We start from the raw sequence: 54,561 nt of genomic DNA, 5'->3' as shown, positions 1-54,561 counted from the left end.
GGTACTGCCCGGCGGGCCGCCGGCCGCCCGGCGGCGCCGTTACCGCGTCCGGGGAACGCGTCCGCCGCTGCTAGGTTAAACGTAAGCGGCATGCGAAGGCCGCGCCTTACCTTTGAAAGGACCTTCGATGCGCTTGATCGGCACTTCGGACATCAAGATCTTCCCGCTCGCTCTGGGCGGCAACACCTTCGGCTGGACCTCGGACGAGTCCGGTTCACAGCAGGTGCTGGATGCCTTCACCGAGGCCGGCGGCAACTTCATTGACACCGCGGACAGCTACTCCGCGTGGGTTCCGGGTAACCGCGGGGGCGAATCCGAGGAGATCATCGGCCGCTGGATGGCCGAACGGAAAAACCGCGAATCGGTTGTCATCGCTACGAAGGTGGGCGGTCATCCGGAACTCCAGGGACTGTCGGCGGTGAACGTGGCTGCTGCCGCCGAGGCTTCACTGCAGCGGCTGGGCACCGAATACATCGACCTGTACTACGCCCATTACGACGACGAGGGCACCCCGTTGATTGAGGCGGCCGCCGCGTTCGACGCCCTGGTGAGGGAGGGCAAGGTCCGCCAGATCGGCTTGTCCAACCTGTCTCCCGAGCGGATCGCCGAGTGGATGGACATCGCCCTGCAGAACGGTTTTGCGCTGCCGGTCGCGCTGCAGCCGCACTACAACCTGGTGGCCCGCAAAGACTACGAACAGGGCTATGCTCCGTTGGCCCGCGAACACAACCTCTCGGTGTTCCCGTACTACTCGCTGGCCGCCGGTTTCCTGTCCGGCAAGTACCACTCGACGGATGACGCCGACAGCAGCCCGCGCGGCGGCATGCTCCGTGATTACCTCACGATGGAGGGCTTCGCGGTCGTCGACGCGTTGGAGACCGTCGCCCAGTCGCGCGGCATCTCCCTCACGACAACCGCGCTCGCCTGGCTGCTGACCAAGCCCGGCATTACCGCTCCGCTGGCCAGCGCCCGGACGCCCGAACAGCTGCCGGAGCTGATGGCCGCCGCGGACGTGGAGCTGACCGCCGACGAAGTTGCCGCCCTGGACCGGGCGTCGAGGCCCTTCGCCTGACCGGCCCTTAACGACGACGGCGATGCCGGGTGGGCATCGCCGTTGTCGGTGGCGGAAGCTCCGCCGTCGTCAAGGGTGGGTTAGAGCCAGCCGGCCGGATCCACCAGTTGACCGTCCTTGACAACCTCGAAGTGCAGGTGGCAGCCGGTGGAGTTGCCGGTGGTGCCCAGCTGGCCGATGGCCTGGCCCTTGGCCACCTTCTGGCCCAGCGAAACGCCGATCGACTGCAGGTGGTTGTAGGTGGTCTTCAGGCCGCTGCCGTGCTGAACCACGATGCGGTTGCCGCCGCCGCCAACCTGCCAGCCGGCCTCGACGACCTTGCCGCCGTCGGCCGCGTGGACAGGGGTGCCGCAGGCCATGGCGTAGTCAATGCCGGTGTGCAGCTCGCCGGCAGCACCGGTGATCGGGTTCTGGCGGTAGCCGAAGCCGGAGGTCTGGTTCATGTTCGGGATCGGAGCGGCCAGCTTGCCGGTGGCAAAGCCGACGGTCTTCGCCTTGGCTGCGGCGGCCTTCTTGGCTGCGGCCGCGGCCTTTGCCTTCTTCTCCGCTGCAGCCTTCTTGGCCGCAGCTTCGGCCTTCGCCTTCTTCTCGGCTGCAGCCTTCTTGGCGGCCGCCGCCTTTTCGTCGGCCTTCTTCTTTTCGGCGGCCTCGGCGGCAACCTGGGCTTCCTCCGACGTAGCCTTGCTGGCTACCTTGGCCCGGTCAAAGCGGATTTCGGCCTCCTGGGCCGCCTGAATCTGCACGGGGCTTTGCTCGGAGGCGCGGTCAGAACCTACGTCGGTAGTGCCGCCGGCTTGGGCCACCGGGACCACTGCCGCGGCCAGGATGCCGGCGGCAACGGCAGCCAAGCCGGTCTTGCGGGCGAGGGAGTAGGCCGCCGGGGATGCTTCCCCTTCGCGGCGGGCAGGGGAGCCTTCGCTGGAACGGGAGATCTTAGCCAGGGCGGAACGCGAAATCTTGGACAGGGCATTCGTGGGGGTGTCGGAACGGCGACGACCGCGCACAGGGTTGTTCACAGGGTTTCCTCTCTTGCGCCTGCGAAGTTAGCTGTCGGATTCGAGCGAGAGTTCACTCGGTCCTGCCGGCAGTCGGATTTCAGAGTGCGACTGTGCCGGTGAGGACTTCACCCCGAGGTGCCCCCAAGCACCGTAAGTGGTTCCTCCGCCCCTGCCTTCGATGAAAAGCTCGATTCTTGCGGTCCGCTGGCAGGGTTAGACGGGCGGACCGGATGCCTACCTAGATAGATAGGAACAAATTCAAAATTACCGGAGCGACACGCGGCGTTACAAATTCGTTATCCGTGTTCCTTGTCACCAGAAGTTCCTCGGTCTGAGGTGATTCCTTTAATTGGGCGGAGTGTGCATCCGCCTGGGATTCGCGGCGCTGCTTGGCCGTTAGCGGAGCCCCGCGCCGGGGAGTAATCGGAGGTTGCACGCCGTTCCCGGGCCGTTAGTGGAGCCCCCGCGCCGGGGAGTGAGCGGAAGTTACAACGCCGGGGAGTGTTCGGAGGTTACACGCCGTTCCCGGGCCGTTATCCGGGCCCCGCGCCGGGAGTGTTCGGAGGTTACACGCCGTTCCCCGGCCGTTATCGGACCCCCGCCCGGGAGTAACGCCTCCGCCGGGCAGCCTCCAGTTAGCATTGGCGGCCCGGCGCGCACCAAGCCTTCGCAGTGCTGCTCTCGGGGAAGTGCGCAGTGAATCGTGGCGGCGCAGACTGCGGACGCGGTGAAGGCCTGCCGTGATGAACGCAACAAGCAGGGGCAGGCATCCGGATGTAGCCGCGTACCGGTCAGTTCGGCTGGCGCAGCAGGCCAAACCCGGCGAGCAGACGCCGAATCCCGGCCGGCGGCCCGGTCCCGACGATCAGGCGCTGACCCGGACTCGGGTCCGCGGCCCGGTGCCGATAATCAGGTGTTGACCGGCTCCGGAGCCAAAACTAGAGTGCCGCCGCTCCAGCCTCCGCCACCGACTGGTCCTGCTCTCCGGAGCCGCCGCTGACGCCGATCGAACCGACCACCTGGCCGTCGCGGGAGAGCGGGATCCCGCCGGCGAAAATCATGATGCGGCCGTGGTTGCTGGCATGGATGCCGTAGAACTGATTGCCCGGCTGCGAGTTGTCGCCCAGGTCCTTGGTCTGGATGTCGAACGCCCGCGAGGTGAAGGCCTTGTTGATCGAGATGTCGATGCTGCCCAGCCACGCCCCGTCCATCCGCACGTGCGAGACCAGGTTCCCGCCCGCATCGGCGACGGCGATGTTCATCGGCTGGCCGATGTCGGCGGCTTTGGCCTCGGCGGCAGCAATAACCCGGCGGGCGTCTTCCAAGGTGACGGTGTCCATGTTTGCTCCTAGGTTCAAGGCCCCGTCGCGGGGCCTAGCTGATGTAACCGTTGGGGTTGAGCACGTACTTTGTGGCGGCACCGGCGTCGAACTCCGCATAGCCCTTCGGCGCGTCCTCCAAGGGGATGGCCGTGGCGTTCACGGCCTTCGCTATCTGCACCCTGTCGTGCAGGATGGCCATCATCAGGCCGCGGTGGTACTTCATCACCGGGCACTGCCCCGTGGTGAAGGAGAGCGACTTGGCCCAGCCCGTGCCCAGCGAGAGCGAGAGCGAGCCTTTCTGCGCGGCCTCGTCGATTCCGCCCGGGTCGCCGGTGACGTACAGCCCCGGGATGCCCAGCGCCCCGCCGGCCGCAGTAACCTCCATCAGCGAGTTCAGCACGGTGGCCGGCGCCTCTTGGGCGTCCTTGCCGTGCCCGCGGGCCTCGAAACCCACCGCGTCCACGCCGCAATCCACCTCGGGGACGCCCAAAAGCTGTTCGATCTGGTCCCTGGGATGGCCCTGGGAGACGTCCACGGTCTCGCAGCCGAAGCTGCGCGCCTGGGCGAGGCGGCCCTCGTTCATGTCCCCGACAATCACGACGGCGGCGCCGAGCAACTGGGCACTGGCCGCAGCGGCCAGCCCCACGGGGCCGGCGCCGGCAATGTACACGGTGGATCCAACCCCCACGCCGGCGGTGACGGCGCCGTGGAAGCCGGTGGGGAAGATATCGGAGAGCATGGTCAGGTCCATGATCTTCTCGAGCGCCTGGTCCTTGTCCGGGAACTTCAGCAGGTTCCAGTCGGCGTAGGGGACCAGCACGTACTCGGCCTGGCCGCCCACCCAGCCTCCCATGTCCACGTAGCCGTAGGCGCTGCCCGGGCGCTCGGGATTCACGTTCAGGCAGATGCCGGTCTTCCGCTCCTTGCAGTTCCGGCAGCGTCCGCACGCGATGTTGAAGGGGACGGACACGATGTCGCCGACCTTGATGAACTCCACGTCGGAGCCGACGTCGACGACCTCGCCGGTGATTTCATGGCCCAGGACCAGGTTCTTCGGGGCAGTAGTACGGCCCCGGACCATGTGCTGGTCGGAGCCGCAGATGTTGGTGGCAACGGTGCGCAGGATGACTCCGTGCGATACCTGCCGGCCCACGTTGTCTGGGTGGACCCCCGGACCATCCTTGAGCGTGAAACTTGGATAGTCGATGTCGATCACTTCGACCTTGCCGGGTTCCTTGTAAGCCACTGCTCGATTGCTGCTCATGGGGATTCCTCTGATCCGAAAGTCATGGATGGTGGGTGCCACGGTAGCCCTCTTGGATGGGGGCTGGCTAGGGTTGAGGCAGCCCGCCCCTGCAGTCCAACACCTCTTGTGGCCCGTTGAAGGCGGCTCGTGTGCTTCTTGCGGGCCGACGCCCGCCGCCGAATCGTGGCGCCCCGCCCTCCGCCGTCGGCTCGCCCCGGAATAATCTTCACGATGCCTTGGTTGACCCATCTAGATGCGATTGCATGAACAAACCAGGAGGGTCTCAGTGTCAGAGCGCAAGATCGTTGTTATTTCCGCCGGACTCGGCGTTCCGTCCTCGAGCCGGATGCTGGCTGACCAATTGGCTGCCTCTGCCGTGGACCAGTTCCGCCTGAAGGGCGTCGAGGCCGAGGTCCGACTGGTGGAGCTGCGTGACTACGCCGTCGATATCGCCAACAACATGGTGACCGGCTACGCCGCGCCGAAGCTGGACGAAGTGCTCAAGGCAACCGTGGCAGCCGATGCGCTGATCGTGGTGACCCCGGTCTTTAGCGCCTCCTACAGCGGGCTGTTCAAGTCCTTCTTCGATGTGGTCGAGCCGCGCGCGCTCGCCGGCAAACCGGTGCTGATGGGCGCCACCGGTGGCAGCGCCCGCCACTCGCTGGCCCTGGACTACGCCGTCCGTCCGCTGTTCAGCTACCTCCGTGCCCGCACGGTACAAACCACGGTCTTTGCCGCACCGGAGGACTGGGGTGCCGGTGAGGCGGGAACCGGCGGACTGTCCGAGCGCTCGGACCGGGCGGCCGCCGAACTGGTCGACCTGGTGGAGGGCGCTCCGGTGACCGAGCGCGGCCGTGGCGGCGTCGAATCCAAAAGCTTCGAGGAGATCCTCGCCAGCGTCGGCCACTGAATGAGCGTCTACCGCTGAGCAAGACGAAGGCCCGGTCGGGCGTGGTCCAGCGATGCGCACCCGCGCAGCGTCACCACCCCGACCGGGCCTTTGCCGCGGCTAAAAACGTTCCGGTTGGTCATCGCTGCTGGCCGTCGGCCTCGAACAAGTCCTGGTCGTTGACCGTCGATTCGGTCGGCTTGGTGCCCGGCGCCGTGCGCAGGACGAGCCTGCTGTCGGGGCGGCCAAAGGAAGTCATCGACACACATCTTTAACGACGAGGCACCGCCGTTGGGCCGGTTGTCCGGCCCAGCGGCGGTGCCTGGGTCATCTCCGTGCCCGAGCACGGTTGGCCAGTGTTACTTGGCCGGGGTGATCAGCGCGGAAGCGCCAGTGCGGGCGGAGTCGAAGCGGGCTGCGACGTCGGCCCAGTTGACGATATTCCAGAACGCCTTGACGTAGTCGGCCTTGACGTTGACGTAGTCGAGGTAGAAGGCGTGCTCCCACATGTCCAGCATCAGCAGCGGAATGGTGCCTACCGGGATGTTGCCCTGCTGGTCGTAGAGCTGCTCGATGACCAGGTTGCCGCCCAGGGGTTCGTAGGCCAGCACGGCCCAGCCCGAGCCCTGCAGGCTCAGCGCTGCGGCGCCGAAGTGGCCGCGGAACGCGTCGAAGGAACCGAAGTACTCATCGATGGCGGAGGCCAGTTCGCCGGTGGGCTTGTCGCCGCCTTCCGGGGAGAGGTTCTTCCAGAAGATCGAGTGGTTGGTGTGGCCGCCGAGGTGGAAGGCCAGGTCCTTGGACAGCTTCGGCACGTTGCCGAATTCGCCCTTTGAGCGGGCGTCGGCCAGCTGCTCCAGCGCGGTGTTCGCGCCGGCCACGTAGGTGGCGTGGTGCTTGGAGTGGTGCAGCTCCATGATCCTCGCCGAGATGTGCGGCTCCAGGGCCGCGTAATCGTAGTCGAGCTGGGGCAGTTCGTACTTGCTCATGTTCTTCCTCTCGTCGGAATTACTGTGCGGAAACTACTCAGTGCACACTTCCAGCCGGCACAACGGGTGGTTGGCCCGCCAAGCTGCCAATCCTCATTCAAACATGACCGAGGCTGGCACCGTAGCGAATTTCGCCACTGACGTAGCCCCGCATCCGCAGCCTGTCGGGCGGTTTGACCCCCGAAGACGACATTCCACCTCCAGAGAGCGGGCGCGGTGAGGTCAGTTCGTGCAGTCGCAGAGCCCCGCGAACGCCCCCAGCTCCTCCAGTCCGGCGGGCCGTGCCGGCAGGTAGTCCGTGAGGGCGCCGGAACGCACGATAACCGCCCGCCACTGCCCGCGCGAGACAGCCACGTTGTTCCGGTTCCGGTTAAGCACGAATTCCATTCCGCGCGGCGCCTCGGACGCGGCGGACACCGCGGTGGAAACGATCACAACCGGCGCTTCCTGGCCCTGGAACTTGTCCACCGTGCCCACCCGGACCTCCGCCAGCCCGGCGCCGTCCAGCACGGAACGGATCAGTTGGACCTGCGCGTTGTAGGGTGCCACCACGAGGATGTCCGTTCCGGCCAGGGGGCGCGGCCGGGCCGTGCCGTCCGCGCGCCAGGGCAGGCCCAGATGCCGGCGGACCTGGGCCAGTACCTCGGTGGCCTCTTCGGGCGACGACGTCGCGTCGTGGTGGTTCACGTACACGCATTCCACCCCGGGCGGCGCTCCTTCCAGCCGCCGCAGCCCGGCGGCCGGCGCCGACTTGAGCCGCCCCTCGTAGGCCAGGACGGAGACGGCCCGGCACAGGTCCGGGTGCATGCGCCAGCTCAGGGCGAGGAAATAGCCCAGCTCCGGCGGCAGCGTGGCATGGCCGTCAGAGAGCCACCCGAGTGCCGACTCGTCGACCGGTTCCGGATGCGTTCCCTGGGTCACCTGCGGCAGCTGCTGCGGATCACCCAGCAGCAGCAGGCGCCTGGCGGCCCGGGAGACGGCCAGCGTGTTGGCCAGCGAGAACTGGCCGGCTTCGTCGATGACCAGCAGATCCAGCGACTTCGGCGGGACAGCAGACCCCGTCATGGTCCACGCCGTGCCGCCAATCAACGAGCCCCCGGGGGAGGCGAGCAACCGGGCCACATCGTCCATACTCCGGTTGGGCCACGGCAGGTCGTGGTCGCCGTTGGGTTTTTTGGCAACGACTTCCGGCGGCACGCCGGCCTTCTCGATGGCGGCGCGCAACATGTTGTCGACCACGGCATGCGACTGGCCGACGACACCCACCTTCCAGCCCCGGGCCACCAACCGGGCGACGGCGTGCGAACCGACGTAGGTCTTGCCGGTGCCTGGCGGTCCCTGGACCGCCAGGTAGGAATCGTCCAGGTCGGCGACGGCGGCGGTGATGGCGTCCACGTAGCCGTCCGGGTGGTCCTGGACCTCGGGCAGCCGCGCCAGCGTTGCCAGCCGCGGCGGGCAACGACGCAGCAGGTCCAGCGCCGGTTCGGCCGGGAAGCGGGGCAGTGTGCCGGCAACCGCAGCGGCGAGGTCTGCGAGGGCCTGCCGGATGGAGGTGGTGGGCAGCGGCTGGTCGGGCGTGAGCGCCACCGGCGGCTCGCTGTACTCGTCGGCGCCGCGGGGCAGTCGCTCCTTCACCAGGAGCGTGTCCTTCTCGCCGTCCGCACCCAGTTCCAGCACTTCCGCGCCGAAACAAAACGCGCGGTGATTGACGCCGTCGTTCTGGTCGCAGAGGAACTCCGGGAAGGGCTGGTCGTAGAGCCGGCAGAGCAGGCTGCCTTCCTTGATGGTGGATCCGGGCGCCAGCCTGCCTGTGAGCCGCAGCACGCGGACCGGGTTACTGCGCGACGTCGGCTTCTCCCATCCGGAAACCACGCGCGCGGAATCCACGGTGAAGACGTCGCGGGTATCCGCCCAGTCCTCCAGCGGGGCGTCGAGCCGGTCGAAATGCGCCCACCAGTATTGCTTCGCTTCCCGCCGGTGGTAGCCGACCGAGGCCGCGACCATGGCGACGGCTTGTTCATCGGCGGACAGCGTCTCGCTTCGGCGGGCGGCCCTGTCGGCGGCAGCCGCGACGTAGTCGTGAAGCCGCCGCTCCTCCGGCGGCAGCGGCTCGTCGTTGGCGGCCAACGTCCCACTCGCGGCAGAGGCAGCTGCCGCCGCGGGGGTGGCCGTGCGCCCCGGCACGACTCCGCGCTCGGCCGCCAACCGCAGGAGCCAATTGCGCAGTTCCAGCGTGGAGAGGCAGTCGTACTCGTTGTAGTCGGCAATGCTTTTCAGGACCGTGTCTGCCTCGGCATCGTTGCCGGCGTCCCTGGCCGCACAGTAGCGGGCGTATGCGACCACGGAGGCTCCGGCGTCCTTGACGTCGCCGGACCGCAGGTTGTCTCCCATGTACAAGGGCTCGAGCTTCTTGATGCTGTAGGAGTTTTCCGAGATCCGCAGGCTGTGCCGGACCGTGTCGTAGAGGTCCACCAGGATGCCCTCGCGCAGCAAACCGTCCACGGTTTCCTCACCCACCAGATGCTGCAGCGACAGCCGGCGTAATGCGGCCTTCTCGTAGTTGGCGTAGTGGTAAATGTGCATTCCCGGATACCGGCGCCGCCGATCGGCGACATATTCCAGGAAGTCCGCCAGCGCCTGCCGTTCGCCGGCGCGGCTGTGCGCCCAGAAGGGCTTAAACGGCGGGGCCGTGCCGGCAGCCGGCGGATTTTCCACCACGCCGAAAAGGTACTCCAGCCCCCACTCGCCGTCCTCGTCCTGCCACAGCGGGTCGCCCTCGAAGTCGAAGTAGATGTCGCCGGGGTTGGGCGCAGGCAGGCGGGACAGTGTGTGCTGCTCCAGCACGCGGTACGAAACCTCGTGTTCCGTGCCGTCCTTGCGGTAGGTCACCCGGCCGTCCGGCGTGGCGGAGCCGGTCTGCATTCGTGCCTGGTCGCGGAGCCGGGCCAGCGCGCCGTCTGTCGGTTCACCGGGTGGAAGTTCCAGGGCGGCCAATTGGTCGATGGTGAAGATCCCGGCCGCTCGCAGCTTGCGCCGGCGCAGCGTGCTCATGTTCGCGACCAGCAGCAGGTCCCGGTGCAGCTCAACCTGTTCGGAGCAGTAGTTGCAGCGTCCGCAGGCGGTGACCCTTTCGTTCCCCCAACGAACCGGGTCCGGCTGTTCGCGGTGTGCGGTAACGAGGTTGAGGAACCTGGTGCGGCGTTCGCGAAAAACCGGCAGCAGGTCGGTGAGGCTGTGGTTGCTGTGCCGCCGGTCGCCCAGCACCAGCGTCACGGTGGGAGCCGCGGCGATGCCGGCTTGTAGGAGCTGGTCCCCGTACGCGGCCAGCTGCAGCAGCGCGGTGACCTTGGCGTGTCGGGCCAGCTTGGTGTCATAGACCGCGTAGGCGGCAGCTCCGCCGTCGTTGTGGGTTTTGACCAGGAAATCGGACCGTCCGTGGAACCGGCCGTCGAAGAAGGACGCCTGGAACACCACGTCTGCGCCGGAGCGCAGCGCGGCGATCGACTCGTCGTGCTTGGCCTGCAAATCCTGCCGCGTGTAGCTGCGGGTCTCGGCAATCTCCACCACGCCGGCGCCAAAGGTGTCGCGGAAGTGCTGCAAGACCCGGTGCTCGTGCAGATCGCCCAACTCCGCCGTTCGCTCGAGCATCTCGTCGCGGCCGAAATCCGCCACAGCGGAGCGCCCCAGCTTCTCGTCCAGCTTGCGCAGCAGCTGGTACTCGCACTGGGCGGCGACGACGAGGTCGCTGGCTGTGTAGACCAGGTCGCGGTCAGCCCCGTCGACTTCGGAGTCGAGCAGAAACACGGTGCCTCCTTCAATCAGGTGCGCAGGTGCCAACCCGGCCGGCGGCGGGTCCCCCCAACGATATCCCGCCGCCAGCCGGTGCCTGCCGGCAGTTACAGGTCTACCGTCCGGCACCGACATTTTCGCGAATGGGGCATGGGCGCCCGGCCCCGGGATTCCTGTTACGCGATGTGACCGCGGTCTCCGGCGGTCTGGCGGCCGCTCTGGCTATACTGCCAACAGCTTCAAGAACTGTGGCCGCCAAGCTCCGACTTGGCCACATACCAACCCCACGCTCGTTGGGTGGTTCGGATGACGAAGCGGCCCGCATCAGCCTCGGCTACCGATGCGGGCAAGAGCACGCGAAAGGACGCGGCGCCCGGCGCCGGCTGCCATGGACATCCCTCACTCCCCGCAACTGCAGGTCTTGAGCCTGGCCGACTATGAACAGGTTTCCGCAGCGCGCGAGGCCTTCGTAGACTTCCTGCTGGATGCCGCCCGGCAGCCCCGCGGGCAGCAGCGCGACATCGCCGCGGCGCAATGACCACGCGGACCGTGCCGACAGCGGAGGCCCACGCAGCCGCGCAGACCGGACCCGGACCGAAGGCCCACGCCACCGCGCAGGCGCCGGCCGCGCCCACACCTCAGACTCCCGCAGCCGCGCAGGCGTCGGCCGCAGCTTCCAACCCGCGGCGGGCCCGCGGGCTGCTGCTGGACACCGACGTCGTGGTCGAGCTCAGGCGCGAAAGCCCGGACCCCGCCGTCGTCGACTTCCTGCGGGGGCGCCGCCGCTCCCGGGTCTACATCTCCGCCTTAACCCTGGGTGAGTTGCGCGCGCTGAGCACCCAGGACTCCGCGCTGACCGGGCAGGCCGACGCGTGGCTGGTCGAGCTGACCGCGCGGTTCTCGGCCTTTATCCTGCCGGTTGACCAGCAGGTGGCCGAGGCCTGGGCGCCGCTGGCCATTCAGGACGTGCCGGCCGTCGAGTCGCTGATCGCCGCGACCGCCTCCAGGCACTGCCTGACCGTGGTGTCCGGCAACGCCGAGGCCTATCGGCGGCTTGCGGTCGAAGCCTGCGACCCCTGGGCGCCGGCCCAGCGCTAGGCCTGCAGCGGCCATGGGCGGGAGCACCACACCTCGAGCACCCTGCGGCCCGCACCCCCAGCACGGCACCCCGAGCAAACCGCGCCGAGCGCCGCACCCCAAGCACACCGCGGCCCGCACCCCCAGCGCCGCACCCAGAGGACCGACCTCGTCCGACGCCCCCCGACCCCCGTGATCAACCGCAGCGAGTATGCCAACGACCACAATCGCACGCCACTTTCCCGCCGAAGAGTGCCTGTGTTGCGCCGAACGGTTCCGCGAGTGGCCCCCTCGGCTATTTACCGACCGGGCGTTCAGAACGCGTGAGAAACTAGACGGGGTCCGGTGACGGGCGGCACTCTTGCCCCCTCTTTCTGCGGACAAGCTCCATCACGGTAAGGAATACATGGCTCATGGCCACTGAGAACAATGCCCCGGGCACGCTCGATGCCGCTGCACGGGTGGATAACGACGGCGGCGCTCCCGCCAAGTGGAAGATCGTCGGTCCCGGTCTCGTTGTCGCCGCCACAGGCGTCGGCGCCGCGGACATGGTGGCCACGCTGGTGGCGGGCTCCCGGTACGGCTACGGGCTGTTCTGGGCGGTGATCGTCGGCGTCATCCTGAAGATCATCCTGGTTGAAGGTGCCGGACGCTTTACCCTTGCAACGGGCAAGACGATCTTCGAGGGCTGGCGCTCGCTGGGCCGCTGGACCACCTGGTACTTCGGTCCGTACATCATGATCTGGGGCTTCGTCTACGGTGCCACGGCAATGTCATCGGCAGCGCTGCCGCTGGCCGCGATGTTCCCGGTGCTGCCGCTGTGGGCCTGGGCGATCCTGATGGGCCTGGCCGGATTTGTCATGGTCTGGTTCGGCAAGTACGCCACCTTCGAGAAGATCACCGCCTTCTTCGTCGGGCTGATGTTCGTCACCGTCGTCGGGCTGGCCATCATCGCCGTGCCCAACATCCCGGAGATGATCGGCGGCCTGGTGCCCATGATCCCGCAGGAAGAGGGCGCGGTGTTCTACACCCTGGCGCTCGCGGGCGGCGTGGGCGGCACCATCACGCTGGCGGCCTACGGCTACTGGCTGCGCGAAAAGGGCTGGCACACACCCAAGTGGATGCGCGTCATGCGCATCGACAACTCCGTGGCCTACGTCATGACCGGCATCTTCGTCATCGCCATGTTGATTGTCGGCGCCGAAGTGGTCCGCACCGCGGGTGTTTCACTGAGCGCCGGCGACGAAGGACTGCTGGACCTGTACGAGGTACTCAAGGATGAGTACGGAGACGTGGTCGGCACCGGCTTCCTCGTCGGTTTCTGGGCCGCCTCCTTCTCCTCCATCATCGGCGTCTGGAACGGCGTGTCCCTGATGTTCGCCGACTTCTGGGGCAACATGCGCAAGAAGGAGTCCGGCCACCCGGACACGCGCGTGGGCGGCAAGTACTTCAAGTTCTACGTCCTCTGGCTGACGTTCCCGCCCATGCTGCTGTTCATGCTGGGCAAGCCGATCGCGCTGATCCTGCTGTACGGCGCCCTGGGGTCCTTGTTCATGCCGTTCCTGGCACTGACGCTGCTGGGCCTGCTCAACGGCAAGCGGATCCCGAAGGAATGGGCCAACCGCCTGCACACGAACATCGCGCTGGGCATCTGTGCCCTGCTGTTCGTGGTCCTCGGTGTCTACCAGTTGTGGAACTCCGTCTCGCCGCTCTTCGGCGGCTGATTTCCCGCATGCTCCGCTGCCCCGCACCGTTTCGGTGCGGGGCAGCGCTTGTTTAACAACGACGACGGCGGGCGCCCGGTTTTGAACGCTCGGCGGCGGTGGCGCGGTTTTGAGCGCTCGACGGCGCCGGCGCGTCGACTGCCTGCGCGTCGACTGCCTGCGCGGTCGGGCGCCGCGCGGCGACGGGCCCGCCTACTGCCGGCCGGTCCGGCGTTCGCCGTCGTGGCGTGAATCGTCGTCGCCGATGATCGAAGCCAGGAGTTCGTCCGCCTCGCCCAGCCCGCGTACTGCCTGCACCAGGATCGCCCGGGCCTCAGCTTCGGGTGAGCGATGGTGGGTATCGGCCAGGATCCGGAGTCCTTCCATGGTCCGCGCGTCCAGCCCGGGCACCGTGAGCGATTCCATGACAGTCACCTTCCCGTGGAGCGCATAGTGCCCCAAGTGCCGCCCATATTAGTCCCACCCCAACGAGCTGTCAGTGGGTCTTCAGGTGCCGTCAGCGCAGCGGGTCGAACGGCCGGATCTCGTCGGGCACCCGGCCGGTGACAATCTGTTCGGCCAGCAGCTTGCCGGTCGCCGGGCCCAGCACGATGCCCCACATCCCGTGCCCGCCGGCAACGTACACGCCGGGGGAGCGGGTGGCGCCGATCAGCGGCAGCCCGTCGGGCGTGACCGGGCGCGGGCCGACCCAGAGATCCTCGAGGTTCTCCAGGTCCATGTTGGTGAACAACGGCCGCACGGCGGCCAGGATCGCGTCGATCCGCCCGGTCTGCAGCGGTTCGTCCGGGCCGCGGAACTCCATGGTTCCGGCGATGCGCAGCCGTCCCTCGTAGGGGGTGCAGGCCACGCGGCGCGCCGGGAAGTAGATGGGGAACTCGGCCGGCTGGTCGGTGGCCACGCTGAACGAGTATCCGCGCCCGGCCTGCACCATGGTGCGAACACCCAGCGGCTTGGCGAGATCGGGCAGCCAGGCGCCGGTGGCCAGGACCACGACGTCGGCGTGGAACGGCTCATGCGCGTAGGTCTCCACGGAGATCCCGGTGTGGCCGTGGCGCAGCGAGCGCACTTCGGCGCCGGAAATGATCTTTCCGCCGCGTGCCACCACGGATGCGGCAAGGGCCTCGACGAACGGGCCGGGCTCAAGGAACCGCTGGCCTTCCAGTTCGAACACCGTCGAGACACCGGCGGACAGCTGCGGCACCTTGACCTGGGGGTTGTCCAGGCGGCTCAGCGGGACGGACTGGCCGGCCTTCTCCACGTTGGCCAGCTCGTGGACAAAGTGGCGGCTTTCCTTCTCCGCCTCGAAACCGACGATGAAGGGTCCCTTGCGCGTCCACGATTCGACGCCGTTATCGGTCAGCTCATCGAAGCTCTCCAGCGCCATCTTGTCGATCGGCGTCAGCGCGGCCATGGTCCGGTCCCAGGCCTTCTGCGTGCCGTGCAGCGCGAAGCGGGCCAGGAACTTCCACAGCTGCGGGTCCAGGCGGGCGGGAATGTGCAGCGGCGCCGTCGGGTCAACCAGCGCCTTGGGCCCGTAGGTCCAGACGGTCCGATCCGACAACGGCATGGCCATGCCGGGCGTGAGCCAGCCGGCATTGCCCCACGAGGCGCCGGCGGCGACGCCTGATCGGTCCAGAACGGTGACTTCCACGCCGCGTTCCTGCAGATGCCAGGCGGTGGCCAAGCCAACCATGCCTGCACCCACGACGACGGCGGTGCTCGGGGCGTGTGCGCGAGAGTACATCGTGTGCTCCTCGGGTCGACTCTTCTCTCGGACCCATCCTGAAGAATGTTTACCCGTTTCTCAAGCCGTTAGGAGAAGATTCTGTAAGAGTGAGGCACGCAGGCAGTAAGTTCAGAAAGTGGTGGTGATCACATGGTCGAATCGAATGATCTTCGACGCCCGTTCGGGGCTCCCGCGGGGTCGGGGCTGGACCGCATCGACCGGTTGATCGTCGAGATGCTCCAAGCCGACGCTCGAACCCCCAACAACGCGATCGCGGCGGCGGCCGGCATCGCCCCCTCGACGTGCTTGAGCCGGATCCGCTCCCTGCGCGAACGCGGCGTGATCCGCGGTTTCCATGCCGACGTGGACCCTGCGGCCGTGGGGCGCGGCCTGCAGGCGCTGATCTCCATCCGCTTGCAGGCGCACGCGCGGTCGAACCTGACCCAGTTCAAGGACTTCCTGTCAGGCCTGCCCGCGGTGGAGGGGATTTTCTTTGTGACCGGCGACCGCGACTTCCTGATCCATGTCGCCGTGGCGGACTCCAACGCGCTGCGCGACCTGGTCGCGAACAACCTCAGCGTCCGCCCCGAGGTTGCCGGCACGAATACCACGGTCATCTTCGAACACGTCCGCCCGCCCGGCAGTTCGCTCGCTCCCTGATGGGGAGAGGGTGTCCTCGTGGGGGTCGGTCTCGCCATGTTGGCGAGGGGGAGGGCTGCCTGGAGGCGTGTCTCGCTCCCTATTTGGGGAGCCGGCTTCTATGGGCACGCCCGTACCCTGGCAGCGGAACCCCGGAAGAGCCCGCCTCCCCGCCGCGCCGGCCCGGATTCAGGGCGATCCCAGTCGCCCCACCCATGCCCTGGAGCGGGCCAGCCTTATCCTTTGTTGACATGTCATTCTTCGGCCGGATAGGATAGTTGAAAGCTCAAGCAATCTATCGAAGGCTGCAATGTCCTGGTTTAAGAATCTTTTCAGCAAGTCCAGCGCCCGCCGGTCTGCCGCCAACCCTGCGGCCTCCGCTGCGGAACCCCGCACGGATGCACCCGTCGCCCAGCCGGCCGAGGCCGCTCGCAGCGAAGCCGCCGCCGGCCTCCCCAAGATCGCCATCATCACCGGCAGCACGCGCCCCGGCCGGGTCAATGACTCCGTCGCCAACTGGGTCGCCGCCGAACTGGCCGCTCGGACGGACGCCACCTTTGTGGTCGTCGACATCGCCGACTTCAATCTGCCGCTGCTGGACGAGGCCTACCCGGCCGCGTACCAGAACTACCAGGCCGACCACACCAAGGCCTGGTCGGCCAAGATCAGCGAGTTTGACGGCTACATTTTCGTGGCCAACGAATACAACCACACGGTCTCGTCCGCGCTGGCCAACGCGTTGTCCTACCTGAACGTTGAGTTCAACAACAAGGCTGCCGGCATCGTTTCCTACGGCTCGATGGGAGGCGTCCGCGCCGCCGAACACCTGCGCAATATGCTGGCCGAGCTGCAGGTAGCTGTGGTCCGCAACCAGGTGATGTTCTCGCTGTTCACCGACTTCGAAAACTTCTCCGAGTTCAAGCCGACCGAGCAGAATGCCGGAACGCTGGCCCCGATGACCGACCAGCTTGTGCTGTGGGCACAAGGCTTCGCCACCATCCGCACTCCGCAGAACGCCGCCGCTTAAGACCCCAAGCCCGGCACGCCCGCCGCCTCCGTTCGGCGGGCTGTCCTGCCGCCGGTCTTCGGGCCGGCCAGCACCGCCCCCGCCGTTTCCCCATCCGGCGGGGGCGGTGCTGTTCTCTGCGGCCGCGGCACCGTTCCGTCGGCTGACCCGCCGAAGCAAATCGGTGCGGCACCGCTAAGTCGGCTGACCCGCCGAAGCAAATCGGTGCGGCACCGCTAAGTCGGCTGAACCCGCCGCAGCAAATGGAGCGGCACCGCTAAGTCGGCTGAACCCACCGAAGCAGTAGGTGGACTACCCGCGCTCGGCCGCAAGGATGGTGGCCATGGAGATGATGAAACCGGGCGTGCAGGCCGCAGCCAGCACCACCAAAGCGATGCGTCCGCCCAGCAGGACCCTCCGCTGCAGCAGTCCTTCCCGCCGTCCCGGGCCAGCAGGCCGCCCGGCGCGCCAGTCTGCGAAGAGCTTCACTCTGAGGGCCGCAAGTGCCCAGCCCACCACGACGGCGGCGACAATCCAGGCCGCGACCACCACGCTGGCGCCGCCCAGCGGGACCAGTAGGAGCAGCAGCGGAAGGTACCATTGCAGGTCCTTGGCCGTCCGCAGCAGCGGGAGGCGACGGGACAGCCAAGCCGTGGCCACCGCGACGAGCATGCCGTGGGCAATGGCCAGCGCGGAGAAGGCCGCGATCGAGAGCCAGCCAGGGCCCACCACCTCAAAGTCCCGGCTGTCCGGCTGCAACGGCCCAAGCACGGTAGCGAGTACTAATAACAGCAACAGCCCGAAGGCCGCTCCGCCGGCCCGGCCGGCCGGCAGCCACCACCGCACCAAGCCGTAGAGGAGTGCCGTCCCGCAGCCGATGGCCACGCCGAAAAGGACGAAGCTCCCGGTCCCTTCCAGGCTGATCTCTCCGATGGTCTGGTTGTTATCGGTCAGCCTTCCGTCGTCCTCCGGCGACGTCACCGCCAACAGGCGCATGATCAACCGGCCGCCGGCGCCCGCCATGCACAGCCCGGCCACCCCGCCGGCGACCAGCAGCACTGTCGCCCACCACAGCACCCTGCGCGCAACGTGCGCCAGGAGTGCACCGCCGCCGCTCGGCAGGGCGCGGCCGCGGCGCAGAAGCGCTCCGTCGTCGTTCCCGGGGGTGCCGCCGTCGAGTACGAGCGCACGGTCGCGGTCTCCGGGGGTGCCGCCGTCGAGTACGAGCGCACGGTCGCGGTCTCCGGGGGTGCCGCCGTCGAGTACGAGTGCACCGTCGTCGTTCCCGGGGGTGCCGCCGTCCGTTACGAGCGCACCGTCGTCGTCCACGACTGTGCCGTAGTGCACGAGGGCTCCATCGTTCCCGTGACCGCTGCCGTCGAGGAGGAGCGCACCGTCGTCGTTCCCGTGGGTGCCGCTGTCGAACACGAGCGTGCCGTCGTCCCGACGCAGGTCCTCGTCACGGCCCGGCGGAGGCTGGAACCGCTCCCCGCCCCGAAAGGCCACCGCGGCCAGCCCGGCGGCCACCAGCACGCCGCACAGGATCATGAGTGTCACGGAGCCAGTATCCGACGGCCCCGGAAGCCAGCGAACCCCAGTCATGTCGACTGGGGTCCGCAGCGAACCGTCCGCCGAAACCGGCGGGACGGCTTCGGTCAGCGTGCCTCGCGCGCCTCGTCCCGGTGGCGCACCATGTAGGCGATGGCCAGGGCCAGCATCACGGCGCCCAGGACGAAGTTGAGCCAGGTGGTGGCTGCATTGGTGGACAGGAAGTTGGCCGCTGATTCGCCGGGGCCGACGATCAGGCCGTACAGCCACATCGCCAGGTACAGGATGCCGGCTCCCATGAGGAAGTCCCGGGCACCGCTGGTGGTGCGGCTCATGATGTAGCCCACCACGCCTACCACCAGGTAGACGATGTTGAGCAGCATGGACACTTGGAACGCGTTGATCAGCATGGCGCCGGAGCCGCTGGCGAAAGCCATTTCTCCGTACTCCATGGTGATGCCGGGGATGAAGCCCAGCACACCGATCACCAAGAGAACAATTCCCGAAGTCATCGCGGCATTTCGCACATTTCCGCGCGAGACGTGTGCGTGATGCGCATGCGGTGATGCGGTAGTCATTTCTCCTCCCAGACAATGAGTTCGAAACTTCGTCGAGTAACAACTCGGCTGTTGGTAGGGGCGCATCTGACGTCAGAACCAGCGCTTTCAGTTTACGTCTGCCTGGCCGCGGCGGCACGGAAAAATGACGACGGCGGTGGGCGGGCCGGTCCTGTCGGCGCGGCTGCCCTGGTGGTCCGGAACAGGGGGCCGGTTTAGGCCTCGAGCAGCCTCTTAAGCGTGTGCAGGTCCCGGTCCACGGCGGCGGCATCGGCTTCGAACGCCGCCTCGTCCATGCCGTCACGGTGGTAGAGGGTGAACACCACCTCTGTCCCGTCGCCGTTGCCGAGCACACGCAGCGGGTTGTAGACAGCTTCGCCCGACGGCAAGGTCACGTAGTGGTCCAGCACGCCGAAGTCATTGCGCTCGGTAAACGTGACCCGCACCGGTCCACTGTCGGTCTCGGCGACCCAGGCGTCGTCGACCACTCCGATGGAGGAGCTGAGTCCGGCGGCCCACTGCGGCATGTTCTCGGGTTTGGCGGCGAACTCGTAGACCTCTCCAACGGGTCGGTTGATGGCGATGCTGATGTGCCGCGATGCAAACGTCATGTGGCCAGTCTTCAGGTTCGCTCCGACGCGGGCAAGACCCGCGGAGCGCCCGGCACCGCCGGGAGGATCCGCGGGCTTTTTATGCCGTCGGGAGGGTCCGTGATTGGCGCGCGGCGGCGCGCGTTGCCGCAGGTTCGAGCCGGTTAGCGTGTGCATGACAGACTTGGACCATGGCATCCCTTACCGGCAACGGCGACGATCTCCATGAGAAGGCAGCCCACATCGGCATGCGCCTTGAAGACCGCTGGCAGGCGGTCCGGGAACGGCGGGCACGGCAGCGCGGCGACGTGGCCACCGTCATGCCGTTTACCGGCTACGGCACCGACGGCTGGATCCGCGTGCTGGCCCGGGTCGTGATGGCGCGGCCCGGGGCCTTCGACAACGGCCGCATGCCCTCCAAGCTGGTGGCCGACGGCATCCGCGGCTGGCGGAATTTCATCAGCCCGCCGGTGGCCAACGCCCGGGTGACGATCCACGCCGACGGCATCGAGCACCAAGTGGTGGCCGACCGCGGCGGAGTGGTGGACGCCAAGGTTTCGGTGAGCCTGGCTCCGGGCTGGCACACCGTCACGCTGCGCTGCGAGGACTCTGAACCGGTGGAAGCCGCGGTCTACGTGGTGCCGCCGGACACCCGGTTCGGGGTGGTGTCCGACGTCGATGACACGGTCATGGTCACCGCGCTGCCCCGCCCGATGCTCGCGGCCTGGAACACGTTCGTCTTGGATGAACATGCGCGCAACGCGACGCCGGGCATGGCCGTGATGCTCGAACGGGTCACGCGCGAGCATCCGGGCAGCCCCGTGTTGTACCTATCCACCGGTGCCTGGAACGTTGCGCAGACGTTGACGCGGTTCCTGTCCCGGAACATGTACCCGGACGGTGCGCTGCTGCTCACCGACTGGGGGCCGACGAAAGACCGCTGGTTCCGCAGCGGTCAGATGCACAAGGTGGACCAGCTGCGGCGGCTGGCCGAAGAATTCCCGAAGATCAAGTGGCTGCTGATCGGCGACGACGGCCAGCACGACGAAGCCATTTACGCCGGCTTTGCGCTGCGTTACCCCGACCACGTGGCGGCCATCGCCATCCGCCAGCTGTCGGTCAGCGAAGCGGTGCTGGCCGGCGGCCGTTCCCAGGACGGCCCGGTCGGACCCGCGCGCAGCATCCCGTGGATCTACGCCTCCGACGGGAAAGGCCTGGCGAACCAGCTTCAGCAGCTGGGAATCCTCTAACGACGACGACGGCGGCCACCGCTGGGAACGCTATAACGACGACGGCGGCCGCGGCTGGGAATCCTCTAACGCCGACGGCGCCCCGCTCGTGGTGGAGCGGGGCGCCGTCAAGCGGCAGTGCCCGGACGTCATTCCTGCGGCGCGGCCTGTTAAACGGTGGCCTCCAGCGGGCCGAAAACGGCTTCGATCATGGCCCGTGCCGTTTCGTTGTCAGTCTTTTCGGCCAGCGCAAGCTCCGAGGACAGGATCCGCATGGCCTGTTCGAGCTGGTGCTTTTCACCGGCCGAGGAGCCGCGTTCGATGGCCCGCAGCGAGAGGTCGCGGACCACTTCGCTGACCCGGTAGATGTCACCGCTGTTAATCTTTTCCTGGTTGGCCTTGAACCGGCGCGACCAGTTTTCCTGATCCTCCGGCACCTTCGCCTTCAGGATCGCAAAGACTTCCTTGACGCCTTTTTTGCTGATGGCCTTGCGTACGCCGACCGTTTCCGCGTTGCCCAGCGGCAGTTCGATCAGCAGGCCGTCGTGATGCGCGCGGAACTGAACGAACTTGGTCTGGCAGTCCTTGAACGGCCGGGTCCGGAGATCGGTCACGGTGACAGCGCCGTGCGGGGGATAGACGAGGGTGTCGCCAACTTTAATGTTCATTGATGCCCTTTCATGCCATTATGGCAGATACTGCCACATTGGCAGCGAATACTCAAATATGGGGTATCTTGGAAGCTGCTATGCCACAGAAAACGCCGACCAGCGGCGCTTCCAGAACCGATGTGCCCGGCCCGACCACGGCTGAGCTCCCTGTCGCTGCACCCGGATTAAGGGAGCGACGGCGGCGCCAGACCCGGACGGAAATCAGCGAGGCCGCGCTGCATCTGTTTCAGGAACACGGCGTGGATGCCACCACCGTGGACGGCATTGCCCACGCCGCCGGGATTTCCCAGCGCACGTTCTTCCGGTACTTCACCAGCAAGGAAGAAGCCGCGCTGCCGGCACACCAGGATTTCGACGCCGCGCTCGAGGCCGGGCTGCTCACCATCGATCCGGCCGGCAACCCGCGCGAAGAGCTTGAGCGCGTCTACCAAGAGGTCATGCAGGGGTACGCGGACAACGACGCCCCGGCAGCCCGCCGCATGTTGCTCGTCAACCAGCTCATCCGCAAGGAGCCCCTGCTTAAGGCGGCCATGCTCAAGCACAATGCCACCCGGACAACCGGGCTGGTGGAGGCCCTGATGGACCGTTTCGGCCGCGACGGGGTGAGCGACCTGCAGATCAGGCTGGCGTTCGAGACCTGTGCGGCAGTGGTCCGGGTCGCGTTCGAGGTGTGGGTGGCCCGGCGCGAGGCCGGCCGGAATGACAACCTGCCGGACATTTACGCGGCTGCCCTGCAGTTGTCCCACTGACCATGGGAAACACAAGAACCCCAACCCTTACGACGACGACGCCGTGTCCGTGCCCGAGCGGCCGGGCCTACGGCGAGTGCTGTGGGCCGTTCCACCGCGGCGAGGCTGAGGCGCCAACGGCGGAAGCGCTGATGCGGTCGCGCTACACGGCGTTCGTCGTCGGGGATGCCGCCTATCTGCTGCGCACGTGGCATTCCGAAACGCGGCCCGCGCGGCTCGAACTGGACCCCGCGCTGCACTGGACCGGGCTGGAAATCCTCAAGACCGTCCGCGGCGGCGTAACCGACCGCGTGGGCACCGTGGAGTTCCGCGCCGGCTACCGCGAGGGCGGCCGGGACCGCACGCAGCAGGAGAAGAGCACCTTTGTGCGCGAGGACGGCCGCTGGGTCTACCGCGACGCCATAGCCTGAGCGCACCCGGCCGAGATGGGCGGCGGCGGTGCACCACCCCGGGCTTCCGTCAGTCGCCCGCGCGCCCGGCATCACGCCGCGCGAGCACGGGGGCGCCGTCGTCGTTGTTCAGTTCAGGGCCAGGACGGCGTAGATCCCGAGCGCGCCGAGCACCACCACGCTGCCGGCAACCCAGGCGGCAGCGGCGGCGTCGGCGTGGATCCTCTCGTCGGCCACGCCGGAGACCGCCCGGCGGTACCGGAGTTTCTGCGTGATGTAGATGCCGAACGCCGTGCACAGCGCCACGGCGACCAGCGTCCCGGTGAACCAGCCGTATTCCGGCATCCAGCGCAGGAACATGGCTGTCGCCACGATCATGGCCAGAGTGGTCCGGCTCCAGGCCAGGGACGTGCGTTCGGGCTGCAGGCCGGCGTCGTGGTGTTCCGGCTCCGGCACGGCGCGGGCGCGTCGCATCAGGACGGCCGCAGGACGACGAAGACCACCAGCAAGGCCGCCACCACACCGCCGCCTACCGCCAGGATCGGGGCTATCAGTGGCAGCGGCAGGGGAGTCTTGTGGCGCATGGCCCGCTCGACGTTGAGCCAGCGGAAGAACGAGCCGCCGCCGATCGCCATGGCCAGGACCAGGAGGATGATGGCGATGGTCTTGCGGATTTCCGGGACGAAGACGCCGCCGGTGAAGACCTCCACCGCGATGCCGCCGGCCAGGAGTGCCAGCGAGGTGCGGATCCACGCCAGGAAGGTACGCTCGTTGGCCAGCGTGAACCGCGGGTCGGGCTCGGTGCCGCCGCGGAGCAGTTTGTCGGCGAGTTTGCCGCGTTCCGGGCTGGGCGAGGGCGAAGAAGTAGGCACGGCTTCATGGTAACCAAGTCCGCGGGTGGCGCGGCGACGGCTTACGTCACATGCCAGACGTCAGGCCGCCGGCCGGTCCCGGTCGTCGTCGTTGTCCTGGTCCATGCGGGCCACGGTGAAGAAGCGGTTGCCCGCCCCCTTGCGTGAACTCGGCACCAGGAGTTTGGAGTATTTTTCGCACCACTGGGCGGTGCCGCGGGAATCCGCGGCAGCCGCAGCGATGGCGTCAATATCGTCGGACCACCCCAGAACGCGTTCCCCCTCGAGGCAGAACTGGATCAGTCCCAACTCGGTATCTACATGCAGTTCGACGTCCACCCAAACGTCGAATAGCACAGTGCTGCTGGCTGTATCTTCTGTTTTGTATGTGTTCATCACGAGACCTGTGTTGCGCGTCACACCCTGTGGCGCCCTCCCACTATAGGGTTCACCATGCGGAATGCCAAACGGTTTCCCCAGCGTGAACGGCCGGTAAAGTGAATCGGGCGATGACTCAGACACCTTCCGCCCAGCGCCTCACCTGCAACGTGCCGATGCGTTGGGGAGACATGGATGCCTACGGGCACATTAACAACGTGGAAATCCTGCGCATCCTGGAGGAGGCACGCATCCACGCGTTCGGGCCTCCGGCCGGCACCGGCGGTCCCGGGCTCGAGGTGGATTTGCCGGTCTTCTCCGACCTGCCCGAATCCACCCAGGCTTTGGTGGCGGAGCACCGGGTGAAGTACGTCCGGCCGCTCAGTTACCGCAACATCCCGGCCCACGTGGAGGTCTGGATCAGTGCGATCAAGGGCGCCAGCCTGACCATCGCCTACCTAATCATGGACCCGGTAACCGCCGAGCAGTGCGTGCTGGCCGAAACCACGCTCGCGTTCTTCCACACGGATACAGGGCGGCTGCTGCGCCTGAATGAGCGCCAGCGATCGATCCTGGAACCCTACCTGGGAGAGTCCAACTTCCGCTGAGACGACGACGGCGATGGGCCGCCGTCGTGCCTAGCCCTCCCAGCCCAGGTTGCGGGCAATCCGCTCCAGCACGTCGAGGGTGGCCGTGTACTCTTCCTCGCTGATGCCGTCCGCCATGCGGGCGCGCGTGCGGTCGACCACCTCACCGAGGGAGGCGAGGCTGGCCCGACCGGTGTCGGTCAGCGCATAGTGGCCGTTCTTGGCGCTGACCCAGCCGCTTTCCACAAGTTCTTCGACCGGTTCCTGGGGCCCTTCGCCCTCTTCCTCCGGAATGAAAGGCCCCAGGGCTTCCGCGAGCTCGTCGGCGGTGGACGGCTTGTCCGCGAGCAGGTTCATCATCTGCCACTGCCGGCGGGTGATGCCGTGTTCCTCCATGGTCTCGATGAACTGCTCGTCGAGCAGCCGGTCAACGAGCTTCAGCCAATAACCGATAGGTCGTAGAGGTGCCATGCCGCCACCCTACAAGGGTCCGCGCGGCTGATCGACTGAAATTGCCGGACGCGCCGCTTAGTTGGCAAAGGCACCCCGGGGCCTGCGTGGCCGGTTCCTGGCGGGCGCGCGGTTGGACCCGGCGCAGACGGGGACGCTTTCTGCCCTGAGCAGACCCTGCTGACGCCGACGGCGCCGCTTCCTACGATGGAAGCAGCCAGAAGGGAGTTCCGCCGTGCTCGAACTTCAGAAGCTTCATCGCGGTCCAGGTTCAGCGCCTCCACCTTTGCTCCGCGACGTCTATGGCGCGGTGCTGCGCAGGGAGCGTCGTCGCCAGCGGCGCACCCTCGACGGCGTGGCCAGCCGGGCCGGCGTGTCACTCCAGTACCTCTCGGAGATCGAACGCGGCCGTAAGGAGGCCTCCTCGGAGATCCTCGCGGCAGTCTGTGCGTCGCTGGGGTCGGGACTGGCCGCCTTCCTGGCAGCAGTTCACCGTGAAATGGCGGCGGTCGAAGGAAGGGCCGTGCTGCATCTTCAGTCCATGCCATCGGCCTCCCGGCCCGCTGGCCGCGCGCGGCAGGAATGTGCAGATGCTGCCGACCTGCTTTCTGTGGGCTTGGCCGACCGGGACCTGACGCCGCACGCCCCGGCGGACGCGGGCCGCCAACTGGGCGCGGGCGTTCAAGGCGGGTCGCCGCCGCTGCTGATGGCCGCCTGACGTTATAGGCCGCTGCATGCCCGGCGCGGGTCGCCGTGCACAGGGGCCACGCGGCCGGACGTGTTCCGACAACGAACCCGCCGCCCGCTGCTCGCCTCCTATCCTGCCCCAGCGTCTGCGGCGGAACTGCGCCACCGGTCGCGCCGGTTCTGCGCCACCACCGATTGCGCTGGTTATGCGCCAACGGCTGCGGCCGGAGACAGCAAAACGGGCAGGTGCAGCCTTTCGGCTGCGCCTGCCCGTTTTAGTTCGGACGTCCGCTTGATCCGGGGTTGCCCGTTGCGGTGTCCGCCTGTTCCGGCGGTGGCCCGCTGGGGTGTCCGCCCGTGCCGGGGGTTGCCCGGCGAGGTTCGGCCGGGCCGCCTGAGAACTTAAGCCAGGGGGGCCAGCTTGGTCTTGCCGAAGACGGCGCGGTCCACGGAGATCCGGCCGGGGCCAACCAGTGCCAGCGCCAGCGCTGCGGCGCCGAGCAGCAGCACCAGTTCGTAGCCGCCGCCGTCCACGAAGACGCCGGCGGGAGCGTGGACGAGCACCAGGGCGCCGAGCATGTCCAGCGTCAACAGGGCCGCCACGAGCCGCGTCAGCAGGCCGAGGATCAGGGCGATGCCGCCGGCGAGCTCCAGGCCGGCCACGATCGGTGCGGCGATATCGGCGGCCGGGACGCCCATCTGGCCGAAGGCGGCCTGGGTGCCCGCGATGGTCCATTCGTTGAACTTCTGCCAGCCGTGGGCCACGAAGAGGAAGCCCAGGACAACGCGCAGAACTGTGCGTGCAGTGGTGGTCAAAGCGGAGTTAGTCATGATGTTTTCACCGTTTCAATGGTCAGAGGATCGGCCGTCTGGAACGAGCGATAAGCATCAATAACTTGACGCTTCAATCAAATATTGACAGCAATTATGTTGAAGTGTCAACTTTCGGTCCTGTGTCTGTCGGTGCGAGGCGGGCAGCAGCCCCAGCTGGCCGGACAGCACGGGCTGGCCGTCCCGAGCCCCCGGAGCATGCCGCCGCTGCCGAACGCTCAGGCGCGGCGGACCGGTTGGCGCAGGATTGTCCTGAGCTTGGCCGGTTCGGTCTTGCGCGGGTCGCCGAGATAAATTTCGTGGTGGTGCCCGTTCGGTTCCAGCTCGTTGGCCGGTAGGAATTCATCCCTCAGGCGGGCCAGGACCGGTCCTTCGTCGTCGTACGCACCCACGTGCATGACCTGGGCGCTTAGTCCCTCGTCCAGCCATCCGTGCCGGAGCAATCTCACCGCGGGAAGGCCCTTCGTGGTGGCCGCCTGCCGCATCGCGTCTTCGATGTGTTCCGGCTCCAGCCAATCAGGCTGGCGGATCATCATCGTCCACGACCACTCGTCCTTGGCCCGCCGGGTGAAGGCGGTCATGTCCTCCGCCCACCAGAGGCCTTCCAGCGGACCGACGACATAGTCGCGCCCGAGTTCCTTCTTGCTGGTGAACTTCAGCGTGTAGGACACTGCGTATAGGGCCTCGACCGCCTGCACGTACCCGTCCGCCGTGTTCGGATCGCCGTGGCCGTCCGCCTGCAGGTACTGCATGGGCGGTACGGTAACCAGCTGGAAATCCTTGCCCGGGGCGTACAGCTCCTTTTGGTCCTTCTTGAAATCCAGCTTGTCCATGGGGCTTTCCGGTGGTGGGCAGCGGGCAGTGTGGTCTAGTTATATCGCGTAGTCACGGATGAAACGAGGAACATGCTGCAGCAATTCGCCGCCGAATGGTGGACCAAAATCACCGCCGGCTTCATGCGCGGTGAATCACTCCAAGCCGGAGTGCTGGAGCTGGCGGTCATCCTGGTCGCGGCGCTGCTGTTGTCGGTGCCCCGAGCAAGCTGGCGGTATTTCGGGTTGTTCGTCACGGCGGTCCATGAACTTGGACATGCCTTCGCGGCGCTGGCCACGGGGCGGCTGGTGCGCGGAATCCACTTGCGGTTCGACCAGTCCGGCGCCATGATCAGCCGCGGGGCGGGCCGGGCATCAGCGGTCTGGACGGGTTTCTGGGGCTACCCGGTGCCCGCGCTGGTCGGGGCGGCGCTGGTGTGGGCCGCCTTCAGCGGTTGGTCCGGTGCGGCCCTGTCCGTCAGCGCGCTGCTGCTGCTGGCCACGCTGCTGTTCATCCGAAACCTCGAGGGCATCGTCATCGCCGTGGGGTTGGCGGTAGGTGCTCAGCTGCTGGTGTGGTTCGCGCCGGTGGAGTGGCTCGGGCACCTGACGCTCGCCATCGGCGTCGGGCTCCTGGTGGGGGCCGTGCGGGACTGGCTGAATCTGTTGAGCGTGCACACCCGGCGCCGGCACCAGCTCGCCAATTCCGACGCGTTCATCATGGCGCGCCGGACCGGGGTGCCGGCCGCGCTCTGGCTGGCCGGGTTCGCGGTGGTCATCCTGCTGTGCTGGGCGGCTGCCGTGGCGACCGCGGCCGCTGTCGTCCCGCTTGCGGTTCTGTAACGGATTCCCGGTCCCCTCGGCCTTCTTGAGTGGCCCTGCTCACAGCAATGTCATTCGCCTTGGGGCCCGAAGGGACCGCGTCGGTGCACGGGAATTATCGCCGTGTGTGAGACGTTGTTGACCGATGTTGAAATCTGTGGAACAGCAGCTATGATGGGCGCTCGCAGATAGGTCAAAACAACGAGAACTTCAGGAGTTTTAAACCCGCATGGCAACCGATTACGACGCACCGCGCAACAAGGACGACGACAACAATAATGAGTCGCTCGAAGCCCTTCAGGCTCAGCGCTCCGGTGGTGCGAAGACCGCGCTGATCGACGTCGAAGACTCGGACACCGCCGAGGGCATCGATCTGCCCGGTGCCGACCTCTCCGGTGAAGAACTGGTGGTTCAGGTTGTTCCTCCCCGTGAGGACGAATTCACCTGTGGCTCCTGCTTCCTCGTCCGTCACCGCAGCCAAGTAGCCCGCGAAAAGAACGGCGAGAAGTACTGCCGCGACTGCGAAGGCTAAATCCCCAATCTTCCGAACCCCGCGCTGGGACCAGCGCGGGGTTCTGTGGTTAAATCACACGCTTCGGACGGCCTCGCCGATCGGCGTGCCGCCGTTGATGAACTCGATCACCTTGCCCGCCGTGGCAGGAACGGCCAGCACTTCGGCCGCCACCATGGCAACGTCTTCGCGGCTCACTTCACCGCCGGGAGTACCCGGTCCGGCTTGGATCTTCCCGGTTGCGGGCTGCAGCGTCAACGAGCTCGGCCCCAGGATTGTCCAGTCCAGTGATGTGGACTTCAAGTAGTCGTCCGCGGCGGCCTTGGCATCGGCGTAGGGGAAGAACGCGTTGTCCTCCGGCACGCCGTGGTTCTTGCCGGCGCCCAGATAAGACACCATGATGTAGCGCTGCACCCCGGCCGCCACGGCTGCGTCCATCGACCGGATGGCCGCGTCCCGGTCCACTGCATAGGTCCGGGCTGGATTGCCTCCGCCAGCGCCGGCCGACCAGACGACGGCGTCGTGGCCGCGCAGCTGGTGTGCCAGGTCGTCGGTGGTCGTCTTCTCGACGTCGGCGATAACCGGCACCGCACCTGTTTCCCGGACGTCGGCGACGTGGTCCGGATTGCGGATGATGGAGCTGACTTCGTGGCCCTGCTCGGTGAGGATGCGGGACAGGTGCAGCGCGACCTTGCCGTGGCCTCCGAAAATGGCAATGCGTGACATAAGGTTCCTTTCGGTGTCGTCCATCCCAATCTAGGCACGGAGTCAGGTGGCGGCCAATGGCCGGCGTCCTTGACGGTGACGGCGACGGTGACGGTGACGGTGACGGTGACGGCGCCCGGCCGTCGCCCGGCCCCACCTGTGCCTGATTCGGTGGCTGCTCGACGCCGCGCTGGCTCCCCGTTGACGCCCGCCCGGCGGTCTGGTCACCTGGTTAGGCCGCCGCGAGCCCGGCCCTCCGATTCCGCCGTCTTAGCCGTCGCTGCCGGTGAGATGGATACCGGCTTCCGGCGTGGCCACCCGGAAACTGAAGGACTGCTCGATGTACAGGTAGACGAACTCTTCATCATGCCGGTCGTAGCCCACCGAGAGGTCCTGGCCCGATTCGAACAGGAAATCGCCGCCGCGCAGGCTCATCACGATGGCCCCGCGGACTCCCGGCGCCCAGACAATCGGACCGCCCAGCAACTTGCGCAGGTGCTCGGACAGCAGATACCCGCCGCGCTCGGTCGCCTCCACCACGGCGGTGTAGTGTCCGGGGCCGAGTGCCAGGCCGAACGGACCTCCAATGCCGGCCTGGAGCAGCGCCGAGACGGCCTTGGCAACACGCTTGGGGTAGTCATTGAAGTCAGTCACGCGGGGCACCGGCGAATGCGGGGTGGCGCTCGTGACCCCCTCAATGCCCACCTGTCGCCAGCCATGGAATACGGCCGCGTTCTCCGCAATGGCAATTTGCATCGCCGCCTCGGCCAGGTCCGTGAGGTCCACATCGGCCGCACCCCGGTCATGGTCAAGCAGTTCCAGCCGGGAAACCTTGAACGGTGCGCGCATCTCCACGAGGGGCAGCACCCCGCGCCGTCGCGTCGCCACGCCGTCGGCAAGTGCCGGACCCGTGATGCTTTCGGTGCGGCCAAGGTTTGTCGCCGAGTACTCCCAGCCGAATGGACCAGCGAAATCCACCATTTTGCGGGCCCCGAGGGCAACGGTGAGCCGCTCCTTGGCCTCCCGGTCTAGCAGCGCCCAACCACCGTCGGAGATGGGGGCGTGCTGACGCAGCAGGTGATCCATGGTCATGAGAAGTCCTCTTTCAGGCTGCCGATTCCCAGGGACGAATCAGAACCGGCCCGCCACCGGCGAGGATTCGTACGCCGTGCCGCACCTGACGGAGAGCGGCCCACCGGCCCGGGTGCAGGGGCTGCAATTTCGTCCGTGCTGGCAGCCGTTGCTGCCTCGGCCGCCCCGCCGTTGGCCACAATGTCGCCGTCCTGAAAGAGGGTGCCCCGGGCAATCTGGCGCCATTTAGGCTTCCTGCGCAGGAGAAACTCCAGGTCCATACTGAAATGTTTGAACTCCTCCGCCAGGGAATCCTCCATGATCGCGACCGATTCCGGGTCCTTCTCCAGCGACATCCGTTGTTCATACCAGCCGATCGCCTCGGCCTCCTCTGTCAGGTTGGCGCACATACGCGCAAAGGTCCGCGTCTCGGCGGAGAGCTCTGCGGCGGGTTCGTGGTACTGGTCAAAGCCCATCTGGATTCCTCCGTGAGGTTGTGCCTCTCTGCCAGCGTAGCCACGGCCCCGCCGGCTGACTACCTTTGACGGGCGGAAGGCCCGGGAGTGCGGCCTGGCTACCGTATGACCGCCAGGCGTAGCCATAGATCGGCCGAACTGCTGCGTTCTTGTCTATTTCTGGCCGGCCCGGATCGGCCATCTTCCGGGCGCTGGGATTGCCCCATCGCGTAGGGCTTCTGCCGGTGAAATCCGCGCTAGGCCCTACGCAGTACCCACCGGAAGAATGCATGAAGAACCACAGGGACGGCCCGTCGCGGCCGGCGAGTTCACGGCGGACCGCTACGCACGGCCCGGCGCCGCCGGCGAGTTCACGGCGGACCGCTACGCACGGCCCGGCGCCGCCGGCAGTTCACGGCGGACCGCCAGGCACGGCCCGGCGCCGCCGCCGAGCTATCGGGAACGCTACCGCGGCATAGTAATGTTGCAGGGTGATTCGCCGATACTCCGCCTTGCTCATGCTGCCACTCGTCGCCCTGCTTGCCAGCGGCTGCGCTCAGGTTGAACAGGCCGCCTCCGACGCCGTCGACCAAGCCGCCAATTCCGCTTCCGAGGCCGTAGGTCAAGCCGCGTCCAACTTGGCCAACGCAGCGGTCGGGGAAGCAGTCAAGCAGGTGTGTGCCCCGATTCAGGACGGCAGCATCGGTGAAAAGGAACAGGAGATGCTCGCTGGTCTGGTTTCTGCCGCCGACGCAGCCGGTGTTCCCGCCGAGATCACGGGGCCGATGTCGCAGATCGCCGAGTCCGGCGACCAAATTCCGGCCGACGCCCTGGCCTCCATGCAGCAAGCCTGCGACAACAACGGCGCTGGGTAGTTAGGCAACCAACTGACCACTCCCAAACCGCTCTTGCGCGGAATGGGAAAGCCTGTGGGGCGCCAAGGCAGCCGGGGGACCGGCGGCAACGCCGCTTTCAGAACGGCGGCGTTTCAGGCTGGGCCGGCCAACCGTCAAATGGACTGGAACTTCTGCCGGGCGGCGCGGTGGCTCCCGCGGCGCTGTCCACCCCGATATCGAGTTCCGACTGCATCGGGGCCTTCGGCGGACCTAAGTGGCCGAACGGCGTCCTGCGGACCGTCGCGTCAAGGTCTAATGGGCCTCCGTCCGGGGGAGGGCTGCTGGAACGACAGGGTTCTAAACCTACTTCGGCCGGCTCCGGCAGACGTTCGGGCAGCGGCGCGTCTTTCAACCACACGTGGTTGCGGAGCGGCCTTTGAGCCGGGTCGACGCTGAGCGGCGGTAGGAACCAAGGTACGCCCTTGCTCACTGTGACCCGCCAATCTCCCTGATGCAGCAGATGGTCGTGGTGCCCGCAGACCAAGACGCCATTGTCGACAGAGGTGGGACCGCCCTTTTCAAACCACTGGATGTGATGCACTTCGGTCCAGGGAGAGGGCGCAGTACAGCCGGGGAAGGCGCAACCTCCATCCCTGGCGATGATGGCCAGCCGCATGTACTTCGGAAACAACCGCTGGGACCGGCCGACGTCCAGAACCGCACCCGTGCCGGAGAGGATCACCGGGATTATGTCGGCATCGCAAGCTATCCGTCGGATTGCCTTGGCGCTCAGCGGCCCGGAGAAGATGCTGGTTCCCGGACGTCCGACTTCGGAGGCCAAGTCCTTGTAGTCGATGGTGACCAGGAGCTGCGGCCGTCGACCGCCGGCGGCTGGTAGAAGATCCGTGGTAAGAGCGATTTTGCAGGCACCAATGAGGCCGTCGAGCTGCTTCTGTTGCCGGGTACGCCCGTCCTCTACCGTCGCATCAACTAAAGCATCCGCTCCGCTGTCTCGAGCATCCGTGTCCGGGGTTAAGACCTCGTCGTCGTTGTCGGAAGCGCCGTTCAAGCGGGAGGCCGCATCTTCAACCGCGTCAAATCCTACTGCCCCGGCCGTGGCCGTCCCTTCCCTCAAACGAGGGTTGGTGGCGGTGTTGTAGACGGTTGCAAGAACTTCATTCTGTTCGTCGGTGGCGTTGATTTCGTAGCAATGCAGGCCATTGCGCCGCCCGCGATAGAACAGGCCCTGGCGTGCTTTGAGCTCGGCTGGCCCGAGATCGGCACCGGCTGGGTTGAGGCCGCCTTCCCAATGCCGGATCAGCAGCCTGAGCGAGTCGGTGTCGTAATCGGAGGCATGCTGAACCAGTGCCTCTTCCATCTTGCGGAGCTGCTCCGGCTCCGCGGTGCGACGCAGCCCATCGACAGCCCTTCGGATCAGAGTTGCGGCCTGACCGGAGACCATTCCATCATCCATTGCACGGGCGAGCACCGGCAGCCTGGGCGACACAACAGGCTTACCCGGGGGCGCTGGTCGGACTTCGGTGGCTTCCGCGAGTTGGAAGCGTCGTGCAGCCTCCTGCCGGGCAATGCCCAACTTCGCCCGCAGATAGTCTTCGTTCGATTTGTAGGCGCCGCGCATACGATGATTCGGTGCCTCGGGGTCATAAGGCTTGTCTGTTTCCCCAACGGCGGCGATGTTTTGCTCTTTGATGATGCTCGCCAGAATCAACTGGGTTTGACCAACAATGTTGGCCAGCTCTTCAACCTCTGCCGCCGTCCGGGCCACCGACTTGGTACTGCGTGTCAGCCCGTCGTTCCGAAGGCGATTATTCAGTTCGCTGACCTCGGCGCGGATCCGGGCCAGCAGGACGGAATCTTCCTGCCCTGCGCCCGTAGCTTCATCCAGCACCTCGATCGCCATAAATACAGCCTATGAAACCCCCGAGCAGGGTAGGAGAACCAGGGGTCGGCATGTGGATGAGCAAGCGCACGGGGCTGGCTGTGGAGAAGAAGTGGGTGGGTGCGCAGGCCGCGGGCTTGCTGTGGAGAAGAAGTGGATGGGTGCGCAGGCCCCGGCGGCGGCGGCGAAAGCCAAGCGTTCAAATCCCGCCCGAACCCCGTCGTCAGCGGGCGACCGGCGCGCCCTCCACTGAAGCCGGCTCGCCGGCGGGCTCCTCCACCGGTTTCCGGATGAAGAACGCCGCCGCCACGGCCACGATGGAGATGAGGGCTCCGGCCAGGAAAGCCATCCGCACTCCGCCTGCCACCGCCGTCGTCGTTGCCGCACCTTCGGCGGAAAGAACGGCCGCCTGCATGGACATGACGGTGACGAACATGGCGGTGCCCGCTGCCCCGGCCACTTGCTGCACCGTGCCGATGACGGCGCTTCCGTGCGAGTACAGCTGCCGCCGCACCGACCCGAGACCAGCGGAAAACAGCGGCGTGAACAGCAGCGCCAGGCCCACGCTGAGCACGATGTGCGCGGCCAGCAGCGTCAGCGCGGCGGTGTCCTCGCCGACCGTGGAGAAGAACCAGAGTACGGCGCTGACCACCGCCGTCCCCGGCACCAGCAGCACCCTCGGGCCGAACTTGTCATAGAGCCGGCCGACGGCCGGGGCCAGCAGGCCCATCAGCAGCCCGCCCGGCAGCAGCATCAGCCCGATCTGCAGCGGCTCGAGCCCCAGGACCTGCTGCATATATATAGGGAGCAGAATGATGGTGCCGAACAGTGCGGCCATGCTGACAGCCATCAGCCCGACGGACACGGAGAAGTTGCCGGAGCGGAAGGTCCGCAGGTCCAGCAACGCCCTGTCCGAGCGCTGCAGCCGAACCTGGCGCAGCAGGAATACCAGCAGCCCCACGCCGCCGGCCGCAAATGCAACCCACGTGGCTGCACCCGTGCCCGGCCCCGCCGTCGTTGTTCCGTGCCCCGCGCCGACCTGGCTGAGGCCGTAGATCAGGCCGCCGAAGCCGATGGCGGAGAGGGCCACGGACGGCAGGTCCAGCGGCACCGGCCGGGGCTCGGTCACGTTCTGGATCCGCCGGTTGCCGACCGCCAGCATGGCCAGCGCGATCGGCAGTACGAGCCAGAACATCCAGCGCCAGGACAAGGTGTTGAGGATGATGCCGGAGATGGTCGGGCCGATGGCCGGCGCCACCGATATGACAATCGAAACGTTGCCCATCGTCTTGCCGCGGTCCTCGGCCGGCACCAGGTTCATCAGCGTGGTCATCAGCAGCGGCATCATGATCGCGGTGCCCGACGCCTGGACCACGCGGGCCACCAGCAGCACTTCGAACCCGGGAGCCAGCGCGGCCAGCAGCGTTCCCGCGGAGAACAGCGCCATCGACGCGGTGAAAACCTGGCGCGTGGTGAAACGCTGCAGGAGGAATCCGGTCACCGGGATGACCACGGCCATCGCCAGCATGAACGCCGTGGTCAGCCACTGCGCCGCGCGGGCGCTGATGCCCAGGTCGTCCATCAGGTCGGTCAGTGCCACGGACATGATGGTCTCGTTCAGGATCACCACGAACGCAGACACCAACAGGATGCCAATCACGCGGCGGTTCCGGCTCGACTCATCAGCCGTCAGCCCGCTGCCGCGGGCGGGTCCGGGCCGTGCCGAGGCCCTGTTCGTCGACATATCTTTATTCACGGGAAGATCCTCGCGTGGAAATCGTGCTGTTGGGGGCGGCCGGAACAGCCCAAGATCGCCGGGCGCAGGCGGAGTAACAGCTTAACCTGCCCCCGCTGACTCCTATTCCCGGCGGTCAACCTCGAATAAACAACGACGCCGGTGCTCGCCGCCGGGCGGCAACCGCCTCCTGCGGGGGAGGGGGGCGCGCCAAATGGTTCCCCCACCGGTCCCCTTCAAGAGGACTCCCGCCGCGTAGTTAAAGTGGAGGGAAAGTCGCGCTTACGGGTTAAAAGAGGAGAAGCCCCGCCGGCGCAAGGCCGACGAGGCTTCCCTGTGATCCCGGACCGGCCGTTGGGGGAATAGCCGGTCCAGGAGTTTTAGGGGTGGTTACATCGTGTAGTAACCGGTAACGGGCATGGCGTTCACGTCGTGCACCATGGTGCCCTGGCTCGGGTTCAGGGCGCTGATCATTTTGCCGCCGCCCAGGTAGATGCCCACGTGGCCGCCGCCGTTCTGCACCACCAGGTCGCCCGGCTGCGGGTTGCTGGTCGGGGTCAGGGCGCCGCCCTGGTGCTGGCTGAGGCGGGGGAGGTCCACGCCGGCCTGGGCGTATACCCACTGGGTGAAGCCGGAGCAGTCCCAGCCGGCCGTGGAGGTGCCGCCCCAGACGTAGGGCGTGCCCTGGGCGGACAGGGCGATGTCCACGATGCTCTGGTTGCCGCCCGTGGAGGCCGGCTTGATGTCGGCGCTGGCCAGCGAGACAGTCGCGGCGTCGGTCGACGCAGCCAGGGTCGTAGCGGCTCCGCCGCCGCCCTGCGCTGCCTGTCCGCCACCGGACTGTGCGGATCCGGTCAGCGCGATCTGGTCGCCCGGGTAGATGATGGAGTACGCGCCCAGGCCGTTGATGGCCAGCACGTCCTGCACATTCTTGCCGTACTGGGCGGCAATCGTGCCCACGGTGTCGCCCGCGACCACGGTGTGCGTGGTGGCACCGGTAGCGGCACCGGCGTCGGCGGCCGAGCTGGTAACGGAAGCGCGCTCCACCTCGAAGCCGGCGTTGGCCGGAGCGGCAACGGTGTCCGTTGCATTGGCAGCGCCGTAGGTCGGGACCGTGACATCGGCGGCGGCATTGGCCGGCAGGCCGGCACCCAGCATCAGGCCACCGGCGGCGGTGACGACGGCGGCGCCGCGGCCGACGGTTCCGGCGCGGGACGATACAGCCTGGGACAGACCGGCCACGGTGGTGTTGCGGACCGGGGTGGCACGGTGGCGTGCGCGATTGTTTTTGAGCAGCAAGAAGATACCTCTCCCAATGCCTGCGAGGTAAGCTGTCGGGTTCGGGTGGGAGTCACCCGGCCGTGCGGCAGCGCGGTAAGCACTCCGTACGACTTAACCCCAAGAGCCCCAAGAGGGGCCCGGAATGTGGGTCCCCCGCCTCTGCCAGATGTCTAGCGAACGAACTCGGAAAGGCTGGCAGAGCTAGGCAATACCCTCCGAGGACATCGGCGCATGATCGCCGACGTGCTGAAAACATTACATAACGGTTCGGTAACTGTCCAAGCCCTGAAATTTACCTGTGGATAACCTGAGAGCCATCTTTCGGTCAGGAGCGGGCAACCCCCATCACCCGTCGCTCAGCGTCCGTCACGGTACATCGGGCGCAACAATCGGCCGATTAAGCAGCCGCTGCGGGCTAACTTGTACGCTGGCAGAGTGGTGGACTTCACGCTTAAACAGCTTCAGTACTTTGTTGCAGTCGCTGACCACGGCTCAATCTCGGCCGCCGCGGCCGCCAGCCACATCTCTCAGGCGGCGATGTCCCAAGCGCTGACAGAGCTGGAGCGGATCGTCGGCGCGCAGCTGATGGTGCGGCACCGGTCCCGCGGAATCGCCCTGACCGGCGTCGGGCAGCAATTCCTGCGCGACGTCCGGAGCCTGGTCCGGCACGCCGACGACGTGCAGAACAGCATCATCGAGCGCCAGCAGGGGTTGGTCGGCCCGCTGGCCATCGGCTGTTACAGCACCCTGTCCGCCTTCTGGGTGCCGGTGATCAGCGAACGGTTCATCAAGCCGCATCCGCGCCTCACCGTGACCATGGAGGAAGGCGAGGCCGCCGAGCTGCAGCATCGGATGCAAGAGGGCTATCTGGACGCGGTGCTGACCCATACGCGCCACCTCTTGCCCGGCGTGCAGGCCCGCACCGTCAAGGAAGGCCGGCCCTACGTCCTGCTGGCTGCAAGCCACCCGCTGGCTTCCCGCAAAAGCGTCCGGCTCGCCGAGCTGGCCGAAGAGGACTTCGTCTCGCTGGACATCCCCACCGTGCGCGATAACCAGTTGGTCAATCTGCGGTTGTCCGGGCTGGATCCGAAGATTGCCTGGCGTTCGTCAAGTTTTGAGGCGGTGCGGGGCATGGTGGCGCGCGGCCTCGGCTACACCGTGCTGGTGCAGCGGCCGCCGGGCAATTACAGCTACGACGGGCTTCCCCTGGCCACGGTGGAAATCGACGGGCCGGTCGGGCACAGCGACGTCTGTGTGGCCTACGCCAGCGTCACCCGGCCCAGCCTCAGGCTGCGGGCATTCCTGGACTTTTGCGCAGAGGTCGGCGGCGCTGCGGCGAGCGGCTGGAATGAGCACACGACGGCGTGATCCCGCTTAACCGCGACGGCGGCCGCTGCCTTGGGCAACGGCCGCCGCATGCCGGTTACGGCACGGCTGGAGGAACTACATGTTCTCCGCGGTAAGGTCCTGGTCCTTTCCTTCCTTGATCGCCAAGATGCACAGCCCCGCGAGGACGAACGCGCCGGCCCAGACCGTCGCCACCAGCCACAGCTCGCCGCCGGCCGCCAGCACCAGCCCGCTCGCGATCATGGGGGTAAAACCTGCGCCCAGCGTCGAGGAGAGCTGGTAGACCAGCGAGGCGCCGGTGTAGCGCATCCGGGTCGGGAACAGCTCGGCGGTGAACGCCCCGAACGGTCCGAAGATCGTGCCCTGGATGACGCCGTTGGCCAGGAACAGCCCGATCGCGAACAGCCACAGCGTCCCGAGCTCCAGCATCCACATGATGGGGAAGGCCAGTACCGCGCCGGCGGCGATGCCGATCAGCATCACGGGCCGGCGACCGAGCTTGTCGCTGTGCCGGGCCGCAAACCAGATGGCGACGACGGTCAGCGCCGCGCCCAACGCTTTGACGTTGAGGACGCTCGTCCGGTCCAGGCCGACCTCGTCCACCACATAGGAGATGGCCCAGACGGTCATCAGGCCTTGGACGGTGTAGGAGCTCATCCCCACCAGCGTGCCCATGATCACGTTCTTCGGGTACTTCGTCAGCACCTCGAGAATCGGGATCTTTTTCTCCTCGGCCTTGTCCTCCAGCGCAAGGAACAGCGGGGACTCGGCGACCTTGAGGCGAACGATCAGGCCAATGCCCACCAGGACGATGCTGATCAGGAACGGCAGCCGCCAGCCCCAGGTCAGGAACTGCTCGTCCGGCAGCACGGACACGGCCGAAACCGCCAGGGTGGCCAACACCGCACCGGCGGGACCTCCCATGTTGGCGAAACTGGCCGCGAACCCGCGGCGTTCCTTCGGTGCGTGTTCCAGGCCCATCAGCATGGCACCGCCCCACTCGCCCCCGACGGCCAAGCCTTGGACGATGCGCAGGACGATCAGCGCCAACGGAGCGGCCATGCCTATCTGCGCCGTGGTCGGCAGCAGGCCGATCAGGGTAGTCGCCACGCCCATGAGCACCATGGAGGTGATCAGCACGCCCTTGCGCCCCAGCCGGTCACCGAAGTGGCCGAAGATGATCCCGCCGAGCGGCCGGGCGATGTAGCCGACCGCCAGCGTGGCGAAGGAGGCGAAGATCCCCACCGCGGGGTCCAGGTTCACAAAGAACACCGTGTTGAAAACCAGCGCCGCCGCGGTGGCGTAGAGGATGAAATCGTAGAATTCGATGGCACTGCCCAGGAAGCTGGACGCCAGGATGCGCCGCATCTCCGGGGTGTTGAGGCTGGGGACCTTCAGGTCCCCGGGCTGCCTGTCGTTCGCCGCAGGGGCCGACGCCGTCGTCGTGTTATTGCTCATGGTGCAACCGCCATTTCGTCATGATCGGCGACTCCGGTGGATTCCGGGTCGCTGGAAGAGAAGGAGATAACGTCCAGATCGTCGGGGATCAGGAACGTGCCGCTGAAGTCCTTGCCGTGTGCCTGCCAGACGGCGTCCGGAGTGGTTCCCGGCACCAGGTGGTGCAGCGCCAAGGTGCGGGCGCCGGCCTGCCGCGCGATCGCGATGGCGTCCTGCGGTGAGGTGTGGGACCTGCGGTGGTGGTCCATTGAGGCCCGGGCTTCGTCGGAATCGATGCTGCCGTACGCCCGCTGCACCCAGTCGAAGTCGATGGCCTCGTGCAGGAGCAGGTCGGTGCCGCGGGCCAGCCGCACCAGGTTCTGGCAGGGGGCGGTGTCGCCGGAGATCGTGACCGACCCTTCGGCCGTGTCGAACCGGAAGGCGAAGGCGGGTGCCACGGGCGGGTGCTCCACCAGGGTCGCTGTCACGGTGACCAGCTCATCGCGGTAGATCTCGAACGGCTCCATGCCGGCCGGCGTCGGGTTCTGGTTCGGGTGGTAGCCGATCGCGTCGGGGACCACGATGTCTTCGGCCACGAAATAGTCCAGCGGCGAGGGGCGCAGGGCGTCGATGACCCGGTCGTTGAGGTCGGTGGCGTACGCCTGCATCAGGTGGTGGAACATGTCCCGGGTGCCCGGCGTCGGCAACTTCGGAAAAACGGGCGACGGCGGAACCGTGGCGCGGGGTGAAGCCGGCGGCAATTCTCCCCGGTCGCCCGGTCCCAAGATGCGGATGCTCCGCTGGCCCGGCGTGAGGGTGAACAATCCGAAGATGGCCAGCCCGGCCAGATCGATCGTGTGGTCGGAATGCAGGTGGGTCAGGAAAATCCCGCGCAACGACGAAACCTGCAGGCCCGCTTTCATCAGCTGGCGTCCGACGCCGTTGCCGGCGTCCACCAGATAGACGGCATCGCCGACGACGACGGCGGTGGCGATGCCGGTCCGGCGGCCTGCATTCTCACCGGTCCACCAGCGGGGACCGCCCGCGGTGCCCAGCGTGACGACGTGCGGCTTGAGGGAATGGGTCATGGGTCGAGCTCCTCGGAAGTCTTTCCGCCTGTGGTGCCGGCGGAACCTGAATCCCATGATGCGGCTCACAAACACTTTCGTAAAAGGGTAATAACCGACCAACTTAAACGGTTTCACTTATAACGTGGCCGACCCGTCGGCTGCCGGCGATCCTCATCCGCGTCCGTCCCATTGTCCGGGCACGGCGGCGGGAGTAGGCTCCGCCTTATCCGGGCCGCGGGGACGGCCGGCGCTTCGGCTGTGGCCGGCGGCGTGGCCCAGCCACTTCGGAAAGGAAAGAGCGCCATGCCCATCACGCGTGAGTTGATCATCAACGGCGAGCACGTCCCGGCAGCCTCCGGCAAGACCACCGAGGACATCGGCCCCTACACGGGCGAACCCTTCGCCACCGTCGCTGCCGCCGGGCCGGAAGATGTCACGCGAGCGGTCGACGCGGCGTCGGCGGCCTTCGACGGTTGGGCCGCTACGCCGCCCACCCAGCGGGCAAAGATTTTCCTGAAAGCTGCGGATTTGTTCGAAGAACGGATGCAGCAGGGCATCGAGCTGATGGCCGGCGAGGTGGGCGGCGTGGCGGTCTGGGCCGGGTTCAACGTCCAGCTGGCCGCCAACATCCTGCGCTCGGCCGCCGCGGCCACCACCGCGCCGCGCGGCGACGTGCTGGCCACCGACCTGCCCGGCAAATTCTCGTTCTCCGTCCGGCAGCCCTACGGGGTGGTGGCGGCGCTGTCTCCGTGGAACGCGCCCTTCATCCTGGGCATGCGGGCCATGGCCATCCCGATGGCCGTGGGAAACACCGTGGTGCTCAAGCCCAGCGAGGACGCGCCGCTTTCCTGCGGCCTGTTCCTGGCGGACGCGTTGCTGGATGCGGGCCTGCCCGCCGGCGTGCTGAACGTCATCACGAATGACCGGGCGGACGCGAACGAGGTGGTGAGCACCCTGATCTCCGACCCCCGCGTGCGCAACGTGAACTTCACCGGCTCCACCAAGGTGGGACGCATCGTCGGCACGCTGGCGGCGCAGAACCTGAAGCCTGCGGTGCTTGAGCTCGGCGGCAAGAACTCCCTGGTGGTGCTCAAGGATGCCGACGTCGACTACGCCGTGCAGGCGGCGACCTTCGGCTCGTTCATGAACGCCGGGCAGATCTGCATGTCCGTGGATCGCGTGATCGTGGACCGCAGCATTTCCGAGGATTTCTCGAGCCGCTTCGCGGAGAAGGTCGCCACGCTGCCCACCGGGGACCCGAGGAAGCAGGACACGGTGATTGGCCCGCAGGTCACGCAGGCCGCGGCGGACCGGCAGTATGCATTGATCGACGACGCCGTGTCCAAGGGCGCGACGGTGCTGGCCGGCGGCGGGAAGGCTGCCCAGGCCGTGGTGCCCGCGACGGTGCTCTCCGGGATCACCGAGGAGATGCGGATCTACGACGAGGAGATCTTCGGTTCGGCGACCACGGTGATGGAGGTGGACGGCCCGGAACAGGCGGTGAAGCTGGCGAACGACACGCACTACGGCCTGACCTCCGGTGTCATCACGGAGAACCTGGCCGAGGGCATCGAGGTCGCGCAGCGGCTCAAGACCGGCATCGGCCACGTCAACGACCAGCCGGTGCTGGATGAACCGATGGCACCGTTCGGCGGCATCCAAGAGTCGGGCTACGGCAAGTTCGGCGGGCAGGCCGGCATCAATTCGTTCACCGAGGAGCGCTGGATCACCATCCAGCAGAACGGGCACGCGCAGTACCCGTTCTAAGCCGTCAGTCGCGGATGCGGACGGCCGTTTCGCGCATGTAGCGGTCCACGTGCGCGTACGCGTCGCGGGTCAGGGCTTTCCAGAGTTCGACGGCGAGGCGCGGGTTTTCGCTCTCCAGCCGGCTCATGGTTTCGGCCGGGAGGAGCTTGACCCGAACGGGGCCATCGGCGCGCACGGTGGTTTCCTGCCGGTCCGCGCTGCCCAGCGCCATTTCGCCGAACGTCATGCCGGCGCTGAGGGTGGTGAGTTTGACCCTGATGTTCTCCGGCCCGGTGGAGGTGGTGGTGACGCGGCCGGACAGGATGAAATAGACGCCGGCGAAGCGCTGGCCAACCCGGCGGATGAGCTCGCCGTCGTCATAGCTGCGCTCTTCCATCAGCTCCGCGAGCGCGGCGGAGTCCTCCCGGTCGAGCGGGCTGAGCGCAGGGGAGTCGGCCACATCCACGGTGGCGGGCATACAGAGCTGATCGCCGTATCCAGCGATCAGCCGGTTTTCGGCGAATTCGACGGCGGTGCTGCGGGTGGCGAACGACGGCACCGGCCGCCCGGATTCCTCGAACCGCTGGGCCAGGGCGCCCTCGCCGTCGATCATCACCAGCTCGCGCCCGGCGTCCGCGAGCGAGGCGCGAAGCTGCTCCAGCATGTCCAGGGCGACCGGGGCGGTTTCGTCCACCCGGCGCATGTCCAGGATGACGAGTTCCACGGAATCGTCCAGGTCGCTGACCTCGCGCACCATGGATTCCGTGCCGGCGAACAGCAGGTCGCCGTTCAGCTCGATGACGCGGGCGCGGTGCCCGTTGGCGCGCAGCACCTCGGCGGCCTCGTCGTTGCGGCGGATCCCGGACGGGGCGTCGGTGATGTCGTAGCTGGCGCGGATGGCGTTGCGGCCGGTGCGCGCGGCCCGGACGAAGTGCAGCCCCATGTCGTGCGAGATCCGCCGGCTGGCCGCCACGCCGCGCACGCTGCTGCCGTGGTCGTCCAGCGGCGGCGAATAAACGGCCAGGCCCAACTGGCCCGGCAGCACCGCGAGCAAGCCGCCGCCGACCCCGGACTTTGCCGGCATGCCCACGTCCGAGAGCCAGGCACCGGCGTCGTCGTACATGCCGCAGGTAGCCATCACGGAGAGGACCCGTTCCTCCACCTCCAGGTCCAGCACCTGTTTTCCGGTGAGCGGGTTGGTGCCGCCGTTGGCCAGGGTGGCCGCCATGACCGAGAGATCGCGGCAGGTGACGAGCACCGAGCATTGCCGGAAGTAGTCCTCGGCCACCGGGTCCGGATCCTGCTCGATGATCTCGAAGGAGCGCAGCAGGTGGGCCAGCGCCCGATTGCGGTAGCCGTGCCGCGCCTCCGACTGGAACGTGCGTTCGCTGACCGACAGTTCGCGGCCGGCGAAGGCGGAATAGTGCTCGAGGATGCGGCGGAAACCGGTCTTGCCGCCGCTGCCCTTGATCAGGGAGGTGGCGGTCAGTGCCCCGGCATTGATCATCGCGTTGGCCGGGCGGCCGGTGCCCGGAGCCAGGGAGATCTCGTTGAAGGCGTTGCCCGACGGCTCTACGTCCACCTTCTGGTCCACGGCGTCGAGGCCGAGGTCGGAGAGTGCGAGCCCGTACGTGAAGGGCTTGGATATGGACTGGATGGTGAACTCTTCGTTCGAATCGCCGACCTCGTACACATAGCCGTCCACGGTGGCCAGGCAGATGGCGAAGTTGTCCGGGTCCGCGCCGGCCATCGCGGGAATCCCGCCGTACGGCATGCCGTCCTTGAGGCCGGCGAGCTCGGCGTGCAGGGCGCGGAGATAGCTTTGGATAGGGGAGTCCATGATGCCAGCCTATGGGGTGGCAGGAACGTACAACCAACGGGGCGGGGCCAGGGCCCGGCCCCACGGGCCATGCCCGGCGAGCGGGCCGCCGAGGTGCCGATCATGCCGGAAAGCCGGGCTGCCGGGGCCCGCCGGGTTAGATTGGCGGTATGACCGATCCCGGGCCGGTGCCGGCCGCCGACAACCCGCTGTTCGACTTGCTGGGCGCCGGTGATCGCGCGGGGGTCCTTGGCTACGCGGCAGCCATGCCGGACAGCGAAAAGCGGCGCCAGAAGTCGATGGTCCGGAGGTTCCGGACGGTGGTCTCGGCAGAGCCGACCGGCGAGCGCTCGCCGGACGGGTGGTGGCAGGGCCCGCTGAAGCCCGACCATTGGGCCGCCGCGGACATCGCCCACATGGCCTGCATCGGCGCCGAGCGGTCCGCCGACCTGTCCTACACCGACTTCAAAGTTGCGCGCGACGTGCCGCCGGTGTTGTTTCCGGGCCACCTTGACCTGTTCGTCGAGGCATGGGCTGCCCGCTATCTGCGCAATCCCAAAGGCTGGGACCGCAACCGCGGTATTGACGCGATGTTCGACTGGGTCCGCGACGGCCTCGTGCCGGCCCCGGCGCACCGAGGTGCGATGCTCCTGCTGTTGAGCCAGACGCAGGTTGAAGCCATCGACTTTCTCAAGTTCCTGCGGGCGCGGCCGGGATTAATCGACGTGACGCTCAAGGAGCTGTTCCACGTACCGGGAATCAAAGGTGCCAGCGCCATGCAGTTCGATGAGGGCAATCCCCGGGAGAACCGCAAGCTGGCGGTTCTGCTGCCACAGTTGGTGAAGCTGGGCTACTGGGACGCCGAGTGGGTCCGGCAGGGGATTGAACGCGTCCTGGTGAGCGACGAATGGCCGGACTACCAGAAGCGCTTTTTCAAGTTGTTGCGCAGCAACCTCGCGGAGTAGCAAGGGCCGGCAGCGGACCTTGAATGGGCGGCCGTGCGGCAGGCCGTCCCCTGATGACTGGAAGTTGCCAGGTGGGCAGATCGAAGTGCACGAAGTCGTGGCGCACGACGTGTTTGCGGTTTGACGCCGGTGTTGCTGCGCTGATGCATCGTCTACGCTGAGGGAAAAGGCGCCGCGGCGAAAGGCAGGACAGCAATGACTTCCAATCCGCAGGGCACGGGACGGGACGGAGCCGAAGCCGGGGGTACCCACACCGGCCGATCGGGAGCGGGGCCGTCCGGTGGCTCCGGGCAGGGCAAATCCGGCGATCTTGGGCCCAAAACCGGCGGGACAGGCCGGGACGCGCTTGACGGGCGCGAGGCGAGGCAACAAGGCACCCGGCTGGGGATGATCTGGACGTCGGTGGTCGTTGCACTGCTCCTGCTGGTGCTGCTGATTGTGTTCATCGCGCAGAACCAGGACCAGGTCCTGCTGCGCTATTTCGGCTTCGAGGGGCAAGTCGCACTGGGGCTGGCGCTGTTCGTGGCGTCGGTCGCCGGGGGAATCTTTGTCGCCGCCGCCGGGGCAGCCCGCATCATCCAGCTGCGCTACCGCACCCGCGTGAGCCGCAAGAACGGTTCTGCCCCGCGTTAATTCGGATTCGCAGATGGCACAGGACGTACATCGCCGGTTGTTCACGGTCGGTCACGGCACCAGCACGCCCGAAGAGCTGGCCGAACTGCTCCACGGCGCCGGCGTGCAGAAGGTCGTCGATGTCCGCCGGTTCCCGGGCAGCCGCAAGCATCCGGACATGGGTCGCGACGCGCTCGCCGAATGGCTTCCGACCGCGGGCCTCGGCTACCGCTGGGAAGAAGACTTGGGCGGCCGACGGCGGATTCCCGCCGGCGAGCCTGAGCCGGACAGTTGGTGGCAAGTCGCTGCGTTCCGGGCCTATGCCGCCTACACCCGCACCCCGGAATTCGCCAAGGGACTGGGACGCCTGCTGACCGACGCCGAGGCCGCCGACGTGGCGATCATGTGCAGCGAGAGCGTGTGGTGGCGCTGCCACCGCCGGATCATCTCGGACGTCCTGGTGCTGCTGCACGCCTTCGAGGTCGTGCACCTGCTGCCCGGCGGCAAGAAATCATTGCACGAGCCGGCGGCGGGTGCGCGAACCGAAGCCGGCCGGTTGTACTGGGACCTGCCGGCGGCATAACGCAGGCGATACTACGGGTTCGGGGGAAACCGAGCGCAGTCGTACGCAATAAACCACGGCGCCGGGGAATCGAGCCGCGGCTTCGGAATCGAGCCGCGGCGGCCCGCGCGCCGGTGGGGGTCAGCGCTTGCGGCCGAAGACCAGCGAAGCCAGCGCCGTCGCCGCCGTCACCGTATACACCGCCGGCCAGGCGCCGATCTTCTTTGCCAGCGGATGGGACACGCCAAAGGCCGCCAGATAGCCACCGGTCAGTGCCGCCGCCCGCCCGGTGCCGGCGTTGCGCTGCCACATCGCGAAGGCTCCGGCCCCCGCGGCGGCCAGCACGGCGCCGGCCAGCGGGCGGTTCTTGGTCGCCTGGCCGGTCTTGAAACCGCCGAGCAGACCGGTGCTGGTGAGCAGGGTGGGGAGGACGGAACTCATGGGCATCTCCTTGGACGTCGGGACTTCCAGACTATCCCCGCTCACTCGCCGGCGGGGTGCTAGGCAACCTTGGTCGGTGTCCCGGTCGAACCCGCCTGAGGGCATCTGCCAGGGTGCCGCCCTAGGGTGCCGCCGGCGGGGATCTCCTCTGGGCGGGACCCCGTGCACCCCCGCGGTGCCAAACGGTCAGGTAGAGGCGGTGGGCGGTGATGACCAGCGCCAGCCACGCGGCACCGAGGGTACAGGCGACCAGGACATCGGTGAACCAGTGGTGGCCCAGAAAGACCCTGCTCAATCCCATGGCCACCGCGAACAGGGCAGCGGCGCCGACGGTGAGGATCTTCGACCGCCGCTTGGCCTGGCGCAGGATGAGCAGGTAGGCCACCACGCCGGCGATGACGACCGCGTTGAGGGAGTGCCCGCTGGGAAAGGACGCCGAATATTCGAACGGCGGCACCGCCTCCCGCAGCGGCGGCCGGGCCCGTCCGATGAACTGCTTGGCGGCAACCGTCATTAACAGCGACCCGGCGGCGGCGGTGGTGATCAGGATGGCCGGTGTCCAGGACCGCCGGCGGAAGGTCAGGATACCCATGACCAGCAACGCGAGGATCGGCATGCCGATGGGCCCGCCGATGTTCGTGAACGCGGTCACCGCCGTATTGAGCCAGGGTGACCGGACGGTTTGTGCAGCGTCCAGGACCGGCTGATCGAATTCGGCAACGCCGTCTTCGTCGGTCACCGCCTCGTAGATCTCGGTCGACGCGACGGTGAGCAGCACGGCGACCAGCGCCCCGGCGGCCAGCGTGAGGATCAACGCGGCGTGTGGACCCAGGATGCTGCTGAGGCGGTGCATCCCGCGTGCCAAAAACCTGCCCGGTGGCGTGTTCCACCGGGTCAGGTCCCGCCCGCCCAGGAAGCGCTCTTCGCGCGGACCGTCGACCGGCCGGGACGGCGCGTCGGCGTCGTCGTTGACTTCGTCAGGCACTACGCCCCCTCAGCGGCGGTGCCGCACCACCGCGTTACGGCGCCGCACGACCGCGCTACTGCGCGGCCTTCCGCCTCGCCGCGATCAGCTTGTGCGTTCCGTCGCAGTACGGTTTGATGCCCGACGCGCCGCAGCGGCACAGGGCGACCGTCTCCCGCGTACGGGGCACCGCCTCGCCGTCGCCGTCCACAAGGTCAAAGTCACCGCGCACCAGCAGCGGCCCGTCGGGGCAGACGACGATCTCGGTCGGTTCCTGGCTCGTCATACATTTCTCCTATCGAAGCGTTGAAGTGGCTGAACCGCCGCTGCAGTGATGCCGGGCTGCTGGCCGCGCTCCGCAGCCGTCGGCCGGAATACGGCACGCCGCCCGCCAAGCGCCAGCCCACGGCGAGCCATGAGGTCACGGCCCGCTCCAGCACCCACAGCGGTGCCCACAGCGCGGCCTGCGCGCCGAACACCCGGGCACCGCCGGCGCGCCGCCGCCCCGCTTCCGCAAGGACGACGGCGGCGGCCGCCCACACCCCGTAGCCCGCCGGCCGGCGCGCCTGCAGCAGCAGGAGCGGGACCAGCAGCAGCTCGACGGCAAGGCGCCCAGGCTGGGTTTGCGAATCGTAGGCCTGCCGAACCCGCTGGCCCACGAAGTGCCGGAACGTGGGCGGCAGCCGCCGGACGTAGATGCCGTCGGCCCGGACCTGGCGTCCGCCCGCGGTCTGGACCGTGCGGATCAGTTCCAGGTTCTCGAACAACACGTCGCCGCGGTAGCCGCCGGTCCTCAGCAGCAGCGAGCGGCGGACGCCGAGCGTGCCCGGGTAGTCGGACGCGAACGCTCGGTTCAGCAGAGACCGCGCGGTGTCCCAGCGGGCATGCCACGGCAACGGGTCGAAGTAGTTCTGCGGGCGCACCAGTTCGGCCTGCCCCAGCAATTCCGCGACGGCGGCAAGGCTCTCCGGGGTGTACCGCACATCGTCGTCGGCAATGATGACCCGGTCATGCCGCGCCTGCCGCAATCCGGTGAGCACCCCTTGGACTTTCCCGTTGGGCGTGGCCGGTCCGTCCGGGCGGAGATGCTGCACCCGCCGCTGCCAGAGCCGGTGATGCCGTTCGAACACGGGATCGTCGGATCCGTCCACCACGGTGATGTCCACCCAGGCAGGCAGCGACATGAGGTACGCAGTCAGCTCGGCGTCGCCGGCGCCGTCCTGCCATTTCAGCGGCAGGACATACTCGATGCTCACACCGATGCGCCGGCGGCGACCGGCGCCTCTTGGCCCGGATCGAGCGGCTGGCGCAGCGCCGACCTGCCGGCATTCCACGCGTCCAGCTGCCAACCGCCGGCGAGTCCGTCCAGATAGCAGGCGCTGCCGGCGCCGAAAAAGACGTCCGCGGCGAGCGTGGGGTCCTCGGCGATCAGCCCGCCGGCGAGATCCCGTCCGGCAATCTGTTCATGGACTGCGTCCGCTTCAACATGCTCGTCGAAGTACTCTGCCACCTCGCCGTCGAAGCCCAGCCGGCGGAAGCCGCGGGCGTATTTTCCGTTCGGGATGGAGGAAGTCATTTCGTAGATGGCCAGATGCCCGCAGATGGCTCCGCGCAGCCTCCGCTGGAGCCCGAACATGGACATGGCGTTGACCGACGCCAGCGTGATGGCCGGAACCGAGTCCACATATGCGCCGAAGGACGAATTAAGGCCCAGCCCCTGCATGGTGCGCGCGAACAGCTGCGAGTGCATCCGCCCCGGCTTTCCGCCGCCGTACTCGTCCGCCTGGATCTCCACCATCGCCGACTTCGCCCGCCCGTGCAGGCGCGGAATCGCCCAGGTATGCGGGTCGGCTTCTTTAAGCTGGTACACCGAGCGGAGCACCACAAATTCCTTCGCCTGCTCCAGCGTGGCCTCGCGCGCCATGAATCCGGAGACGCTCGGCCCGCCGTCGTCGGCTGCCATCTCGAACAGCCGGTCCGCCACGGCCTGCGCCGTCAGCCGCTCCGGCACCGCCACGGACACCGACTCCCGCAGCCTCGCTTCCAGGTCTTGCTCAATCTTCGCGCGGACCTGCAGCAGCGGCAGATTCCACTCCCACCGGTCGTTCACCCCGTCCAACCCGCCGTAGTGCAGTTCGTACAGGCAGAACAGTGCCAGCTGCAGATCGTCGTCGAACAGGATGCCCGCCGTTGCGGCCAATGCCTGCTCTGTTGCGTCCTGCACCTGCGGCAGGGCGTCCGGAACGTCGTTGCGCTGCAGCGCGGCCAGCAGTGTTTCACTGACAGGACCCCGGGGATGTGGAAGCTTCACGGCGTCTCCTTATGTAGCTCGCGCATGGCGTTATGTACCGCGCTCGGCGGCGATCTGTTGATCTCAAGTGCATCCCGGCGGCCGCGGGACGTCAAGGCCCCGCCCGGCCGCTGACCCGCAGCGCGCAGCAGGAACGTCCCCCGCCGCTTGGCTTCACTTCCCAGCAGTGGCAAGGTGGGAAGAGTCCGAACATCCCCGTAGGAAGGACGGAAGACATGCCCGAAATCGCCGGCAAAAAGGTCCTGGTAGCGGTGAGTAACCGCGGCGTCGAACAGGACGAACTGAAAATCCCGGTCGAAAAACTGCGCGCGGCCGGGGTCGACGTCACGATCGCGGCACCCGAAGCCGGCGACGTGGAAACCCTGGTCGGGGACTGGGACCGGGGCGAAAAAATTCCGGTGGACAAGTCTTTGCCGGATGTTTCCGACGGCGACTACGACCTGCTGGTCCTGCCCGGCGGGACCCTGAACGCGGACCAGCTGCGGCTGGACCCGGACGCCCAGGGCATCGTGCGGTCCTTCTCCGAATCCGGCCGGCCGATCGCCGCGATCTGCCACGGACCGTGGCTCCTGGTCGAAACCGGGCGCACCCGCGGCAAAACCCTCACCTCCTACGTCTCGCTCAAGGCGGACATCATGAATTCCGGCGGCCACTGGGACGACGAACCCGTGGTGATCGACCGCGAGCACGGCTGGACCCTGGTCACGTCCCGCAACCCGGGCGATCTGGACCAGTTCGTGGCCGCCGTCATGGACGTCCTGGCCGAAACCACTTGAGCCCGGACGTTACGCCCGTGCAGCCCCCTTCCGCGCCGCCCGTGCCGGCCCCGCAGAAGGGAACCGGCCCCATCGCAGACATGGATGCACGCCTGCCCTTGGCTTGGCCGGAGGTCACGCCGGCGCAGGGCAGCGTGGTGCTGCGCCAATTCCGCAGCGACGACGCCCATCTGGCGTTGGAGTTGGCCCGGGATCCGTACATCCCGCTGATCAGTTCCATCCCTTCGCCGTGCCGGGAGGACGACGCGGTGGAGTGGATCCTGCGCCAGAACGGCCGGTTCACCTCCGGCGCCGGGTACTCCTTCGCGGTGGCGGACGCGGAGTCGGATAGGGCAGTGGGCCAGATCGGACTGTGGCTGACCTACCTGCCGGAAGGCCGATCGACCGCGGGCTACCTGATGGGCCCGGCATACCGGGGGCAGGGCCGGGCGGCGGATGCGCTCGCGGCGCTCGCGGCCTTCGCCTGGACCATCCCGGAACTGCACCGGCTGGAGCTTTACATCGAGCCCTGGAACAACGCCTCGATCCGGACCGCCGAATCCGCAGGTTTCAGCCGCGAGGGCCTGCTGCGCAGCTACCAAACCATCGGCGGCGTGCGCCGGGACATGCTGCTCTATGCCGCGATCCGCCCGCAGGCCTAACCCATTCCCGTATATACCGGGCAGCTATACCATGTTGCCGTGCCGAACGCACCGGGTGCGTTATGCCAGAACCTGCACCTGCGAAAACTGAAGGGTATGACGGGCCGGCGGCGCCTGGCCGCCAGCCTGCCGTTTCTGTCACAGGAGTGTGAGCCATGAGCGATTTGTTGAGGTGGCCGCCGTTCGAGCGCCGCTCGCCCTTCGAATTGGCGGAGCCGTTCCGCCGCTTTTTCGAGGGTGAACAGGAAAAATCCATGATTCGGGTGGAGGAGGAAATCAAAGACAACGTCCTGACCATCCGCGCCGAACTGCCGGGCATCGACCCGGAGAAGGACGCCGAGATCTCCGTCTCCGAGGGACAGTTGCATATTCACGCCGAGCGCCACGAGCGGAAGGAGCAGAAGGAGAAGGGCAGCTACCGCTCGGAGTTCCGCTACGGATCCTTCTCCCGCAGCGTGCCGCTGCCCCAGGGCGTCAAAGACGAGGACATCACCGCCACCTACCGGGACGGGGTGCTCGAGATCAAGGCCCCTGTTCCCCAGGTGGAGGCGGAAACGCCCCGACAGAAGATACAGGTCAGGCGCGGGTAGGGCGCCGGTTGCGTCAGCCGCCCGGAAACTACGTCAGCCGCCCCACAACTACGACGACGGTGCCCGCTAAGTCGGGCACCGTCGTCGTAGTTTCGAGAGAGGGGGAATCAGAGGTGGATCTTGACGTCCGCCTTCTCACGCAGGTCCGTGACCAGGGCCTGGGTGGCTTCGGTTTCCTTCTGCGCCTGAATCTGCTGCTCCAGGTTCGGGCGCATTTCCTTCATCGAGGGGACCTCGGCCTTCTGGCCGGTCTGTTCGCCCATCTGCTCCTGCTGCTTCTTGGCCTGCTCGTAGGCGGCCTTCAGCTCGTCCTCGGTGGGCTTGGCGTTGCCGGCCTCCTCGGCAATCAGTTTGTCCATCCGGACCTGGGTTTCCATCTCGGCATTGACCTCGTCCTCGGTCATGCCCTGTTCCTTGATGGCGGCCATGAGCTCGTCCACGGTCTTGAACTGGTTGGCCTTCGCCATCTCCTCCAGTGAGGCCTGCACGTCCTTGTCGGACGCCTTGATCCCGCGGTGGTCCGCTTCCTGGATCAGCAGCTGCGTGCCGACCATGGCCTCGGCCGTCTGCTTCTTCAGCGCGTCCTGGTCCAATTCCTGCCCCGTCATTTGGGACTGCATGGCCATCTGCTGGAACTGCCCTTCGTACGCGGCGGTGAACTTGTCCTTCGGGATCTCCGTCCCGTTGACCACGGCCACCACGTCCGGGATGCCTTCAAGATCCGGCTCCGGCAGCTGGGCCTGCCCTTCCGCACCCGCGCCGGCTTCCGCGGAGGCCGCCGGGCTCGAACCGCTCTCGTCCGCCGGCGACCCGCCACAGGCGGTGAGGACGGCGATGGAGCCGGCAACGGCCAGGCTCAATAACCACTTCTTAGTCACTCTGTTCTCCCATCTCGGTGCATAAGTCAGCGACAGTACCGGCCCACCATGTGTGTTGCCGTGGCGAAAGCTGGGAGAAACCTAGGCGAAAGCGGAGGGAGGGCGACGGTGGCCTGCGAAACGGCGCGCGTACGCTGTGTCCATGAAACGCTACGAGCGATGGTTCCCCGCAGCAGCTTTGGCCGGGCTGGGCGTGGCTGCCCTGGTCTACAAGGGGCAGGACGGCGATTGGCTGCCCGCCATCATCTTCGCCACGCTGCTGCTGGCCGGCGCGTGGGCGGTCAGTCCCTTCTTCGGCAGCCGGCGTGCCGCCCCGTGGACCGCGTTGCGGGACCAAAGCGACGATCCTGGCCGGGTGGTCATCTTCTGGCGGCCCGGCTGCATCTACTGCCTGCGGCTCCGGGCGACCCTTGGCCGCAACGGCCAGGCCGCCCACTGGGTCAACATCTGGCAGGACCCGGAAGGCGCGGCGTTCGTCCGGCAGCACAACGACGGAAACGAAACCGTTCCCACGGTATTGCTGGGCGGAGAGGTCCTGACCAACCCTGAGCCCAGCCTTGTCGGCCGGGCCTTAGCCGGCAGGTGAGCGTAGACCCTATCGCCGGTCGGAGCGGCTGAGTACCATGGTGCCTGCAGCCACACGCGCCGAGCGCGGTCGGGCAATTGACGGACTGGGGCTGCCTGAAGTGCGTCGGCGTCCAAGCGGGCCTCGTTCCTGTTGGGTACAGCGAGCGCCGGGCGCCGGAGGCGCACTGTGACGGGGAAGCGCACCCAGGGGGAGGTGGCACCATGCGGGTTTCGAATGCCTCTGCCGGTCCCCTCGACGCGGCGTTGGAGACCGCTGGGCGGATTGCTGACGCGCTGACGCAACAAAACCCGATAGCCGGGCGCCGGTCCGGCTGCCCGCATCCTGCCAACCCAGCCGTAGGCGCTTAGTCCGGGCACGGTTCCGGCACGCGCTGCGAAAGGACCGTCATGACCGCCCAACCTGTCCCGCCTCCCGCGCCGGGTCCGGCGCCGCCAGCCGCCCGGATGAAGCCGGGACACTGGGTGCTGCTGATCCTCGGCGTGCTGCTGACCGTCGCCGGGCTGGCCTTGACCATCAGCGCCGCCGTCATTCTGGGTGCCAGCGCCGTGCAGGGCGACGGCCGCTACCTGACCGGGCCGACGGAGCAGTACCAGAGCACGGGGTATGCACTGGTCGGCCCTTCCGTGGTCGTCGACCCCGGGGCAGCGGGAATGCCCAATATTCCGGCGGTCGGAGACCTGGCCAGTTTTCAGGTGCGCGTCACCCCCGTGGTTCCGGACCAAGAGGTGTTCGTGGGCATCGCCGAGGCCTCCGACGCGGCGGCCTACCTGGAGGGCGTTTCCTACACCTCGCTGGGTGACGCCTCCCGGTTTGACGACGGAGACCGGCCGGGGCGCTCGCCGTGGCTCGATGACGACGACGAGGTGACCTCGGAAGGGGACCGCGTGCCGGCTCCGCCCGGGGAGCAGGACTTCTGGACGGAATCGACCTCCGGCAGCGGCCCGCAGCAAGTTGCCTGGGACCTGCAGCCCGGCCGGTGGTCGCTCGTCGTGATGAACGCGGACGCCTCCCGCCCGGTGTGGGTGGAGGTGCAGGCAGGGGCACGATCCGATGTGCTGGGACCGGCCGGGAACGGCCTGCTGATCGCCGGGCTGGTCTGCCTGGTCATCGGCATTCCCCTCCTGTTGCTCGGTTCCGCGGGCCTGGGCCGCGACATCGATCCGGATCGTTCCCGTCCGGGCCAGCGCCCGGACGGCATGGATCAGTACCGCCGCCCGGGCCAGGGCCCGGGAGCCGCGCCGGCCGCGAGCGCCGGGTGGGGACGGTCGACGCAGACATACCCGGTGCTGGTGACCGGCTTCCTGGATGACCGGCTCTCGCGCTGGCTCTGGCTCGTCAAGTGGTTGTTGGCGATTCCGCATTACATCGTCTTGGCCGTGCTGTGGTTTGCCGTGCTGGTGGCCACGATCGCGGCCGGGATCGTGATCCTGTTCACCGGGCGTTATCCGAGGTCCTGGTTCTGGTTCAACGTCGGTGTGCTGCGCTGGTCCTGGCGCGTGGGTTTCTACGGGTACTCCGCGCTGGGCACGGACCGGTATCCGCCGTTCACCTTGGCCGCCGCGGACTACCCGGCCAACCTGGACGTGGCGTACCCGCAGCGCCTCTCGCACTGGCTCGTGCTGGTGAAATGGTGGCTGCTGGCCATCCCGCACCTGCTCATCGTCGGCATCTTCACCAGCGGCACCGGTGCC

At 67.3% G+C, this 54,561-nt stretch carries 57 protein-coding genes and 3 riboswitches (1 of these 60 only partly in view); of the genes, 25 read left to right on the top strand and 32 right to left on the bottom strand.

Going from position 1 to position 54,561, the window contains the following annotated elements; all coding sequences use genetic code 11:
* Positions 1-127: 127 nt before the first annotated feature.
* The gene (locus AC5RWG_RS16090; RefSeq protein WP_494167362.1) at positions 128-1,072 is read left to right on the top strand and encodes an aldo/keto reductase; all 945 of its coding nucleotides are present in this window, start codon (positions 128-130) and stop codon (positions 1,070-1,072) included.
* Positions 1,073-1,152: 80 nt separating this feature from the next.
* Here the strand turns inward: AC5RWG_RS16090 and AC5RWG_RS16085 are convergent, their stop codons facing one another.
* From AC5RWG_RS16085 to fdhA, 3 genes are all read right to left on the bottom strand, one after another.
* The gene (locus AC5RWG_RS16085; protein WP_494167361.1) at positions 1,153-2,088 is read right to left on the bottom strand and encodes a M23 family metallopeptidase; all 936 of its coding nucleotides are present in this window, start codon (positions 2,086-2,088) and stop codon (positions 1,153-1,155) included.
* A gap of 3 nt (positions 2,089-2,091) precedes the next feature.
* Positions 2,092-2,268: riboswitch (cyclic di-AMP (ydaO/yuaA leader) on the bottom strand.
* 740 nt (positions 2,269-3,008) lie between these two features.
* On the bottom strand, positions 3,009-3,410 hold the full coding sequence (locus tag AC5RWG_RS16080; protein ID WP_493979553.1) for a GlcG/HbpS family heme-binding protein: 402 nt from the start codon (positions 3,408-3,410) through the stop codon (positions 3,009-3,011).
* 34 nt (positions 3,411-3,444) lie between these two features.
* Positions 3,445-4,656 (bottom strand): formaldehyde dehydrogenase, glutathione-independent, encoded by a 1,212-nt coding sequence (gene fdhA, locus AC5RWG_RS16075; RefSeq protein WP_494001723.1) that lies wholly within the window; start codon positions 4,654-4,656, stop codon positions 3,445-3,447.
* A gap of 268 nt (positions 4,657-4,924) precedes the next feature.
* Here fdhA and AC5RWG_RS16070 point away from each other — a divergent pair, with 268 nt between their 5' ends.
* On the top strand, positions 4,925-5,548 hold the full coding sequence (locus AC5RWG_RS16070) for an FMN reductase (protein WP_494014640.1): 624 nt from the start codon (positions 4,925-4,927) through the stop codon (positions 5,546-5,548).
* 338 nt (positions 5,549-5,886) lie between these two features.
* Here the strand turns inward: AC5RWG_RS16070 and AC5RWG_RS16065 are convergent, their stop codons facing one another.
* Entirely contained in the window at positions 5,887-6,516 is a 630-nt protein-coding gene (locus tag AC5RWG_RS16065) for a superoxide dismutase (protein ID WP_494014639.1), read from the bottom strand.
* A 222-nt stretch (positions 6,517-6,738) separates the two neighbouring features.
* On the bottom strand, positions 6,739-10,320 hold the full coding sequence (locus AC5RWG_RS16060) for a TM0106 family RecB-like putative nuclease (RefSeq protein WP_494167360.1): 3,582 nt from the start codon (positions 10,318-10,320) through the stop codon (positions 6,739-6,741).
* Between the two features lie 222 nt (positions 10,321-10,542).
* A riboswitch (SAM riboswitch) is annotated at positions 10,543-10,664 on the top strand.
* 29 nt (positions 10,665-10,693) lie between these two features.
* Between AC5RWG_RS16060 and AC5RWG_RS16055 the strand changes: the two genes are divergently transcribed.
* From AC5RWG_RS16055 to AC5RWG_RS16045, 3 genes are all read left to right on the top strand, one after another.
* Positions 10,694-10,843, top strand: coding sequence for a hypothetical protein (locus AC5RWG_RS16055; protein WP_494001719.1), 150 nt, complete (start codon positions 10,694-10,696; stop codon positions 10,841-10,843).
* Positions 10,840-11,403 carry a PIN domain-containing protein gene (locus tag AC5RWG_RS16050; protein ID WP_494167359.1) on the top strand — a complete coding sequence of 188 codons (564 nt, stop codon included), beginning with the start codon at positions 10,840-10,842 and terminating at the stop codon, positions 11,401-11,403. The genes AC5RWG_RS16055 and AC5RWG_RS16050 overlap by 4 nt, the downstream gene beginning before the upstream one ends.
* A 392-nt stretch (positions 11,404-11,795) precedes the next feature.
* Complete coding sequence (locus AC5RWG_RS16045) at positions 11,796-13,106, top strand: Nramp family divalent metal transporter (protein ID WP_494001717.1); 1,311 nt, start codon at positions 11,796-11,798, stop codon at positions 13,104-13,106.
* A gap of 192 nt (positions 13,107-13,298) precedes the next feature.
* Here AC5RWG_RS16045 and AC5RWG_RS16040 read toward each other — a convergent pair whose 3' ends face one another.
* Both AC5RWG_RS16040 and AC5RWG_RS16035 read right to left on the bottom strand, forming a co-directional pair.
* Positions 13,299-13,511: a FitA-like ribbon-helix-helix domain-containing protein gene (locus AC5RWG_RS16040; RefSeq protein WP_494014636.1), complete on the bottom strand. Its 213-nt coding sequence runs from the start codon at positions 13,509-13,511 to the stop codon at positions 13,299-13,301.
* A gap of 91 nt (positions 13,512-13,602) precedes the next feature.
* Complete coding sequence (locus AC5RWG_RS16035) at positions 13,603-14,850, bottom strand: NAD(P)/FAD-dependent oxidoreductase (protein WP_494167358.1); 1,248 nt, start codon at positions 14,848-14,850, stop codon at positions 13,603-13,605.
* Between the two features lie 132 nt (positions 14,851-14,982).
* On the opposite strand from AC5RWG_RS16035, the gene AC5RWG_RS16030 reads away from it, so the two are divergent.
* Together AC5RWG_RS16030 and AC5RWG_RS16025 are read left to right on the top strand one after the other, a co-directional pair.
* Entirely contained in the window at positions 14,983-15,492 is a 510-nt protein-coding gene (locus AC5RWG_RS16030; protein ID WP_494014635.1) for an Lrp/AsnC family transcriptional regulator, read from the top strand.
* Positions 15,493-15,781: 289 nt separating this feature from the next.
* Positions 15,782-16,498: an NADPH-dependent FMN reductase gene (locus tag AC5RWG_RS16025; protein ID WP_494167357.1), complete on the top strand. Its 717-nt coding sequence runs from the start codon at positions 15,782-15,784 to the stop codon at positions 16,496-16,498.
* A 291-nt stretch (positions 16,499-16,789) separates the two neighbouring features.
* Here the strand turns inward: AC5RWG_RS16025 and AC5RWG_RS16020 are convergent, their stop codons facing one another.
* From AC5RWG_RS16020 to AC5RWG_RS16010, 3 genes are all read right to left on the bottom strand, one after another.
* Positions 16,790-18,034: a hypothetical protein gene (locus tag AC5RWG_RS16020; protein ID WP_494167356.1), complete on the bottom strand. Its 1,245-nt coding sequence runs from the start codon at positions 18,032-18,034 to the stop codon at positions 16,790-16,792.
* 98 nt (positions 18,035-18,132) lie between these two features.
* On the bottom strand, positions 18,133-18,537 hold the full coding sequence (locus AC5RWG_RS16015) for a DUF4383 domain-containing protein (protein WP_494026253.1): 405 nt from the start codon (positions 18,535-18,537) through the stop codon (positions 18,133-18,135).
* Positions 18,538-18,797: 260 nt separating this feature from the next.
* Complete coding sequence (locus AC5RWG_RS16010) at positions 18,798-19,193, bottom strand: SRPBCC family protein (RefSeq protein WP_494001710.1); 396 nt, start codon at positions 19,191-19,193, stop codon at positions 18,798-18,800.
* A gap of 170 nt (positions 19,194-19,363) precedes the next feature.
* Between AC5RWG_RS16010 and AC5RWG_RS16005 the strand changes: the two genes are divergently transcribed.
* A complete protein-coding gene (locus tag AC5RWG_RS16005; RefSeq protein WP_494001709.1) occupies positions 19,364-20,422 on the top strand; it encodes an App1 family protein phosphatidate phosphatase in 1,059 nt (352 codons plus the stop codon).
* 149 nt (positions 20,423-20,571) lie between these two features.
* On the opposite strand, the gene AC5RWG_RS16000 is transcribed toward AC5RWG_RS16005, so the two are convergent.
* A complete protein-coding gene (locus AC5RWG_RS16000) occupies positions 20,572-21,069 on the bottom strand; it encodes a CarD family transcriptional regulator (RefSeq protein ID WP_494014631.1) in 498 nt (165 codons plus the stop codon).
* A 2-nt stretch (positions 21,070-21,071) separates the two neighbouring features.
* Between AC5RWG_RS16000 and AC5RWG_RS15995 the strand changes: the two genes are divergently transcribed.
* Positions 21,072-21,821 (top strand): TetR family transcriptional regulator, encoded by a 750-nt coding sequence (locus tag AC5RWG_RS15995; protein ID WP_494014630.1) that lies wholly within the window; start codon positions 21,072-21,074, stop codon positions 21,819-21,821.
* A 2-nt stretch (positions 21,822-21,823) separates the two neighbouring features.
* Positions 21,824-22,231, top strand: a complete 408-nt coding sequence (locus AC5RWG_RS15990) for a YchJ family protein (RefSeq protein WP_494167355.1) — start codon at positions 21,824-21,826, stop codon at positions 22,229-22,231.
* A 108-nt stretch (positions 22,232-22,339) separates the two neighbouring features.
* On the opposite strand, the gene AC5RWG_RS15985 is transcribed toward AC5RWG_RS15990, so the two are convergent.
* From AC5RWG_RS15985 to AC5RWG_RS15975, 3 genes are read right to left on the bottom strand one after another with little or no spacing between them, the layout of a single operon-like run.
* Positions 22,340-22,684, bottom strand: a complete 345-nt coding sequence (locus AC5RWG_RS15985; protein WP_494167354.1) for a DUF202 domain-containing protein — start codon at positions 22,682-22,684, stop codon at positions 22,340-22,342.
* Positions 22,684-23,082 carry a YidH family protein gene (locus AC5RWG_RS15980; RefSeq protein WP_494001704.1) on the bottom strand — a complete coding sequence of 133 codons (399 nt, stop codon included), beginning with the start codon at positions 23,080-23,082 and terminating at the stop codon, positions 22,684-22,686. Before AC5RWG_RS15980 ends, AC5RWG_RS15985 begins: the two co-directional genes overlap by 1 nt.
* Before the next feature lie 60 nt (positions 23,083-23,142).
* Positions 23,143-23,418 (bottom strand): hypothetical protein, encoded by a 276-nt coding sequence (locus AC5RWG_RS15975; protein WP_494167353.1) that lies wholly within the window; start codon positions 23,416-23,418, stop codon positions 23,143-23,145.
* 152 nt (positions 23,419-23,570) lie between these two features.
* On the opposite strand from AC5RWG_RS15975, the gene AC5RWG_RS15970 reads away from it, so the two are divergent.
* Positions 23,571-24,047 carry an acyl-CoA thioesterase gene (locus AC5RWG_RS15970; RefSeq protein ID WP_494167352.1) on the top strand — a complete coding sequence of 159 codons (477 nt, stop codon included), beginning with the start codon at positions 23,571-23,573 and terminating at the stop codon, positions 24,045-24,047.
* A gap of 30 nt (positions 24,048-24,077) precedes the next feature.
* Here the strand turns inward: AC5RWG_RS15970 and AC5RWG_RS15965 are convergent, their stop codons facing one another.
* A complete protein-coding gene (locus AC5RWG_RS15965; protein ID WP_494167351.1) occupies positions 24,078-24,497 on the bottom strand; it encodes a MarR family winged helix-turn-helix transcriptional regulator in 420 nt (139 codons plus the stop codon).
* Positions 24,498-24,762: 265 nt separating this feature from the next.
* Here AC5RWG_RS15965 and AC5RWG_RS15960 point away from each other — a divergent pair, with 265 nt between their 5' ends.
* Entirely contained in the window at positions 24,763-25,194 is a 432-nt protein-coding gene (locus AC5RWG_RS15960) for a helix-turn-helix domain-containing protein (protein WP_494167350.1), read from the top strand.
* Between the two features lie 371 nt (positions 25,195-25,565).
* On the opposite strand, the gene AC5RWG_RS15955 is transcribed toward AC5RWG_RS15960, so the two are convergent.
* Complete coding sequence (locus AC5RWG_RS15955) at positions 25,566-25,994, bottom strand: DoxX family protein (RefSeq protein WP_494014623.1); 429 nt, start codon at positions 25,992-25,994, stop codon at positions 25,566-25,568.
* A 218-nt stretch (positions 25,995-26,212) separates the two neighbouring features.
* On the bottom strand, positions 26,213-26,827 hold the full coding sequence (locus AC5RWG_RS15950; protein ID WP_494167349.1) for a GyrI-like domain-containing protein: 615 nt from the start codon (positions 26,825-26,827) through the stop codon (positions 26,213-26,215).
* 72 nt (positions 26,828-26,899) lie between these two features.
* On the opposite strand from AC5RWG_RS15950, the gene AC5RWG_RS15945 reads away from it, so the two are divergent.
* Positions 26,900-27,649 carry a M50 family metallopeptidase gene (locus tag AC5RWG_RS15945; RefSeq protein ID WP_494167348.1) on the top strand — a complete coding sequence of 250 codons (750 nt, stop codon included), beginning with the start codon at positions 26,900-26,902 and terminating at the stop codon, positions 27,647-27,649.
* A 208-nt stretch (positions 27,650-27,857) separates the two neighbouring features.
* The gene (locus tag AC5RWG_RS15940) at positions 27,858-28,160 is read left to right on the top strand and encodes a DUF4193 domain-containing protein (RefSeq protein WP_493979582.1); all 303 of its coding nucleotides are present in this window, start codon (positions 27,858-27,860) and stop codon (positions 28,158-28,160) included.
* Positions 28,161-28,214: 54 nt separating this feature from the next.
* Here the strand turns inward: AC5RWG_RS15940 and AC5RWG_RS15935 are convergent, their stop codons facing one another.
* The 3 genes from AC5RWG_RS15935 to AC5RWG_RS15925 form a co-directional block, all read right to left on the bottom strand.
* Positions 28,215-28,865 (bottom strand): SDR family oxidoreductase, encoded by a 651-nt coding sequence (locus AC5RWG_RS15935; protein WP_494167347.1) that lies wholly within the window; start codon positions 28,863-28,865, stop codon positions 28,215-28,217.
* Between the two features lie 249 nt (positions 28,866-29,114).
* Entirely contained in the window at positions 29,115-29,936 is an 822-nt protein-coding gene (locus tag AC5RWG_RS15930; protein ID WP_494167346.1) for a family 1 encapsulin nanocompartment shell protein, read from the bottom strand.
* On the bottom strand, positions 29,933-30,391 hold the full coding sequence (locus tag AC5RWG_RS15925; protein WP_494167345.1) for a ferritin family protein: 459 nt from the start codon (positions 30,389-30,391) through the stop codon (positions 29,933-29,935). The genes AC5RWG_RS15930 and AC5RWG_RS15925 overlap by 4 nt, the downstream gene beginning before the upstream one ends.
* 470 nt (positions 30,392-30,861) lie before the next feature.
* Here AC5RWG_RS15925 and AC5RWG_RS15920 point away from each other — a divergent pair, with 470 nt between their 5' ends.
* Positions 30,862-31,245 carry a hypothetical protein gene (locus tag AC5RWG_RS15920; RefSeq protein ID WP_494001692.1) on the top strand — a complete coding sequence of 128 codons (384 nt, stop codon included), beginning with the start codon at positions 30,862-30,864 and terminating at the stop codon, positions 31,243-31,245.
* Positions 31,246-31,342: 97 nt separating this feature from the next.
* On the opposite strand, the gene AC5RWG_RS15915 is transcribed toward AC5RWG_RS15920, so the two are convergent.
* From AC5RWG_RS15915 to AC5RWG_RS15905, 3 genes are all read right to left on the bottom strand, one after another.
* Positions 31,343-33,127 carry an HNH endonuclease signature motif containing protein gene (locus AC5RWG_RS15915; RefSeq protein WP_494167344.1) on the bottom strand — a complete coding sequence of 595 codons (1,785 nt, stop codon included), beginning with the start codon at positions 33,125-33,127 and terminating at the stop codon, positions 31,343-31,345.
* 202 nt (positions 33,128-33,329) lie between these two features.
* On the bottom strand, positions 33,330-34,850 hold the full coding sequence (locus tag AC5RWG_RS15910; protein WP_494167416.1) for an MDR family MFS transporter: 1,521 nt from the start codon (positions 34,848-34,850) through the stop codon (positions 33,330-33,332).
* A gap of 381 nt (positions 34,851-35,231) precedes the next feature.
* Positions 35,232-36,140: a C40 family peptidase gene (locus AC5RWG_RS15905; RefSeq protein ID WP_494001689.1), complete on the bottom strand. Its 909-nt coding sequence runs from the start codon at positions 36,138-36,140 to the stop codon at positions 35,232-35,234.
* A gap of 3 nt (positions 36,141-36,143) precedes the next feature.
* A riboswitch (cyclic di-AMP (ydaO/yuaA leader) is annotated at positions 36,144-36,308 on the bottom strand.
* Between the two features lie 249 nt (positions 36,309-36,557).
* Here AC5RWG_RS15905 and AC5RWG_RS15900 point away from each other — a divergent pair.
* A complete protein-coding gene (locus tag AC5RWG_RS15900) occupies positions 36,558-37,490 on the top strand; it encodes a LysR substrate-binding domain-containing protein (protein ID WP_494167343.1) in 933 nt (310 codons plus the stop codon).
* Between the two features lie 75 nt (positions 37,491-37,565).
* Here AC5RWG_RS15900 and AC5RWG_RS15895 read toward each other — a convergent pair whose 3' ends face one another.
* A complete protein-coding gene (locus AC5RWG_RS15895; protein WP_494128050.1) occupies positions 37,566-38,927 on the bottom strand; it encodes an MFS transporter in 1,362 nt (453 codons plus the stop codon).
* On the bottom strand, positions 38,924-39,994 hold the full coding sequence (locus AC5RWG_RS15890) for an MBL fold metallo-hydrolase (protein WP_494167342.1): 1,071 nt from the start codon (positions 39,992-39,994) through the stop codon (positions 38,924-38,926). The genes AC5RWG_RS15895 and AC5RWG_RS15890 overlap by 4 nt, the downstream gene beginning before the upstream one ends.
* Before the next feature lie 285 nt (positions 39,995-40,279).
* On the opposite strand from AC5RWG_RS15890, the gene AC5RWG_RS15885 reads away from it, so the two are divergent.
* Entirely contained in the window at positions 40,280-41,743 is a 1,464-nt protein-coding gene (locus AC5RWG_RS15885) for an aldehyde dehydrogenase family protein (protein WP_494167341.1), read from the top strand.
* Between the two features lie 4 nt (positions 41,744-41,747).
* On the opposite strand, the gene glsA is transcribed toward AC5RWG_RS15885, so the two are convergent.
* A complete protein-coding gene (gene glsA, locus AC5RWG_RS15880; protein ID WP_494167340.1) occupies positions 41,748-43,562 on the bottom strand; it encodes a glutaminase A in 1,815 nt (604 codons plus the stop codon).
* Positions 43,563-43,711: 149 nt separating this feature from the next.
* Between glsA and AC5RWG_RS15875 the strand changes: the two genes are divergently transcribed.
* From AC5RWG_RS15875 to AC5RWG_RS15865, 3 genes are all read left to right on the top strand, one after another.
* Positions 43,712-44,506 (top strand): hypothetical protein, encoded by a 795-nt coding sequence (locus AC5RWG_RS15875; RefSeq protein WP_494167339.1) that lies wholly within the window; start codon positions 43,712-43,714, stop codon positions 44,504-44,506.
* Positions 44,507-44,701: 195 nt separating this feature from the next.
* Positions 44,702-45,139: a LapA family protein gene (locus AC5RWG_RS15870; RefSeq protein ID WP_494001682.1), complete on the top strand. Its 438-nt coding sequence runs from the start codon at positions 44,702-44,704 to the stop codon at positions 45,137-45,139.
* 13 nt (positions 45,140-45,152) lie between these two features.
* Positions 45,153-45,701, top strand: a complete 549-nt coding sequence (locus AC5RWG_RS15865; RefSeq protein WP_494102319.1) for a DUF488 domain-containing protein — start codon at positions 45,153-45,155, stop codon at positions 45,699-45,701.
* A 120-nt stretch (positions 45,702-45,821) separates the two neighbouring features.
* On the opposite strand, the gene AC5RWG_RS15860 is transcribed toward AC5RWG_RS15865, so the two are convergent.
* The 5 genes from AC5RWG_RS15860 to AC5RWG_RS15840 form a co-directional block, all read right to left on the bottom strand.
* Positions 45,822-46,121, bottom strand: a complete 300-nt coding sequence (locus AC5RWG_RS15860) for a hypothetical protein (RefSeq protein WP_493987708.1) — start codon at positions 46,119-46,121, stop codon at positions 45,822-45,824.
* Between the two features lie 121 nt (positions 46,122-46,242).
* On the bottom strand, positions 46,243-47,106 hold the full coding sequence (locus AC5RWG_RS15855; protein WP_494167338.1) for a phosphatase PAP2 family protein: 864 nt from the start codon (positions 47,104-47,106) through the stop codon (positions 46,243-46,245).
* A gap of 55 nt (positions 47,107-47,161) precedes the next feature.
* On the bottom strand, positions 47,162-47,371 hold the full coding sequence (locus tag AC5RWG_RS15850) for a CDGSH iron-sulfur domain-containing protein (RefSeq protein ID WP_494001678.1): 210 nt from the start codon (positions 47,369-47,371) through the stop codon (positions 47,162-47,164).
* Complete coding sequence (locus AC5RWG_RS15845; protein WP_494167337.1) at positions 47,307-48,341, bottom strand: glycosyltransferase family 2 protein; 1,035 nt, start codon at positions 48,339-48,341, stop codon at positions 47,307-47,309. The genes AC5RWG_RS15850 and AC5RWG_RS15845 overlap by 65 nt, the downstream gene beginning before the upstream one ends.
* Positions 48,338-49,396 (bottom strand): iron-containing redox enzyme family protein, encoded by a 1,059-nt coding sequence (locus tag AC5RWG_RS15840; protein WP_494073433.1) that lies wholly within the window; start codon positions 49,394-49,396, stop codon positions 48,338-48,340. Before AC5RWG_RS15840 ends, AC5RWG_RS15845 begins: the two co-directional genes overlap by 4 nt.
* Before the next feature lie 215 nt (positions 49,397-49,611).
* Between AC5RWG_RS15840 and AC5RWG_RS15835 the strand changes: the two genes are divergently transcribed.
* From AC5RWG_RS15835 to AC5RWG_RS15825, 3 genes are all read left to right on the top strand, one after another.
* Positions 49,612-50,172, top strand: a complete 561-nt coding sequence (locus tag AC5RWG_RS15835) for a type 1 glutamine amidotransferase domain-containing protein (protein ID WP_494128552.1) — start codon at positions 49,612-49,614, stop codon at positions 50,170-50,172.
* An 80-nt stretch (positions 50,173-50,252) separates the two neighbouring features.
* A complete protein-coding gene (locus AC5RWG_RS15830; RefSeq protein WP_494001674.1) occupies positions 50,253-50,813 on the top strand; it encodes a GNAT family N-acetyltransferase in 561 nt (186 codons plus the stop codon).
* Positions 50,814-50,968: 155 nt separating this feature from the next.
* Complete coding sequence (locus tag AC5RWG_RS15825; RefSeq protein WP_494001673.1) at positions 50,969-51,403, top strand: Hsp20/alpha crystallin family protein; 435 nt, start codon at positions 50,969-50,971, stop codon at positions 51,401-51,403.
* Positions 51,404-51,510: 107 nt separating this feature from the next.
* Here AC5RWG_RS15825 and AC5RWG_RS15820 read toward each other — a convergent pair whose 3' ends face one another.
* Positions 51,511-52,263 (bottom strand): SurA N-terminal domain-containing protein, encoded by a 753-nt coding sequence (locus tag AC5RWG_RS15820; protein ID WP_494167336.1) that lies wholly within the window; start codon positions 52,261-52,263, stop codon positions 51,511-51,513.
* 160 nt (positions 52,264-52,423) lie between these two features.
* Between AC5RWG_RS15820 and AC5RWG_RS15815 the strand changes: the two genes are divergently transcribed.
* Together AC5RWG_RS15815 and AC5RWG_RS15810 are read left to right on the top strand one after the other, a co-directional pair.
* Positions 52,424-52,867: a glutaredoxin domain-containing protein gene (locus tag AC5RWG_RS15815; protein ID WP_494167335.1), complete on the top strand. Its 444-nt coding sequence runs from the start codon at positions 52,424-52,426 to the stop codon at positions 52,865-52,867.
* Between the two features lie 389 nt (positions 52,868-53,256).
* On the top strand, positions 53,257-54,561 hold the 5' portion of the coding sequence (locus AC5RWG_RS15810; RefSeq protein ID WP_494167334.1) for a DUF4389 domain-containing protein. Its footprint extends 462 nt past the window's final position; 1,305 of the gene's 1,767 nt are visible here — the first part of the coding sequence; it begins with the start codon at positions 53,257-53,259; its stop codon lies beyond the right edge, outside the window.

It is taken from the genome of Arthrobacter sp. Y3221160 (assembly GCF_059092585.1).
Note: the sequence above shows the minus strand (reverse complement) of the source record. Positions and strands in the feature narration are given on the sequence as shown.

Coding starts and splice junctions, on each gene's coding strand:
- AC5RWG_RS16090 (WP_494167362.1), top strand. CDS start 128: ATGCGCTTGATCGGCACTTCGGACATCAAGATCTTCCCGCTCGCTCTG.
- AC5RWG_RS16080 (WP_493979553.1), bottom strand. CDS start 3,410: ATGGACACCGTCACCTTGGAAGACGCCCGCCGGGTTATTGCTGCCGCC.
- fdhA (WP_494001723.1), bottom strand. CDS start 4,656: ATGAGCAGCAATCGAGCAGTGGCTTACAAGGAACCCGGCAAGGTCGAA.
- AC5RWG_RS16065 (WP_494014639.1), bottom strand. CDS start 6,516: ATGAGCAAGTACGAACTGCCCCAGCTCGACTACGATTACGCGGCCCTG.
- AC5RWG_RS16055 (WP_494001719.1), top strand. CDS start 10,694: ATGGACATCCCTCACTCCCCGCAACTGCAGGTCTTGAGCCTGGCCGAC.
- AC5RWG_RS16050 (WP_494167359.1), top strand. CDS start 10,840: ATGACCACGCGGACCGTGCCGACAGCGGAGGCCCACGCAGCCGCGCAG.
- AC5RWG_RS16045 (WP_494001717.1), top strand. CDS start 11,796: ATGGCCACTGAGAACAATGCCCCGGGCACGCTCGATGCCGCTGCACGG.
- AC5RWG_RS16040 (WP_494014636.1), bottom strand. CDS start 13,511: ATGGAATCGCTCACGGTGCCCGGGCTGGACGCGCGGACCATGGAAGGA.
- AC5RWG_RS16035 (WP_494167358.1), bottom strand. CDS start 14,850: ATGTACTCTCGCGCACACGCCCCGAGCACCGCCGTCGTCGTGGGTGCA.
- AC5RWG_RS16030 (WP_494014635.1), top strand. CDS start 14,983: ATGGTCGAATCGAATGATCTTCGACGCCCGTTCGGGGCTCCCGCGGGG.
- AC5RWG_RS16025 (WP_494167357.1), top strand. CDS start 15,782: ATGTCCTGGTTTAAGAATCTTTTCAGCAAGTCCAGCGCCCGCCGGTCT.
- AC5RWG_RS16015 (WP_494026253.1), bottom strand. CDS start 18,537: ATGACTTCGGGAATTGTTCTCTTGGTGATCGGTGTGCTGGGCTTCATC.
- AC5RWG_RS16010 (WP_494001710.1), bottom strand. CDS start 19,193: ATGACGTTTGCATCGCGGCACATCAGCATCGCCATCAACCGACCCGTT.
- AC5RWG_RS16005 (WP_494001709.1), top strand. CDS start 19,364: ATGGCATCCCTTACCGGCAACGGCGACGATCTCCATGAGAAGGCAGCC.
- AC5RWG_RS16000 (WP_494014631.1), bottom strand. CDS start 21,069: ATGAACATTAAAGTTGGCGACACCCTCGTCTATCCCCCGCACGGCGCT.
- AC5RWG_RS15995 (WP_494014630.1), top strand. CDS start 21,072: ATGCCCTTTCATGCCATTATGGCAGATACTGCCACATTGGCAGCGAAT.
- AC5RWG_RS15990 (WP_494167355.1), top strand. CDS start 21,824: ATGGGAAACACAAGAACCCCAACCCTTACGACGACGACGCCGTGTCCG.
- AC5RWG_RS15985 (WP_494167354.1), bottom strand. CDS start 22,684: ATGCGACGCGCCCGCGCCGTGCCGGAGCCGGAACACCACGACGCCGGC.
- AC5RWG_RS15970 (WP_494167352.1), top strand. CDS start 23,571: ATGACTCAGACACCTTCCGCCCAGCGCCTCACCTGCAACGTGCCGATG.
- AC5RWG_RS15965 (WP_494167351.1), bottom strand. CDS start 24,497: ATGGCACCTCTACGACCTATCGGTTATTGGCTGAAGCTCGTTGACCGG.
- AC5RWG_RS15955 (WP_494014623.1), bottom strand. CDS start 25,994: ATGACTAACTCCGCTTTGACCACCACTGCACGCACAGTTCTGCGCGTT.
- AC5RWG_RS15950 (WP_494167349.1), bottom strand. CDS start 26,827: ATGGACAAGCTGGATTTCAAGAAGGACCAAAAGGAGCTGTACGCCCCG.
- AC5RWG_RS15945 (WP_494167348.1), top strand. CDS start 26,900: ATGCTGCAGCAATTCGCCGCCGAATGGTGGACCAAAATCACCGCCGGC.
- AC5RWG_RS15940 (WP_493979582.1), top strand. CDS start 27,858: ATGGCAACCGATTACGACGCACCGCGCAACAAGGACGACGACAACAAT.
- AC5RWG_RS15935 (WP_494167347.1), bottom strand. CDS start 28,865: ATGTCACGCATTGCCATTTTCGGAGGCCACGGCAAGGTCGCGCTGCAC.
- AC5RWG_RS15930 (WP_494167346.1), bottom strand. CDS start 29,936: ATGACCATGGATCACCTGCTGCGTCAGCACGCCCCCATCTCCGACGGT.
- AC5RWG_RS15925 (WP_494167345.1), bottom strand. CDS start 30,391: ATGGGCTTTGACCAGTACCACGAACCCGCCGCAGAGCTCTCCGCCGAG.
- AC5RWG_RS15915 (WP_494167344.1), bottom strand. CDS start 33,127: ATGGCGATCGAGGTGCTGGATGAAGCTACGGGCGCAGGGCAGGAAGAT.
- AC5RWG_RS15910 (WP_494167416.1), bottom strand. CDS start 34,850: ATGTCGACGAACAGGGCCTCGGCACGGCCCGGACCCGCCCGCGGCAGC.
- AC5RWG_RS15895 (WP_494128050.1), bottom strand. CDS start 38,927: ATGAGCAATAACACGACGACGGCGTCGGCCCCTGCGGCGAACGACAGG.
- AC5RWG_RS15890 (WP_494167342.1), bottom strand. CDS start 39,994: ATGACCCATTCCCTCAAGCCGCACGTCGTCACGCTGGGCACCGCGGGC.
- AC5RWG_RS15885 (WP_494167341.1), top strand. CDS start 40,280: ATGCCCATCACGCGTGAGTTGATCATCAACGGCGAGCACGTCCCGGCA.
- glsA (WP_494167340.1), bottom strand. CDS start 43,562: ATGGACTCCCCTATCCAAAGCTATCTCCGCGCCCTGCACGCCGAGCTC.
- AC5RWG_RS15875 (WP_494167339.1), top strand. CDS start 43,712: ATGACCGATCCCGGGCCGGTGCCGGCCGCCGACAACCCGCTGTTCGAC.
- AC5RWG_RS15870 (WP_494001682.1), top strand. CDS start 44,702: ATGACTTCCAATCCGCAGGGCACGGGACGGGACGGAGCCGAAGCCGGG.
- AC5RWG_RS15865 (WP_494102319.1), top strand. CDS start 45,153: ATGGCACAGGACGTACATCGCCGGTTGTTCACGGTCGGTCACGGCACC.
- AC5RWG_RS15860 (WP_493987708.1), bottom strand. CDS start 46,121: ATGAGTTCCGTCCTCCCCACCCTGCTCACCAGCACCGGTCTGCTCGGC.
- AC5RWG_RS15850 (WP_494001678.1), bottom strand. CDS start 47,371: ATGACGAGCCAGGAACCGACCGAGATCGTCGTCTGCCCCGACGGGCCG.
- AC5RWG_RS15835 (WP_494128552.1), top strand. CDS start 49,612: ATGCCCGAAATCGCCGGCAAAAAGGTCCTGGTAGCGGTGAGTAACCGC.
- AC5RWG_RS15830 (WP_494001674.1), top strand. CDS start 50,253: ATGGATGCACGCCTGCCCTTGGCTTGGCCGGAGGTCACGCCGGCGCAG.
- AC5RWG_RS15825 (WP_494001673.1), top strand. CDS start 50,969: ATGAGCGATTTGTTGAGGTGGCCGCCGTTCGAGCGCCGCTCGCCCTTC.
- AC5RWG_RS15815 (WP_494167335.1), top strand. CDS start 52,424: ATGAAACGCTACGAGCGATGGTTCCCCGCAGCAGCTTTGGCCGGGCTG.